Here is a 55,045-nt window from a genome sequence, read left to right on the forward strand (position 1 = left end):
CGAGCTCGGCGGCTGCGGCATGGTCAACCCGCGGGTGCTGGTCGCCTGCGGTGTGGACCCGGAGAAGTACAGCGGATTCGCCTTCGGGTTCGGCATCGAGCGGATGCTGATGTTCCGCCACAACGTCGAAGACATGCGAGACATGGTCGAGGGTGACGTCCGGTTCACCCGGCCGTTCGGGATGGAGATCTGATGCGGGTCCCGCTTTCTTGGCTGCGGGAGTACGTCGACCTGCCGGCGACGGAGACCGGCCGCGACGTCCAGGCCAAGCTCATTTCGGCAGGCCTCGAGGTCGAGACCGTCGAGCAGCTCGGCGCCGACCTCAAGGGTCCCCTGGTCGTCGGCCAGGTGCAGTCCATCGAGGAGCTGGAGGGCTTCAAGAAGCCCATCCGCTTCTGCCTCGTCGACGTCGGCACCGCCAACGGCACGGGTGAGCTCCAGGAGATCGTCTGCGGCGCCCGCAACTTCGCCGTCGGCGACAAGGTCGTCGTGGTCCTGCCCGGCGCCGTGCTGCCCGGCAACTTCGCGATCGCCGCACGCGAGACGTACGGCAAGACCTCGCACGGCATGATCTGCTCCGGCGACGAGCTGGGCATGGGCGACGACGGCAGCGGCGGCATCATCGTCCTGCCGCCGGAGGTCGAGGTCGGCACCGACGCGATCGAGCTGCTCCAGCTCGTCGACGAGGTCCTCGACATCGCCGTCACGCCCGACCGCGGCTACGCCCTGTCGATGCGCGGCGTGGCCCGCGAGGCCGCCATCGCCTACGGCCTGCCGCTGATGGACCCCGCGCTGCTCGACGTACCGGCCCCGAACGCGTTCGGCTACCCCGTGCGGGTCTCCGACCCGATGGGCTGCGACCGCTTCACCGCGCGGACCGTGACGGGCCTCGACCCCGAGACCCTCTCGCCGATCTGGCTGCGCCGCCGGCTCCAGAAGGCGGGCATGCGCCCGATCTCCCTCGCCGTCGACATCACCAACTACGTCATGCTGGAGCTCGGCCAGCCCCTGCACGCGTACGACCGCACCCGCGTCCAGGGCGCGATCGGTGTGCGCCGGGCCGAGCAGGGCGAGAAGCTCACCACCCTCGACGGCGTCACGCGCACGCTGGACGCCGAGGACCTGGTCATCACCGACGACCGCGGCGCCATCGGCCTCGCGGGCGTCATGGGCGGCGCGAACACGGAGATCGACGACACCGAGGGCACCACCACCGAGGTCGTCATCGAGGCCGCGCACTTCGAAGCGCTCTCGATCGCCCGCACCGCCCGCCGTCACAAGCTGGCCTCCGAGGCGTCCAAGCGCTTCGAGCGCGGCGTGGACCCGCAGGCCGCCTCCGCCGCCGCCCAGCGCACGGTCGACCTCCTCGTCCTCCTCGCCGGCGGCACCGCCGACGCCGGGGTCACCGAGGTCATTGCGCCCTCCGCGCCGCACAGCATCATCATCCCGGCGAACCACCCGGACAAGGTGGCCGGTGTCGACTACGGCCGTGAGACCGTCGTCCGCCGCCTCCAGCAGGTCGGCTGCGACGTCTACGGGCAGGACGAGCTGATCGTCACCGTGCCGTCCTGGCGGCCCGACCTGACGGACCCGAACGACCTGGCCGAAGAGGTCATCCGGCTCGAGGGCTACGAGAACCTGCCCTCGACCCTGCCGAAGCCCCCCGCGGGCCTGGGCCTGACCGGCCGGCAGCGGCTGCACCGCCGGTTCGGCCGCGCGCTGGCCGGCGCCGGATACGTCGAGGCACTGAACTACCCGTTCATCGGCGAGCACGTCTTCGACCAGCTCGGCCTGGCCGCCGACGACCCGAAGCGCAAGGTCGTCAAGCTGGTCAACCCGCTCTCCGACGAGGAGCCCGCGCTCCGTACGACGCTGCTGCCGGGGCTGCTCCACGCCCTGCGCCGCAACGACGGCCGCGGCAGCCACGACCTGGCGCTCTTCGAGACCGGCCTCGTCTTCCAGCCGCAGGACGAACTGCGCGTCGCGGGCCGTCTGCCCGTCGACCGACGTCCCACCGACGAGGAGATCGCGTCCCTCACGGCCGCGCTCCCCGTCCAGCCCCGGCACGCCGCCGTCGTCCTCGCGGGCGCCCGCGAGCAGGCCGGCTGGTGGGGCCAGGGCCGCCCGGCCGACTGGGCCGACGCGATCGAGGCCGCGCGCTCGCTCGCCCGCGAGGCGGGGACCGAACTCCTCGTCCGTTCCGGGCAGTACGGGCCGTGGCACCCGGGTCGCTGCGCCGAACTGGCCGTCGTCGTCGACGGCCAGGAGAAGGTCATCGGGTACGCCGGAGAGCTGCACCCCGGTGTCCTGAAGACCCTGGGTCTGCCCGTGCGCACCTGTGCGATGGAGCTCGACCTGGACGCGCTGGAGGAGGCGAGCGCGGGCCTCCCCAAGGGCCCGAAGATCTCCACCTTCCCGGTCGCCACCCAGGACGTGGCTCTGGTCGTCGACAAGACCGTCCCGCACGTGGACGTCGAGGCGGCGCTGCGCGAGGGCGCGGGTGAACTCCTGGAGTCCATCCGGCTGTTCGACGTCTACGAGAACAGTGAGCAGCTCGGCGAGGGCAAGAAGTCCCTGGCCTACGCGCTGCGGTTCCGTGCCGACGACCGCACGCTGACCGTCGACGAGGCCTCCGCGGCGCGTGACGTGGCCGTGGCGCTCGCCGCTGAGCGCACGGGGGCGGTGTTGCGGAGCTAGCTCCGTTGGCAGTGCCGGGGAACTGCGGGTTGTCCTTCGGCCGCGCGTATGTCGTGGCTGGGCGCGCAGTTCCCCGCGCCCCTTTGGCACGCGCTTCCCCTGGCCCACCTGCATAAATGCGGTTGTCCGAAGCTGTGTCACTCATTCGGGTGGCAAGTCGGGGCGATCTGGCCCGATCGGGGCATGCGGTCGACAGAATCGGACCGGCCTCTTGGAGGTCGTCTGCGCTGTCAGGGCCTATTGGGGGGCCAATCGGCATGATCCGTATCAAGGCTGGGGCTCCCCGCAGGGCGACGTCCCGGACGAATTCGCGGGGGCCGGCCCGGGTGGGCCTCCGGGCGCGGCACCGGGGGAGCGGTCTGCGGGCCGGGCTCGTCCGGGCGGTGCGCCGGGGCGGACCCCGAGTGCGACTGGCCCGGACGGTCCACGGCGGCGGGCCGCCGGACGGTCTCGACCGGACGGTGCGCCGGGCCGAGCGACGGACCCTGAGGCGGGTACTGAGCCTGGGGCTGCCCACCGCCTGGGGCGCGATCGCCATCACCTACAAAATGACCTGCCCGCTCGCCCAGCGGGACGGGCTGGAGGCGCGGATCGTCACCAGCGCCGTCTTCTTCGCCGTCGGCACCGGGCTGATCGTCCACGTCAGACGGGCGCTGCTGCGGGAGCTGAGGCAGATCCGCAAGGTCGCGGGCGCCGCCCAGAGCGTGCTGCTGCGACCGCTGCCTCCGCGCATCGACGGTCTCAACATCGCCGCGGCCCAGCTCTCCGCCGACCATGGCGCGAGCATCGGCGGTGACCTGTACGAGGTGATCGCCACCGAGCACGGCGTACGGGTCGTCATGGGCGACGTGCGCGGACACGGCCTCGGCGCCATCGCAACCGTCGCCGCCGTCCTCGGCAGCTTCCGCGAGGCCGTGCACGACGAACCCGAACTCGCCTGTGTGCTGCGGCGGCTGGAACGCGCCCTGGCCCGGCACCTGCGCGAGCGGGCGCGCGGCGAACACCCCTCGGCGGGCCCGGAAGCCGACAGCCCGGTCGCCGAGGAGTTCGTGACCGTACTGCTTCTGGAGATCCGCCGGGACGGCGAGGTGTACGCCCTCAACTGCGGTCACCCATCGCCGTACCGGCTCGGCACCGGCCGCGTGGAACCACTCACGGGAGCCGAACCGCTGCCCCCGCTCGGCCCGTTCCCGCTCCCCGCCGAACTGGCGGCCACCCGGTGCGGCCGGCTGCTCCCCGGTGAGGCCCTGTTCCTGCACACCGACGGAGTGGAGGACGCCCGCGACCAGCGAGGCTGCTTCTTCCCGCTGCCCGCCACGCTCGCCGAGGCCGTCCGTACCCAGCCCGTCTCCCCGCAGGCGGTGCTCAGGGCCGTCTTCACCCGCCTGCTGCGCCACACCGGTGGCAGACCGGCGGACGACGTGGCCGTACTGATCCTCCGCAACGACCGCAGCCGAGTCGTCCCGACGCAGCAGGGCTGCACCGTGGCCCGCCACATCGGGTAGGCACAGCTCTCTCGGTGACCCCGCTCAACCGGCGGAGCCGGGCCGCCGCACTGTACGAGGGGGAGCCGGCGGCCCGGCCGGCCTCTTGCGAGGCATTTCAGTCAACAGGCCGGGAACTCTGCGCGACAGCGTGCACACCGTACGGATACGGGCATTCGGTTCACACCCCGTGTGAAGGGGGACCCACAAGCGCGAGGGACGGATTACTCTGACCGCACTGTCGCCACCGAGCCATCCGGGGGCCCGAATGCAGCCCAACACTCTGCTCGACGCGATACTCGACGAGGCCGGCATCTCACACTCCGGACTCGCCGCGCATGTCAACCAGGCGGGGAGGGCACGCGGCCTCGCGCTCAGATACGAACACACGGCCGTGGCACGGTGGTTGAAGGGCCAGCGTCCGCGCGGTCAGGTGCCCGACCTGATCTGCGAAGTGCTCGCGGGGCGCCTGCACCGGCCCGTCACCCTCGACGACATCGGCCTCGGTGTGCCCGGCGAGCCGTCCGCCCCGCACGGCACCTCGCTCTCCGGTTTCGTGGAGCGCGCCACCGCCCTGTGGCGCTCGGACGAACAGCAGCGCCCGCATCTCCTCGGCGCCCCGGCCGTCACCGGAACGCCCGCCGTGATGCCCGTGTGGGAGTGGGAGAACCCGCCCGAGGACGTGGACGTCTCACGCGGCGGCCGCCACCACGTGAGCATGGCCGACATCGAGATGCTGCGCGCGGCCCGCGCCCACTACGAGCAGATGTACCGCAAGGCGGGCGGGGTGGCGACCCGCAGCCGGATCGTCGGCTTCCTCAACGCGGAGACCGCGCCCCTGCTGCGCGGCAGTTACCCCGACGCCACGGGCCGCCAACTCCACCGTGCGACGGGCGGCCTGGTCGCCATAGCGGGGATCTGCGCCTACGACTCCGACGCGCACGGGCTCGCCCAGCGCTACTTCCACCAGGCGCTGCGGCTGGCGAAGGCCAGCGGGGACCGGGGTCTTGGGGCGTACGTCATAGCCCTGCTGGTCAACCAGGCGCTGTTCATGCGCGAGCACCGGCAGGCCGTCGCCTTCGCGGAGGCCGCGCTGCGCGCCGCCGGGCGGCACATCACCCCGGCGCTCGCCTCGGACCTCTACGCCATGCAGGCGAAGGCGTACGCACACCTCGGCGACGGCAGCAGCGCGCTGTCCTGCATCCGGCGTGCCGAACAGGCCGCCGAGCGCATCCGGCGCGGTTACGAACCGGACGAGACCGGCTATGTCCAGCCCGGTCTGGTCAACGTACAGGTGGCGGAGGCACTGCTGAGCCTCGGTGACCTGGTGGCCGCCGCGGCGCACGCCGAGGCTGCGGTGGACACTCCGGCGCACGACCGGGGGCGCGTGCACCGTCTTGCGATGCTCAGTCAGATCGAGCTGCGGCAGGGGAATGCCGACAAGGCGGTGGCCACCGCCGTCCAAATGGCCGAGCAGGCCCGAGGAATGGAGTCCCAGCGGCTGCGCGACAGACTGCGCGCGGTACGCGAACACCTGGTGCGCAGCGGCTGTGCGGGCACGGCCGAGGCCGCCGAACTCATCGACGGGGCACTGCGCGTACCGCTGTAGACCACCGAGTCCCGCCGCCGCACCGTGCACTGTGCGCTGCTGTGCGCCTGCTGTCAGGACGCTCCTGCTGCGATATTGCCATCTACTCGGCGGAAGGTGGCAGAACCGTGCAGTGGACGAAACAGAACGAACAAACTGTGTACGCAAACCGCTGGTTCAGCGTCAATCTCGCAGATGTCGAGCTGCCGGACGGTCGGCACCTCGATCACTTCTTGATACGGCTGCGTCCCGTGGCCGTGGCCACGGTGGTGAACGAGGCCAATGAGGTGCTGCTCCTGTGGCGGCACCGCTTCATCACCGACAGCTGGGGCTGGGAACTCGCGGCGGGCGTCGTCGAGGACGGCGAGGACATCACCGTCGCGGCGGCCCGCGAACTCGAGGAGGAGACCGGCTGGCGACCGGGACCCCTGCGCCATCTGATGAGCGTCGAGCCCTCCAACGGGCTCACCGACGCCCGGCACCACATCTTCTGGGCCGACGAAGGCGCGTACATCGGACACCCCGTGGACGACTTCGAGTCCGACCGTCGGGAATGGGTTCCCCTCAAGCTCGTCCCCGACATGGTCGCCCGCGGAGAGGTCCCGGCCGCCAATATGGCTGCCGCGCTACTCCTCCTGCATCACCTCAGGCTCGGGCAGGACGCGTTACCCCGATCTACCCCCCCACGGCGTCCTGAACGCTAGGCGGCTAGCGCCCGAGAGCCTGCCAGACCGCCACGGCGAGTGCGCCCACGGCCGTGAGGGCCGCGATCGCGGGCAGTGGCCAGCGGGTGTGTTCCAGGGCGACGACCCGTGCGCTCAGGTCGTCGATCTCCTTGGCGGTCTGTTCGGCGCGGTGACTGAGCAGGGCATGCCCTCCCTCGACACGTGCGTATGCCACGTCGAGGCGACGGCGTAACTCTGCGAGTTCTCCATGGACCACGGGATGCTCCGGGTCGGCGGTCACGGGTCCGCTCCTTTCCGTAGTCGTCACATCCCTTGGATGCGCACGGAAAGTCAACTCGCCTGGTGGACACGTGGGGAGCGTGTGCGAGGGGCATATGCGAGCCCGGCGCGCACACGGCGTGTGAATGGCGCGGGCCCGGCACCGAAAGGGGTGCCGGGCCCGCGTACGCCTGAGTTTCACCGTACGTAATCAAGTGACAGTACGAAAGGGGGCGACCGTACGTGATCAGGCGTAGGTGTAGAAGCCCGAGCCGGACTTCCGGCCGAGCCGGCCCGCGTCGACCATGCGCTGGAGCAGCGGGGGAGCGGCGTACAGCGGCTCCTTGTACTCCTCGTACATCGAATAGGCGACCGAGGCCACCGTGTCCAGGCCGATCAGGTCGGAGAGCTTGAGCGGGCCCATCGGGTGGGCGCAGCCCAGCTCCATGCCGTTGTCGATGTCCTCGCGGCTGGCGATGCCCGACTCGAACATCCGGATCGCGGAGAGCAGATACGGGATCAGCAGCGCGTTGACGACGAACCCGGAGCGGTCCTGGGCGCGGATCGCGTGCTTGCCGAGGGCCTTCTCGGCGAACAGCTGAGCCCGGCCGAGGGTGCCCTCGGAGGTGGTCAGCGCCGGGATCAGCTCGACGAGCTGCTGCACCGGGGCCGGGTTGAAGAAGTGGATGCCGACGACCTGGTCGGGGCGCGAGGTGGCGACCGCGAGCCGGACCAGCGGGATCGAGGAGGTGTTGGAGGCGAGGATCGCGTCCTGCCGGGTCACCACCTGGTCGAGCACCTGGAAGATCTCGGTCTTCACCTGCTCGTTCTCGACGACCGCCTCGATCACCAGATCGCGGTCGGCGAACTCGCCGAGGTCCGTGGTGAAGCTGAGCCGCTCCTGGGTGGTGGTGAGCTCGTCCGCTGAGATCTTTCCGCGCTCGGCGGCCTTGGAGAGGGAGTTGAACAGCCGGGTACGGCCGATCTCCAGGGCTTCACCGGTGGTCTCGGCGACCTTGACGTCGAGACCCGCGCGGGCGCAGACCTCGGCGATGCCCGCTCCCATCTGGCCGCAGCCCACCACTCCGACGCGTGTGATGTCTCCCGCGGTGTCCGTCACATCGTCCCCTTCGCTGATCTACGGCTGTCGCAGGACCCCCGTTGTTCGGTGCCTGCTCCGATCGTGCACGTCCCGTGCACGTTACTCCGAAGTATCGATGATCGATCGCTCGGGTGGGGCATCCTGGCCGAGGAGACGTTCCGTGACCGGGCGGATCCAGAGTGTGAAGGAGCGGGGTGAAGTGGGGCGGACGGCGGGGACGGCGGGGACGAGGCGGGGGTCGCGGCGGGCGTTCACCGTGGCGGCGATGGCGACGCTGGCGGGTCTTGTCACGACGGGGGAGCCGGGTCTTGTCACGGCGGGGGACCCGGCCGACGTACCCCGTGCCGGAGCAACCCCCGGGCCCGGTCGCCGACGGACGGTCTCCGAGCTGCGGGGCATGTGGCTGTCGACCGTCACCAACCGCGACTGGCCCTCGCGGACCGGCCTGTCCGCCGCCCAGCAGCGCGCCGAACTCCTCACCCACCTCGACAGGGCGGTCGGCCACCGCCTGAACGCCGTGTTCTTCCAGGTCCGCCCCACAGCCGACGCGTTCTGGCCCTCGTCGTACGAGCCGTGGTCGCAGTACCTCACCGGCGTCCAGGGCAAAGACCCCGGCTGGGACCCGCTCGGCACCGCGGTGCGGGAGGCCCACGCGCGTGGCCTCGAACTGCACGCCTGGTTCAACCCGTACCGCATCGCGAACCACACCGACCCCGGCAGACTTGCGGCGACCCACCCGGCCCGCAAGCACCCCGACTGGGTCGTCCCCTATGGCGGCAGGCTCTACTACAACCCCGGGCTGCCCGAGGTCCGCGCCTTCGTCCAGGACGCGATGCTCGACGCGGTGCGGACGTACGCGATCGACGCCGTGCACTGGGACGACTACTTCTACCCGTACCCGGCCGAGGGACAGGTCTTCGACGACGACGCCACGTACCGGACGCACGGCGCGGGCTTTGCGAACCGGGCCGCCTGGCGGCGCGACAACATCGACAGGCTGGTGCGGGAGACGGCCACCCGCATTCCGCTGATCCGGCCCGGTACCCGCTTCGGGATCAGCCCGTTCGGGGTGTGGCGCAACAGCGCGACCGACCCGCGGGGCTCGGACACCCGGGCCGCCGTGCAGACGTACGACGATCTGCACGCCGACACCAGGAAATGGGTCCGCCAGCAGTGGATCGACTACGTCGTCCCACAGGTCTACTGGAACCTCGGCTTCGCCGCGGCCGACTACGCGAAGCTCGTGCCCTGGTGGGCGGCGGTCACACAGGGCACGGGCGTGGAGCTGTACATCGGGGAAGCGCTCTACAAGGCCGGTGACCCCGCCCAGCCCGCGGTCTGGCAGGACCCGGCCGAACTCTCCCGGCACCTCACCTTCGCGCGGGACCACACCCAAGTGCGCGGACACGCCTTCTTCTCCGCCAAGGAGGTCGACGTCGACCGCGTCGGAGCGATGGCGCGGGTCGTGACCGACCACTACCAGCGGCCGGCGCGACCCGCGCGCTGAATCTGCCGAATGTCCACAGCGGGTTCTTGTGACCGAATGTCTACAGCGGGTCCTTGTGACGGATTTCCGAGTCGGGGCCCGGTGAGCAGATCGCCTCGTGTCCGTCCGTGAAGCGCACGCGGTACGGGGGCGTGCCCTCCGTTCCTATTACTTCGGTGATCTCCGCGACCTTGTCGTGCTGTCCGACAACCCTGCCGTGCTGCACGAGCTTGTCGCCCACGTCTGCATGCATCTGAAGGGTCTCCTCGTCATCAGCGGGAGTAACGGTCCTGGGGCTCAGCCCCGCGCTCGCTGGGTGAGCGCGATGCAGATCAGCACGGCCGCCGCCGTCAGCGGTGCGGCCGGTGTGAGCTGCTCGCCGAGGAGCAGTACCGACCACACCAGTGTGAGCAGCGGCTGCGCTAGCTGCAACTGGCTGGCCTTCGGAATTCCGATCGCCGCCATCCCGCGGTACCAGACGACCAGGCCCAGGAACTGTGATCCGGCGGCCACCCACAGCAGCCCCGCCACACTGTGCGCCGACAGATGGACCGGCTCGTACGACAACGCCACCAGCGCGCCCGGTACCGACAGCGGCAGACACAGGACCAGCGCCCAGCCGATGACCTGCCACCCCGGCATGGTCCGGGCGAGCCTGCCGCCCTCGGTGTAGCCCGCGGCACAGATCAGCAGCGCCCCGAAGAGATAGGCGTCCGCGCTGCTCAGCGCCCCACCGCTCTGCTGCACGGTGAACGCGATCACCGCGGCCGCGCCCGCGAGGGCGGCGCCCCAGAACATCCGTGAGGGGCGCGCGCCGGTCCGCAGCGCCGACAGCAGCGCGGTCGTGAGCGGCAGCAGCCCGACGACCACGGCCGCGTGGGCGGTGGTGGACGTCTGCAGCGCGAGCGTCGTCAGCAGGGGGAAGCCGAGCACGACACCGGCGGCCACCACGGCGAGCCCCGCCCAGTGCCGGCGGGCCGGTACGGGCACGCGCAGCGCCAGCAGACAGCCGCCCGCGATGACGGCGGCGAGGACGCTGCGCACGGCCACCAGCGACCAGGGGCCAAAGCCCTCCAGGCCCCAGGCGGTGGCGGGGAAGGTGAGGGAGAAGGCGGTGACGCCGAGGGCGGCCTGAAGGGTGCCGGAACGGCGGTCCGCCGAGGGCTCCGGCTCGGGCGTCCCGGGCGCGCTGACCGCTATCCCGATCTGGTCGATAGCGCTACTCTGTGCTGTCATGCAAGAGCGTAGCAGTGTCGGAGATCTGGCGAATCGGCTGCGACGGGAGCTGAACCGCTACTCGCCCGGTGGAAAGCTGCCATCGAGCCGGGCGCTCGTCGAGCGGTTCCGGGTGAGCCCGGTGACGGTGTCGCGGGCACTGGCTCAGCTCGCCGCCGAGGGGCTGGTGGTGACCCGGCCGGGCGCCGGCGCGTTCCGTGCGCACCCGCGTACGTCCGCCGCACCCGCAGGGGACACCTCCTGGCAGGAGGTCACGCTGAGCGCGGACGCCGCGACGGAACTCGTCCCGCGCACGGTGGACGCCTCCGGGGTCCTCGCCTCGCTCGCCGCCCCGCCGCCCGGCGTCGTCGAGTTCAACGGCGGCTATCTGCACCCCTCGCTCCAGCCCGAGCGGGCCATGGGAGCGGCCCTGGCGAGGGCGGGCCGGCGTCCCGGCGCCTGGTCGCGGCCGCCGATGGAGGGGCTGACGGAGCTGCGCGAGTGGTTCGCGCGGGGGATCGGCGGTGCGATCACCGCCGCGGAGGTGCTCGTCACGGCGGGCGGCCAGTCCGCGCTGACCACCGCGCTCAAGGCACTCGCCCCGCCGGGGGCCCCGGTCCTGGTCGAGTCGCCCACGTACCCGGGCATGCTGGCGATCGCCCGCGCGGCGGGCCTGCGGCCGGTACCCGTACCGGTCGACGCGGACGGGGTGAAACCGGACCTGCTCGCCGACGCCTTCAGGGCGACCGGCGCCCGGGTGTTCGTCTGCCAGCCGCTGTTCCAGAACCCGACCGGCGCCGTACTCGCCCCCGAGCGGCGCGCCGAGGTGGTGCGGATCGCGCGCGAGGCGGGCGCGTTCGTCATCGAGGACGACTTCGTACGACGTCTCGTGCACGAGGACGCGGGGCCGCTGCCGCGTCCGCTGGCCGCGGAGGATCCGGACGGGGTCGTCGTGCACGTCTCCTCTCTGACCAAGGCGACCTCGCCGAGCTTCCGGGTTAGCGCGCTGGCCGCGCGCGGCCCGGTACTCGAACGACTGCGCGCCATCCAGGTCGTGGACACCTTCTTCGTGCCGCGTCCCCTTCAGGAGGCCGCGCTCGAACTCGTCGGCTCGCCCGCCTGGCCCCGTCATCTGCGGGCCGTGTCCGCCGAGTTGAGGAACCGCCGCGACACGATGACGACCGCGCTGCGGCTGACGCTCCCCGAACTCGCGCTGCCCCACATCCCCTCCGGCGGCTACCACCTGTGGCTCCGCCTGCCCGACGGCACCGACGAGTCCGCCCTGGTCTCCGCGGCCCTCCGCGAGGGCGTGGCCGTCGCCCCCGGCCGCCCCTACTTCAGCGCGGAGCCCCCTGCGGGGTACCTCCGGCTGAGTTTCGCGGCGGTCGGGGGGACGGGGGAGATCACGGAGGGGGTACGACGGCTGAGGGCGGCGTGCGACGGGGTGTTGAGGTGACCGGCTCGGGTTGAGCGGGTGCGGGTGCGTTGACACCCAAGAGTGTGAGTGGTTGAGTACTCACATGAAGAGCGAACGGCCCCGTCAGCTGTCCACCGCCGAGGAGCGCCGCGAGACGGTGCTGCGCACCGCCATCGGCGCCTTCGCGGCGCGTGGCTACTGGGGCACCACCACGACCGAGGTGGCGAAGGCGGCCGGCATCTCGCAGGCGTACGTCTACCGCCTGTTCCCGAACAAGGAGCTGCTCTTCACGGCGGTGGTCGAGCACTGCTTCGTGCTGGTCCGGGCCAGTCTGGAGCGGGCGGCGGCCGAGGCGAAGGGCAGCTCCGCCGAGGTGGTGCTGGAGGCCATGGGGGACGCCTACGCGCTGCTGATCAGCGACAACGACCTGATGCTGATTCAGCTGCACGCCCAGGCCGCGGCCGTCTCCGAGCCGGCTGTACGTGAGGCGGTCCGGCATGGCTACGCCCGGCTGGTGGAGTACGTCCGGGGCGCGTCCGGCGGCACCGAGGGGCAGGTCCAGGAGTTCTTCGCGCGCGGCATGCTGTGCCACCTCATCGTCTCCATGGTGGCCGACGAGGTGGACGCCCCCTGGATCCGAACGCTGTCCGCGGGCATCACGCACTACTGACGCCCGGCGCGGTCGCGCGGCCGGGCCTGTCGGCGGGGCACACGGCCCCGCCATTTTTTGGGCATCAAGTGTGAGTGGTTGACCACACAAGGAGAATGTCATGAGGATCACGGACACCACCCGCAGCCCCGGAGCGGCGCTCGCGGCTCTGGCGGGGGCGCAGTTCACCGTCGTGCTCGCCACCTCGATCGTGAATGTGGCCCTGCCGCAGATCCGCGCCGGCGTCGGGCTGTCGGACAGCGGCACGACCTGGGTGGTCAACGCCTACGGCCTGGCCTTCGGCGCGCTGCTGCTGGCCGGTGGAAGGGCGGCCGACCTGATCGGCCGGCGCCGGGTGCTGCTCGCGGGGCTCGCGGTGTTCGGGGCCGCCTCGCTGGCGGCCGGGCTGGCCGCCTCGTCCTCGGTCCTGATCGCGGCCCGTGCGGTGCAGGGCCTGGGCGCGGCGGCGACGGCCCCGGCGGCGCTGGCCCTGGTGATGGACCTGTTCCCGCCAGGACCCGGGCGGGGGAGGGCACTTGGCGTGTGGGGCGCGGTGTCCGGCGCGGGAGGCGCGGCCGGAGTCCTGCTCGGCGGGGTCCTCACCCAGGCGTGGGGCTGGCAGTGGATCTTCTACGCCGTCGCCGTCGGCGCGTGCCTCGTCCTGGTCGGCGCCGCCGTCAGTGTGCCGCGGACCCCGGTCCTGGACCGCGGCCGGTTCGATCTTCCCGGCACCGCCACCGTCACACTCGCGCTGACCGCCCTGGTGTGGGGCCTGACCACCGCCCGCCGCTCGGGCTGGACGGACACCGCCGTCCTCGGGGCCTTCGCCGTCACCGCCGTACTGGGGGCCGCGTTCGTCCTGGTCGAGCGCCGTCACCCGAATCCGCTGCTGCCGCCGCGCTTGTTCCGCGCCGGTCGCGTCACCGTCGGCAACGGGCTGATGGCGCTGCTGGGCTCGGTGTGGATCGCCCTGTTCTTCTTCCTGCCGCTCTACCAGCAGCAGGTCCTCGGCTCCAGCCCGCTGGTCACCGGCCTGGGGCAACTCCCGCTCGCCGCGGCCAACATGCTCGGCTCCACCCTCGCCCCGCGGATCTCCCGTCGGATCGGCGCCGCCGCGACGGTGACCGGCGCACTGCTGACCGAGGCCGCCGGACTGCTGTGGCTGTCCCGGATCAGCGCCGGCGGCAGCTATCCCGCCGACGTCCTCGGCCCCAGCATCCTCATCGGACTGGGCCTGAGCATCGCCTTCGTCCAGCTCACCGCCCTGTCCGTGGAGGGCGTCGCCCGGCAGGACGCCGGGCTGGCCGGCGGCCTGGTGAACACCTCCCGGCAGGTCGGCGGCGCGATCGGCCTCGCCGTCCTGGCCACCCTCGCCGGCACCACCACCGCTCACGCGGCCGCCCACCAGCCGCATCTGGAAGCGCTCACCGCCGGCTACCGCACCGCCTTCGGCATCTCCGCCGCCGTCCTGGCCGCGACCGCCGTCCTCGCCGCTCTCCTGACCCGACGAGGCCGGACCCCGGACGGGGAATCCCCGGCCACCGCGAACGCCGCCCCGTGCACCCTCCGTACCCGCTGACCCGTCGCCCGATCCACCGAGAGGAAGAAGCGCCATGTTCACCATCGACGAGACCGCCCCCGTCATCGTCCGCCTGTCCACCACGATCGACGCCCCGCTGGAGCGTGTCTGGGCCCTGCACACCGACATCGACGCCTGGCCGAGCTGGAACGCGGACGTCGACCAGGCCGAGCTCGACGGCCCGCTGCTGCCCGGCAACTCCTTCGACTGGAAGACCCACGGCCTGGACATCACCTCCACCGTCCGAGAGATCGTCCCCGGCGAGCGCCTGGTCTGGGGCGGCCCGGCGGGCGGCATCGAGGGCGTCCACGTGTGGACCTTCGAACAGACCGGCGGTCAGGTCACCGTCCACACCGAGGAGTCCTGGAGCGGCGCCCCCGTCGACGCCGCGGCCACGGAACTCGGACAGGCCCTGCACGAGTCCCTGACCAGCTGGCTCGCCGCCCTCAAGGCCCGCGCCGAGCAGACCGGCTGACACCACCTCAATCCTGCCCAGCCATCACCACCGCCCCGAGAAGCGAGGTTCCTGCCATGACCAGCACCGACAAGCCCTACCTGATCGGCCACTACGCCCCGGCCGTCGACGAGATCACCGCCACCGAGCTGACCGTCGAGGGCTCCCTGCCGCCGGAGCTGACCGGCCGGCTGATCCGTAACAGCCACAACCCCAAGCCCGGCGTCACCCCCACCCACTGGTTCAAGGGCAGCGGCATGGTCCACGGCATCCGCCTCCGCGAAGGCCGCGCCGAGTGGTACCGCAACCGCTGGGTGCGCACGCCCGCTCTGGACGGCGCCCCCTACATGACCGAGCACGGCCCGGACCTGACCGCCAGCACCGCCGGCACCCACGTCATCGAGCACGCCGGACGCCTCCTCGCCCTGTGCGAGGCGAACTTCCCCTACGAGCTCACCCGGGACCTCGACACGGTCGGCGCCCACGACTTCGACGGCACGCTGCGCGGTGCGATGACCGCCCACCCGAAGACCGACCCGGTCACCGGCGAGCTGCACTTCTTCGGCTCCTCGCCGTTCCCGCCCCATCTGATGTACTACGTCGCCGACGCCAAGGGACACATCACCCACAGCGCCGAGATCCCGGGCGCCACCGCCTCCCTCAAACACGACTTCGCCATCACCCGCCACCACGTGGTCTTCGTCGAGGGCACCGTCACCTTCGACCCCACCGAGCACTCCGGCATCCCCTACGGCTGGAACGACGCGCAGCCGGCGCGGATCGGCGTCATGCCCCGCGGCCCGCAGGGCGCGGCGAAGATCCGCTGGTTCTCCGTCGAACCGGGCAACATGCTGCACGCCGCCAACGCCTACGAGGACGCCCAGGGCCGCATCGTTCTGGAGGGCCCGGCCGTGGACCGGGAAGGCTTCCAGCTCTCCTGGAACTGGTGGGTCGGCGCTCCCGGCCGCGGCGCCGAACCCAACACCCGCTCCTACAACCGCCGATGGGTCATCGACCTGGCCGCCGGCAGCGTGGACGAGCAGATCACCGACGACCTCGCCGTCGAATTCCCCACCCTCAACGAGGAGTTCCTCGGCGCCGAGCACCGCTATCAGTACGCGGTCTCCTTCCCCGACCAGGACGGCCAGGGCGGCTACGGCATCGTCAAGTACGACCGCACCACCGGCGCCCGCCGACTCCACCGGGCCGGGGACGCGCGCCTGCCCAGCGAGGCCGTGTTCGTCCCCGCCGCCGGCGCCATCCGCGAGGACGACGGCTACCTGCTCACCGTCGTCTCCGACCTCAAGCAGGACGCCTCACAGCTCCTGGTCCTGGACGCCTCGGGCCTCGACCGGATCGCCACCGTCCACCTCCCGCGCCGGGTCACCGGCGGCATCCACGGCTCCTGGATCCCCGACACCGACCTCGACGCCTCCGACAGCTGACCGCTCCCGTGGCCCCCGGGGGGATCCCCCCGGGGCCCGGCCCCAGTCCGCTTCGGCAAGCACACTCCGCCAAGCCTGCGTATACCTTGCGTTACACCTCTTGACCTGCGGAGTCCCGCGCTCCACGATCTCCGCATGCATCTTCGGGTCACTTTCGTCGCCGCCGCCCGCAGTTCCTCGCTGCTGGCCGAACGCTTCGAGGACGACCGGCCGCTGGACCAGGCCGGCTGGGACGAGGTGCTGCGCGCCGCCCCCGAACTGGTGCCACTGGCGGCGGCCGAGCTGCGCTACTGCTCACCGACCCCGCGCAGCCGCGCCACCGGCGACGCCCTCGGGTACGCGCCGCTGGCGCAGCCCGCGCTGCGCGACTGCGACATGGGCCGCTGGCGCGGTTTCACGCTGGGTGAGGCGATGGCCCGCGAGCCGTCGGCGGTCGACGCCTGGCTCGCCGATCCGCGCTCCGTCCCGCACGGCGGCGAGTCCCTGACCTCCTTCATCTCCCGCGTCGGCGGCTGGCTCGACACCCGCCCGGCGGACGACGGCAGCCAGATCGTCGCGGTGGCCGAACCCTCGGTGGTGCGGGCCGCGCTCGTCTACGCGCTCAAGGCCCAGCCGTCGGCGTACTGGAACATCGACGTCCGCCCCCTGTCGACCATCACCCTCACCGGCATCAACGGCCGCTGGAACCTACGCCTGGAAGGCGTGCCGCAGCGCGCCTAGGTCCTGTCGTCACATTCCCGTCGTCCGCTCGCGGGGCAGACGGGAATGTGACGACAGGGCCTGGGGCAGCCGTGTGTAGTCGGTCGTGAGGGCCAGGTCCTTGGCGGGGCCGCCCACCCGCCACACCGTGCGCCAGTGGTCCTCGTCCCGCACCGTGAACTCGCCCCGGTAGAGGTCCGCCGCGCACGGGTGGTCGGCGACGTACCGGCCGGTGCTCAGGTCCAGGTCGTGGAAGGGGCGACCGTCGGAGAACTGGACGAGGGCCGCCGCCGGGCTCGGCCCCGGCAGGAACCGCAGCGTCCGTTCGGCGGGCCGGGACGTGCCCTGCCACACGAACGTGCCGGATTCCTGGTGCAGAAGTCCGTGCGGAGATCCCGGTTCCTCCAGCGGGCCGAAAACCGTCGTCCCGGTGAACCGTCCCTCCGCACCGCTCGCGAGATCCCGCACCGAGCGCTCCACCCGCCAGCTCCCGTCCAGGTGGGCGAGCACGTCCGTCACTGGCCAGAACTCGCCCATACCGTCCCGCTCTCCGTCCCACGCGATGCCGCGCGACCCATTGACGCGCTCTGACCCCCTCCCTATCTTGCCGTTCGAAGTACTGATCATTGTCCGAAATTTCGAACACTCAACACTTCGAACAACTCAACACCACAGAGCCGCGGAGTATCCATGTCACGCACCCGCACCCGTTGGAGACTCGGACTCACGGCCACCACCCTCCTGGTGGCCTCAGCCGTCGTTCCCGGGCCCGCCCACGCCGCCGCCGACGTCAACGACTACGCGATCACCGTCGACCCGAAGGCCTCGGGCGCGAAGATCGACGACACCATGTACGGCGTCTTCTTCGAGGACATCAACCGCGCCGCGGACGGCGGACTGTACGCGGAACTCGTACAGAACCGGTCGTTCGAGTACAACACCGCCGACAACAGGTCCTATACGCCGCTCACCTCCTGGGCCACCACCGGCACCGCGACGACCGTGGACGACGACGGTCGCCTCAACGCCCGCAACCGCACCTACCTCGCCCTGGGCGCCGGATCGTCCGTCACCAACTCCGGTTACAACACCGGGATCAGGGTCGAGAGCGGCAAGACGTACGACTTCTCGGTCTGGGCCCGCGCCGACGCGAGGACGCCGCTCACCGTGACGCTGCACGACGCCGACGGCGCGCTCGCCGAGGCCCGGCAGGTCACCGCGCGCGGCGGCTGGGCCAAGTACCGGGCCAGGTTCACCGCCACCCGCGACAGCACCACCGGGCGCCTCACCGTCGGCGCCGACGCTCCCGTCGCGCTCGACATGATCTCGTTGATCCCCCGGGACACGTACAAGGGCCACGGCCTGCGCGAGGACCTCGCCGAGAAGATCGCCGCCCTGCACCCCGGCTTCGTGCGCTTCCCCGGCGGCTGCCTGGTCAACACCGGCAGCATGCAGGGCTACGACGAGGCCTCGGGCTATCAGCGTCAGCGCTCGTACCAGTGGAAGGACACCATCGGACCGGTCGAGCAGCGCGCCACCAACTCCAACTTCTGGGGATACAACCAGAGTTACGGGCTCGGCTACTACGAGTACTTCCAGTTCGCCGAGGACATAGGCGCGATGCCGCTGCCCGTGGTGCCCGCGCTCGTCACCGGCTGCGGCCAGAACAAGGCCACCGACGACGACGCGCTCCTCGAGCGCCACATCCAGGACACCCTCGATCTCATCGAGTTCGCCAACGGGCCGGTGACCAGCGAGTGGGGCAGGAAGCGGGCGGCGATGGGCCACCCCAAGCCCTTCCACCTCACCCACCTGGAGGTGGGCAACGAGGAGAACCTTCCCACCGAGTTCTTCGCCCGCTTCAAGCGGTTCCGCGCCGCCATCCAGGCCAAGTACCCGAACATCAAGGTGATCTCGAACGCCGGACCCGACGACTCGGGCACCACCTTCGACACGGCCTGGAAGCTCAACAAGGACGCGAACGTCGACATGGTCGACGAGCACTACTACAACAGCACCCAGTGGTTCCTGCAGAACAACGACCGCTATGACTCCTACGACAGGAACGGCCCCAAGGTCTTCCTCGGCGAGTACGCCTCCGGTGGCAACACCTTCAAGAACGCCCTCGCCGAGGCCGCGTACATGACCGGCCTGGAGCGCAACGCCGACGTCGTCAAGCTCGCCTCGTACGCCCCGCTGCTCGCCAACGAGGACTACGTGCAGTGGCGCCCCGACATGATCTGGTTCAACAACCACGCCTCGTGGGGCTCGGCCGACTACGAGGTGCAGAAGCTGTTCATGAACAACGTCGGCGACCGGGTGGTGCCGTCGACGGCCACCACCACGCCCTCGCTGAGCGCGCCCATCTCCGGCGCCGTCGGCCTGTCGACCTGGGCGACCACGGCGGCGTACGACGATGTGTTGGTGACCGGCGCCGACGGCACCACGCTGCTCAGCGACGACTTCAGCGGTGACGCCTCCCGGTGGACCCACACGGGCGGCGGGAGCTGGAGCCTCCAGGACGGGCAGTACGTGCAGACCGACGTGGGCGCCGAGAACACCATGGTGTCGGCGGGCGACCCGGCCTGGCACGACTACGACCTGCACGTGAAGGCCACCAAGAAGTCCGGCAAGGAGGGCTTCCTCGTCGCCTTCGGCGTCAAGGACACCGGCAACTACTACTGGTGGAACCTCGGCGGCTGGAACAACACCACGACCGCGGTCGAACAGGCCGTGGACGGCGGCAAGTCGACCCTGATCTCCAAGCCCGGCACGATCGAGACGGGCAAGGCGTACGACGTGGACGTCAAGGTCCGCGGCCGGCAGGTGACCCTCTACCTGGACGGCCAGGAGTGGGGGAGCTTCAAGGACGACAAGCCCGCGGAGCCGTTCCGTCAGGTCGTCACGCGGGACGCGAGGACCGGCGACCTGATCGTCAAGGTCGTCAACGCGCAGGCGGCGGACGCCCGTACCGCGATCGACCTGGGCGGGGCGAAGGTGGGCCGCAAGGCCGCCGTCACCACCCTCCAGGCCGCGCCGGAGGCGGTGAACTCGCAGACGGTGACCGCGGTCGCCCCCGTGAAGTCCACCTTCGACGGCGTCACCGACAAGTTCACCTACACCTTCCCGGCGAACTCCGTGACCTTCCTGCGGATCAGACAGCGGTAACCGGAGACGTGGGCTGCTGTCCGGCGGGCAGCAGCCCACGCTCGGCGAAGACCTTCTTCGCGACCAGGCTCGCGTTCATCGCCTTCGGTATGCCGCAGTAGACGGCCGAGTGCAGCAGCGACTCCACGATCTCGTCCGGGGAAAGGCCCACGTTCAGCGCCGCGTTGACGTGCACCTCCAACTGCGTCTCACAGCCGCCGAGCGCGGTGAGCATGCCGAGCGTCACCAACTGGCGGTCGCGCGGGGCGAGTCCGGGCCGGTCGTAGATGTCACCGAAGGCCCAGGAGACGATCTGGTGGCCGAGTTCGGGATTGATGTCGCCGAGCGCGTCGACGACGCGCTCTCCGGCCTCGCCGTCGACGCGCTTGAGGACCTCAAGGCCGTGCTCGAAGCGCTCTTGGCGAGTGGTGGCGGTGTTCGTGAGCGTCATGAGAGTGCGTCCGATCCCGGCTGGTCGAGCAGCCGTTCGTAGTGGTCGATCTTGTCGTCGAGGGAGGCCGCGTTGCGGCGCAGCGCCCGGATGCGGTCCGCGAGGTCGGCGCGGTGCTCCCGGAGCATCGCGAGCCGGTCGGGAACCGTGACGTCGCCACGCGCCCGCAACTCGGCGAACCGCTGCATGTCCGCGATCGACATGCCCGTCTCACGCAGCCGGATGAGGAACTCCAGCCAGGCCAGGTCGGCCGCCTCGTAGCGCCGCTGGTTCCCGGTGGTCCGGCCGACCCGTTGGATCAGGCCGGCCTTCTCGTAGTACCGCAGCGTGTCGTGCGAGAGTCCGGTGCGCTCGACGACCTGGGCGATCGTGAGCGTCGGCTCCTGCGGGAGGGGCTGTTCGCTGGTCATGGAGAAACCGTAGAACCTGGAGTGTGCTCCAGGTCAAGCTTCATCTGCCGGGTAGTCCTGGAGACGGGTAGTCCTGGAGCGGGGCCGACGGCGTTTCGGCCCGGCTCGGGAGCGGGGCCGACGGCGCTTCGGCCCGGCTCGGGAGGGGCGCCCGGGTCAGGAGCGGCGGCGGGGCTTGCCCCGCTTGGCGCCGCCCTTGGCGCCTCCGGAACCGCCGCCGCGGGGGTTCCTGCCGGTCGTCGACTTACCGGACGACTTGCCCGTCGCGGGCTTGCGCCGTGCGCCGCCGCCCGTCTCGGGGCGCTCGGCCTTCGACGGGGCCGCGGGCGCCGCCGGGGCCTGGGCGCGCCCCCGTGAGCTGTTGACGGTCCGGCCGCGGACGATCCCGATGAAGTCCTCGACCAGGTCGGTGGTCGCGTCCTGTGGCCAGGACAGCGCGACGCGTGACTCCGGGGCGTCGGTGACCGGCCGGTAGGTGAGGTCCTTGCGGTGGTGCAGGCGGGCGAGGGACTGGGGGACGACGAGGAGCCCGATGCCCGCCGCCACGAGTTCGACGGCGTCCGCCGTGGTGGCGGGGCGCTCGAACGCGGGCTGCCCCGGCGGACGCTCCCAGTCGAGGGTGTCGTCGAGGGGGTGCAGCACGATCTCGTCGGCGAGATCCTCGGAGGTCACCTCGTCGACGGCCGCCACGATGTGGTCCTTGGGGACCACGACCACCGTCGTCTCGGCGTAGAGGGGGATCGCGCTGAGGTCCTCCCGGTCGACCGGCAGCCGGACGAATCCGGCGTCGGCGCCGCGGCCCCGCAGCACGTCGAACGCCTCGTCGGTGGAGACCGCGACGAGCGTCAGGGGGATGTCGGGCAGCCGCTCGTTCCAGATCCGCACCCACTTCGTGGGCGTCACTCCCGGGACATAGGCGAGCCGGAACGAAGGGGGTACTTCCGAGCCTGTCACCTCGCCAGGCTATCGGTCGTGGTCGGAGGTCGCGCACACGCTCGATACCCTTGACGCATGACGTCGCACCAGACCACCCAGACCATGAAGCCCGCCACCGCGGCGAAGAAGCTGGGTGTGTACCTCGAGGCCACCCCCGCCGAGTTCCAGGAGGGCGTCGTCTCTCGCACCGAGCTGAACGCCCTGCAGGCCGATCCGCCCGCGTGGCTCCAGGAGCTGCGGCGCAACGGCCCGCACCCCCGTCCCGTGGTCGCCGCGCGGCTGGGCATCTCCATCGCCGGGCTCGCCCGCGGCGGGGTCACCGACGCCCTCACCACGGAGCAGATCGACGCCCTGAAGCAGGAGGACCCGGGGTGGCTGCGCCGGGAGCGCGCCACCCAGGCCGAGGTCCGCAAGGAAGAGGTCCGTATCAAGGAGAAGCGCGCGGAGCAGCACGCTGAGGGGAACACGGAGCGCGCCGCCCAGCCCCGCGGTTCCCGTTCCTGACCCCACCCCGTCCCGCCCGACCGGCCCGCCCCACGACGGTGTTCCGTGTTCGTGGTCGGGGCCCTGGTGGCCGGACGCGTGCCGTGAGATCGTCCGCGGGTGAGCGACGCTGCTGAGGAAGTCGTCCCGGGACCGCCGGACGATCGTGCCGCATCCGTTCTGCGGTTCGCGGTGGAACTCGTCGCCTGGGTGGCGACCCCTTGGGCGCTGGCCGACCGTTCCTGGCTGCTGGCCGCCCTGTCCCTGGTATTGCTGATCGGCCTTCCGACGGTCCTGTCCACCCCGGGTGACAAGGCCGATGTGATCATCGCCGTACCCGGCTGGGTCACGATCCTTCTGGTGCTGCTGCAACTCGTCGCGGCCGTTGTCTCCTCGTGGGTGCTGTGGCCCACGTGGGCGGCGGTCGCGGTCACCGCGCTGGCCGCCACCGTCCTCGTCACGGAACGCCCGCGCCGGCGGTGGCTGCTCTCCATCCGCTGAAGGGCCCGCCGGGCCGGGGTCTCCCATGTGTCGGGGCGTCGTCGAGGCTCCGCGTCAGGGCGGGGCGAGGACGCAGAACTCGTGGCCCTCCGGGTCGGCCAGGCACGTCCACGGGACGTCGCCCTGGCCGAGGTCGAGGTCGGTGGCGCCGAGGGCCCGCAGCCGGGCCACCTCCGCCGCTTTGTCGTCGCCTGGGTACGGCAGCAGGTCAAGGTGCATGCGGTCCGGCACGGTCTTCACGCCGGGCGTACGGAGGAACTCGAGATACGGGCCGACACCCTTGGCGGAGCGCAGCACCGCATGATCGTCGGTCACCTCGTGCAGGGTCCAGTCCATCGCCTCACCCCAGAACCGGGCCATGGCCCGCGGATCCTCGCAGTCGACCACCACCGTGGCGATCGGCCCGGTGTCCCGGTAGATCTCCCGGGGCTCCAGTACGCAGAACTCGTTGCCCTCGGGGTCGGCGAGGACCGTCCACGGCACGTCGCCCTGGCCCACGTGGGCGGGCGTCGCACCGAGAGCCTTCAGGCGCGCGACCAACTCCGTCTGATGGGCCGCAGAGGTGCTGGCGAGATCGAGGTGCACACGGTTCTTCGTCGTTGTCTTGGGTTCCGGGACGGTAACGACGTCGATGCAGACCGCGACCGGGTCCGGCCAGACGAAGCCGCCGACGGGTTCCACGTTGGTCACGCCGGGTCCCTCGCTGGAAACACCCCAGCCGAGCGCCTCCGCCCAGAACCGGCCGACCGCCGAGTCGTCGAGAGCCTTTATGTTCACCTGAACAGGTCGCAGTGCCATGCCGGCGATCCTATGCGCCCGTCCCTGACGCGCTCAGCCCTGCCAAGTGAACTGCTCACTCGCCGGATGAAGTGCTCAGTCACAGTGCGCCGGCCGAGATCGCCATGGATGGATTGCATAAACGTGCAACGAAACGTATAGTCATGCCATCTAGGAGGAGGGTTCCATGGTGGTACGCGCAGCAGTGGCGGGAGCGAGTGGGTACGCGGGCGGCGAAGCCCTGCGTCTGCTCCTGGCGCACCCCGAGGTCGAGATCGGTGCCCTGACCGGCAATGCCAACGCGGGCCAGCGCCTCGGCGCACTGCAGCCGCACCTGCTGCCACTGGCCGACCGAGTCCTCCAGGAGACCACCCCGGACGTCCTGACCGGCCACGACGTCGTCTTCCTCGCGCTGCCCCACGGGCAGTCCGCCGCCGTCGCCGAGCAACTCGGCCCGGACGTCCTCGTCGTCGACATGGGCGCCGACTTCCGGCTCAAGGACCCGGCGGACTGGGAGAAGTTCTACGGCTCCGCGCACGCCGGCACCTGGCCCTACGGCCTTCCCGAACTGCCGGGCGCCCGCGCCGCGCTGGAGGGGTCCAAGCGCATCGCGGTGCCCGGTTGCTACCCCACGGCCGTCTCCCTCGCCCTCTTCCCGGCGTACGCGGCCGCACTCGCCGAGCCCGAGGCCGTGATCGTCGCCGCGTCCGGGACCTCCGGCGCGGGCAAGGCCGCCAAGCCCCATTTGCTCGGCAGCGAGGTCATGGGCTCCATGTCCCCGTACGGAGTCGGCGGCGTCCACCGCCACACCCCCGAGATGATCCAGAACCTCGGCGCGGCGGCGGGGGAGCCGGTCACCGTCTCCTTCACGCCCACCCTCGCGCCGATGCCCCGGGGCATCCTCGCCACGTGCAGCGCGAAGGCGCGTGCAGGGGTCACCGGTGAGTCCCTGCGCGCCGCGTACGAGAAGGCGTTCGCCGACGAGCCCTTCGTCCACCTGCTGCCCGAGGGGCAGTGGCCCGCCACCGCGTCCGTCTACGGTTCCAACGCCGTTCAGGTCCAGGTCGCGTACGACGAAGCGACGCACCGCATCATCGCGATCAGCGCCATCGACAACCTGACCAAGGGCACGGCCGGCGGGGCCGTGCAGAGCATGAACATCGCCCTCGGGCTTCCCGAGGAAACGGGTCTTTCCACGATCGGAGTCGCACCGTGAGTGTCACGGCAGCACAGGGATTCCAGGCTGCGGGCATCGCCGCCGGGATCAAGGAGAACGGCAACCCCGACCTGGCCCTCGTGGTCAACAACGGGCCCCGCCTCGCCGCCGCGGGCGTCTTCACCTCCAACCGCGTCAAGGCCGCGCCGGTCCTCTGGTCCGAGCAGGTCCTCAAGAGCGGTCAGGTCTCCGCCGTGATCCTCAACTCCGGCGGTGCCAACGCCTGTACGGGCCCCAAGGGTTTCCAGGACACGCACGCGACCGCCGAGAAGGTCGCCGAGGTCCTCGACGTCAACGCCGGCGACGTCGCCGTGGCGTCGACCGGGCTCATCGGCGTACTCCTGCCGATGGACAAGCTGCTGCCCGGGGTCGAGTCGGCCGCCGCCCAGCTCTCGGCGCACGGTGGCGAGAAGGCCGCCATCGCCATCAAGACCACCGACACCGTGCACAAGACCTCGGTGCACACGGGCGACGGCTGGACCGTCGGCGGCATGGCCAAGGGCGCGGGCATGCTCGCCCCCGGCCTCGCCACCATGCTCGTCGTGCTGACGACGGACGCGGACCTCGACTCCGAGACCCTCGACAAGGCGCTGCGCGCCGCCACCCGCACCACCTTCGACCGCGTCGACTCCGACGGCTGCATGTCGACCAACGACACCGTGCTGCTGCTCGCCTCCGGCGCCTCCGAGGTCACCCCCGGGTACGCGGAGTTCGCCGAGGCCGTACGGAAGGTCTGCGACGACCTCGGGCAGCAGCTCATCCGGGACGCCGAGGGCGCCAGCAAGGACATCAAGATCGAGGTCGTGAACGCCGCGAGCGAGGACGACGCCGTCGAGGTGGGCCGCTCCATCGCCCGCAACAACCTCCTCAAGTGCGCGATCCACGGCGAGGACCCCAACTGGGGACGCGTGCTGTCCGCGATCGGCACGACCGGCGCCGCCTTCGAGCCCGACCAGCTCAACGTCGCCATCAACGGCGTCTGGGTCTGCAAGAACGGCGGTGTCGGCGAGGACCGCGAGCTCGTCGACATGCGCTACCGCGAGGTCCACATCGTCGCCGACCTCGCCGCGGGCTCCCAGACCGCCACGATCTGGACCAACGACCTCACCGCGGACTACGTCCACGAGAACAGCGCCTATTCCTCATGAGCAATGTGACGCGGAAACACACCGCACTGCCCAAGGCCCGGATCCTCATCGAGGCACTCCCGTGGCTGACCCGCCACAACGGCAAGACGGTCGTCATCAAGTTCGGCGGAAACGCCATGGTGAACGAGGAGCTCAAGGCAGCCTTCGCCCAGGACGTGGTGTTCCTGCGACAGGCCGGTCTCAAGCCCGTCGTCGTGCACGGCGGCGGCCCGCAGATCAGCGCCGCCCTCGACCGGCACGGCATCGTCAGCGAGTTCAAGGCGGGCCTGCGCGTCACCACCGAGGACGCCATGGACGTCGTACGCATGGTCCTGGCCGGTCAGGTGCAGCGCGAGCTGGTCGGACTGCTCAACCAGCACGGACCGCTCGCCGTCGGCATGACCGGCGAGGACGCGCACACCATCACCGCCACCAAGCACCAGCCCGAGATCGACGGGGAGTTGGTCGACATCGGGCGGGTGGGCGAGATCACCGCGATCGACACGGGCGCGATCGAGGCACTGCTCGCCGACGGCCGGATCCCGGTCGTCTCCTCGATCGCCCGGAGCCAGGACGACGGACATGTCTACAACGTCAATGCTGATACGGCGGCTGCGGCTCTCGCTGCGGCACTGGGCGCCGAAACCCTCATGGTCCTCACGGACGTCGAGGGCCTCTACGAGGACTGGCCCGACAGCGACGAGGTGATCAGCCGTCTGACCGCCTCCGAACTGGAGAAGCTGCTGCCCGAACTGGCCAGCGGCATGGTGCCGAAGATGGAGGGCTGTCTGCACGCCGTACGCAACGGCGTCAATACCGCCCGCGTCATCGACGGCCGGGTCCAGCACTCGATCCTGCTGGAGATCTTCACCGACGAGGGGATCGGCACGATGGTCGTGCCGGACGCACGGCCCGATGAACAGGGGGACGCCGAATGACCGGGACCAACGCGGAGCTCACCCAGCGGTGGCAGGGCGCGCTCATGGACAACTACGGCACCCCGCGGCTGCCGCTCGTCCGCGGCGAGGGCACCCGGCTGTGGGACGCCGACGGCAAGGAGTACCTCGACTTCGTCGGCGGTATCGCCGTCAACGCGCTCGGCCACGCCCACCCGGCGATCGTCGAGGCCGTGAGCCGTCAGATCGCCTCCCTGGGCCATGTCTCCAACCTCTTCGTCGCCGAGCCGCCGGTCGCGCTCGCCGAAAGGCTGCTCCAGCTCTTCGGCCGCGAGGGACGGGTGTACTTCTGCAACTCGGGTGCCGAGGCCAACGAGGGCGCGTTCAAGATCGGCCGGCTGACCGGCCGGAGCCACATGGTGGCGACCCACGGCGGCTTCCACGGCCGCACCATGGGCGCGCTCGCGCTCACCGGCCAGCCCGGCAAGCAGGAGCCGTTCCTGCCACTGCCCGGTGACGTGACGCACGTCGCCTACGGTGACGCGCAGGCGCTGGCCGCGGCGGTCACCGAGGACACCGCCCTTGTGATCATCGAGCCGATCCAGGGCGAGAACGGCGTGGTCGTGCCCCCGCCCGGCTACCTCAAGGCCGCTCGCGCGATCACCGCCGCCACCGGCAGCCTCCTCGTCCTCGACGAGGTGCAGACCGGCATCGGCCGCACCGGGCCCTGGTTCGCCTACCAGGACCACGAAGGTGTCCTGCCGGACGTCGTCACCCTCGCGAAGGGTCTTGGCGGCGGACTGCCGCTCGGCGCGACCGTCGCCTTCGGCCGGGCCGCCGAGCTGCTGAAGCCCGGCCACCACGGTTCGACCTTCGGCGGCAACCCGGTCGTCTGCGCCGCCGGACTCGCCGTCCTCGACACGATCGCGTCCGAGGGGCTGCTCGAGAATGTGAAGGCCGCGAGCGAGAAACTGCGGGGCGGAATCGAGTCACTCGGCAACCCGTTGATCGACCATGTCCGAGGTGCGGGCCTGCTCCTGGGTATCGTGCTCACCGAGCCGCTCGCGCCCCAGGTGCAGCAGGCGGCTCAGGACGCCGGTCTCCTGGTCAACGCGCCCGCCCCCGATGTCGTACGGCTGATGCCCCCGCTGAACCTGAGCGACGACGAGGTGGACGCGTTCCTCCAGGCCCTTCCCGGTGTCCTCGACGCTGTGACCAACGGGGACGGACGAGCCAAAGAATGAGACGACGACGATGAGCCAGGCGCAGGATCACGAGCACGTCGGGCCTGCCGTGCCGCAGACCCGCACCGCACGCCACCGCCGGATCGTGGACATCCTCAACCGGCAACCAGTGCGATCCCAGAGCCAGTTGGCGAAGCTTCTCGCCGACGACGGGCTGAGCGTCACGCAGGCGACGCTCTCCCGGGACCTGGACGAGCTGAACGCGGTGAAGATCCGCAACAACGACGGCGACCTCATCTACGCGGTGCCGAGCGAGGGCGGTTTCCGCACCCCGCGCGCGCCGCTGGGGGAGTCGGCGAAGGAGGAGCGGATGCGGCGGCTCTCGGCGGAGCTGCTGATCTCCGCGGAGGCGTCCGCGAACCTCGTGGTTCTCCGTACCCCGCCGGGGGCGGCGCAGTTCCTCGCCTCCGCCATCGACCAGGCCGAGCTGCAGGACATCCTCGGGACGATCGCCGGTGACGACACCTTGCTGCTGATCAGTCGTAATCCGACGGGTGGGCAGGCTCTGGCCGATCATTTGCTGCGTTTGGCTCAGAACAATCATTGAGCTGTACGACGGTGGAGGCGCCCCCCGGGTTGGGGTGCGCCTCCAGTCTCACCCCAGGCGTTGAGCCAAGCCCCCGGTGCATCTGACCTCGTCTCCCGCCGTGATCAGTAAGGCCTCGATGGCGGGGAGGGACTCCAGCCAGGTCAGGGCCTCTCGGGAGCCCATCGCGAAGGCTGCTGTCGCCCAGGCGTCCACCCAGGTCAGGCAGGGACCCACCACGGTCACGGCGACCAGGTCGGTCACCGCGGAGCGGCCGGTGCGGGGGTCGACGATGTGGGCGCCGCGCTCGGCGGTGCCGGAGGTGGCCACCGACAGTTCGTCCACTCCGGCCGCCGAGACCACGGCCGCGAGTGAACCGGGACGCAGCGGGTCCGAGACGCCGACCCGCCACGGGCGGTGCGTGCCGGGCGCGCCGAGCAGCTGGACGTCGCCGCCGCCGTTCACGCTGACTCCGCTCGCGCCGGCCGCCGCCAGGTGGCGGGCCACGCGCTCGGTCGCCCAGCCCTTCACGATCCCCGTCGGGTCGAGCCGGCCCTCGTACGTCGAGCTGAACCAGCCGTCGCTGACCCGCTCCGCCTCGGCGCACAGGCCGAGCACCTCGGCGACCTGCGGATCGCACTCCTCGACCGTCAGCTCGCCGCGCGCGAGGCGCGAGAGCTGGCTGTTCTCCCGATAGGTGCTGAACACCTCGTCCACCCGGTGGAGTTGGGCGACCGCCTCCTCCAACGCGGTCCGCACGGCCTCGGGTTCGCCGCCGCGCACGTCGAAGGAGAAGACGGTGCCCATGACCTCTTCCGCGTGCCGCAGGGCGGGCGGCTCCTGGTCCGGGTCAGCCACCGGCCTTGTCCAGGGCCGACTGCAGGGACTGCTTGTAACCCGTGCTGGTGTAGGTGGCACCGGAGACGGCGTCGATGGTCGCGTTCCCGGCCGCGACCGCCTCCTGGTTGAGCTTGGGCACGGCCATCGCGGTCTTCTGGTCGCTCAGCCCGCCCTTGGGCGCCTGCACGGCCTCGGACTTGGTGATCTTTCCACCGTTGACGGTGATACGGACCTGGACGGGCCCGTACTGGGTCTGGGCGACGCTTCCGGTGACCGTCTTGGCCTGTGCGGCGGGCGCCTGGGACGACGAGGAGCCGGCGGAACCGGAGGAGCCCGCACCCGCGGACCCGGTCGATCCGGTGGCCCCCGAGGAACCGCTGCCGCTCGCCTTGGCCTTGTCGAGGGCCGACTGCAGCGACTTCTTGTATCCGGCGCTCGTGTAGCTGGCGCCCGACACCGCGTCGATGTTCGCGCTGCCCGCGGCGACGGCCTCCTGGTTCAGCTTGGGCACGGAGGCGTTGCTGACCTCGGTGCTGCGTCCGCCGCTGGGAATCTGGACGACCTCGGACTTGGTGATCTTTCCGCCGTTGACGGTGATACGGACCTGGACCGGCCCGTACTGGGTCTGCGCGACGTCGCCGGTGACCGTCTGGGCCCCCGTGGACGACTGCTGCGCGCTGCCGCCCTGGGGCGACTCCTGTCCCGCCACCGACTGCTGGGGCGCTGCACCCTGTGCCGACGCGGACGCCGGATCGGAGGCCGGCTTCAGCGACAGCAGCAGGACGATTCCGGACACGGTGGCGGCGCCGGCCAGCACGACACGCCGCAAGGGGTGGCTCTTCTTCATCGCTCCTGACTCCCGTCGCTCACATCTCGAACGACTCGTGATGGATGCGGCGGGCGGGAACCCCCGCACCGCGCAGTGCTTCGTAGACCTGCTGCGCGAAGCCGGGCGGCCCGCACATGAAGACGTCGTGGCGGTCGATGTCCGGCAGCTTGCGGCTCAGGGTCTCCGCCGAGATGTCCGGGCGCTCGCCCTCCGGGCTGTTCACCGCGTACATCAGCCGGGCCCCGCGCTCCTCGGCGATCGCCGCCAGCTCGTCCCACAGGGCCAGGTCCTGGGTGGTGTTGGCCCGGTAGAGCAGTGTCAGGTCGCCCGCCGCGCCGGGCAGCGTCTCGAACAGCGCCCGCATCGGAGTGATGCCGACCCCGCCCGCCACCAGCAGCACCTTGCCGCGACTGCGCTTGCCCGCCGTCAGGGCCCCGTACGGGCCCTCGGCCCAGACCCGGGTGCCGGGCCGCAGGTCGCGCAGCGCCGAGCTGTGGTCGCCGATCGCCTTCACCGTGATGCGCAGCATGTTGGGGCGGGGCGCCGCCGACAGTGAGTACGGGTGCGAGCTGAGCCGCATGCCCGGCGCCAGGAAGCGCCACCGGAAGAACTGCCCGGCCTCGGCGCCCATACGGTGCAGCTTGCGCCCGCTGATCAGCACCGAGACGATCCCGGGGGTCTCCTCGATCACGGCCTCGACCCGCATCCGGTGCTTCAGGTTCAACCGGATCGGCGAGAGGATGCGGTACCAGATCACCAGGGCCGTCACCGACCCGTACAGCCCGTACCAGACCGTCTTGGCGGTTGGCTCGACGGCGAACTCGTTGCCCGTGGAGAGCTGGTGCCAGAACGTCAGGAAGACGGCGGCGTAGGTGAGCAGGTGGATGTGGTACCAGGTGTCGTAGCCCATCCTGCGGCGCACCGGGCCCATGGAGAGCAGGCCGATCAGGAACAGCAGACCGGTGCCGATCGCCGCCTTGCCCATGTCGGGCAGCTGGTTGATCGAGTCGATGGTCTGCTGGACGATGTCGCCGAAGCTCTTGCCGGCCTGCAGCGCGTAGCCCCACATGATCAGCACGAGATGCGCGAGGACCAGGCAGACCGTGTACCGGCCGCTCATGGCGTGCCACCGCGCCACCCGGTCCGAGCCCACCCGGCGCTCCAGGGCGGGCACCCGGGCCATCTGCAGCACCACCAGCGCCATCAGGTACCCCGCGAGCAGTCCGGTGATCCGGCCCGCGTTGAGGATCTTGCTGTTGTCGTCGGCGATGGACGGGGTGTTGCTCCACCACAGCCAGATGACCCCGGCCGCGCCCGCCCCGACGGCGAGCAGCAGTGGGACGGCGGGGGAGCGTCGTGGGCGAATACGGCGCAAGGTCTGGCGCCGCGCGGCGCGGCCACCGGCGATCGTGGACACGGTTCCTCCGTGGTCGTCCGTGGGGACGGGGCTAGGGGAGAGGCCCCTGGCCCAGAGATACGGGCCCCGACGGCCGTGCGTTCAGAGGCCTGCCGAGTCCAGTGCCGATTGGAGGGACTGCTTGTATCCGTCGCTGGTGTACGAGGCCCCCGAGACGGAGTCGATCTGGGCGCTCTGCGCGGCCAGCGCCTCCCTCCTGAGCTGGGGAATGGCGTAACTGTTGATCTCCTGGTCCCGTGGGTTGTCCGTGGGATAGGAGACCGCGGTCACATCGGTGATCTTGCCGTTCTTCAGTGTGACGCGCACCTGGACGGGGCCCCAGCGGGTCTGGACCGTGTCACCGGTGACGGTCTTGGTGCCGGTGCTCTTCGTGCTCCCGGACGAGCTTCCCGATGAGCTTCCGGGTGAAGGTGACTGGGACGGCGACTGTGACGCCGACTGTCCGGCGGACGACGACGCCTGCGCCACGGTCGGCGCCGTGTGCGGCTTGAGCGACAGCAGCAGGACGAAACCGGTGACGGTGGTGGCCGCCGCCAGCGTCACGCGGCGCAGCGGACGGTGCTTCTTCAGGGCGTGCAAGGTGACCTCACAGCTCGAACGACTCGTGGTGGATACGGCGGTCGGGGACCCCGGCCCCGCGCAGCGCTTCGTACAGGTCCCGTGCCATGGCGGGCGGACCGCACAGATAGATGTCATGCCCGGTGAGGTCGGGCACGGCCTCCCGCAGGGAATCGGAGGTGAACCGCGGACGTGTCCCGTCGGCGCCGTTGACCGCGTACAGGACGCGCGCCCCACGCCACTGCGCTATCGCCTCCAGCTCGGCGCCGAGAGCGAGGTCCTCGGCCGTGCTCGCCCGGTAGAGCAGCGTCACGTCGCCGGGCCCGCCGGGCAGCGTCTCGAACAGGGCGCGCAGCGGTGTGATGCCGACGCCGCCGGCGATGAGCAGCGCCTTGCGTCCGGTGTGCCGCTCGGCGGTCAGCGCCCCGTAGGGCCCCTCCGCCCACACCCGGGTGCCGGGCCTCAGCAGCCCCACGGCGGCGCTGTGGTCACCGAGCGCCTTCACGGTGATCCGCATCAGGTCGGGGCGCGGCGGGGCCGACAGCGAGTACGGCGTCGAGGTCCACCGCATCCCGTCGGAGAGGAATCGCCAGCGGAAGAACTGCCCTGCCTGGGCGTTCAGCTCGTCCAGCCGTTCCCCGCGTACGACGACGGAGAAGACGCCGGGCGCCTCGCGGTGCACGGACTCCACGCGCAGCTTGTGGCGCAGATTGAGCCGTACCGGGGTGAGCAGCCGGAACCAGACGACCAGGGCGGCCGTGCCCAGGTAGAGCACGTACCAGGCGGCCTGGGCGGCGGTGTCGCCGACGAAGTCCGAGCCCAGCGCGAGCTGGTGGAAGAAGGTGAGGAACACGGCCACGTAGGTCAGCAGGTGCAGGTAGTACCAGAACTCGTGGCTGATCCGGCGGCGGGCCGCGTGCGCCGAGGTGATCCCGACGGCGAAGAGGATGAGAGTGCCGGTCGTGGCCTTGAGCATGTCCGGGTAGTCGAACACCACGCTCAGCGTCTCGTGCACGATGCCCGCCCCGTCCTGGGCGGCATACCCGAAGAGGATCAGCGTGACATGCGCCACCAGCAGGCTGACCGTGTACCGGCCGGCCATGGCGTGCCAGCGGGCCACCCGGTCGGAGCCGATCCGCCGCTCCAGCAGGGGCACCCGGGCCATCAGCGCCACGAGCACCGCGCAGCTGTAGCCGCACAGCAGCCCGGCGATCCGCCCGGCGTCCGTCAGCCACCCGGCGAGGCCCACCACCGACCGCGTGTCGTACCACCACAGGGCGACGACCGCGCAGGCCCCGGCCCACAGCAGGGCCAGCAGGGGCCCGGCGGGTGAGGGACGCGGCCGTCCACGTCCGCGTGACGGGCGAGGGACCGCTGTCCGCTCGTACACCGTGGTCATATGTCCGTCCTTCCGGCTGTCCGGGAGGAAACTGTGCTTCGGCAACTTCTGAGCAGCCTCTGAACGGGCGCCTTCGTCGCGGATTCACAGGAAACGGAGAGCGGCACATGCGGCCCACTCAGAGGAAACTCAGAGGCGGGAAGGGGGCTGCCGACTCCGGCGAGGGGCGATCCTGGAAGACGATATGAACACTCCCCGCTCCCGAGGCACCGGCCTGCCCGCGCTCACCCGCCCCGACGGCACCCCCGTACGGGTCCTCGTCGTCGACGACGACCCCGACCTGGCCGAGGTGCTCTCCGGCGCCCTGCGCTACGAGGGCTGGGTGGTCCGGACGGCGGGCGACGGGGCCTCGGCCGTCACCGAGGCACGCGAGCTGATGCCGGACGCCGTCGTCCTCGACGTGATGCTCCCGGACACCGACGGCTTCGCCGTGCTGCGCACCCTGCACACCGTGCACCCCGAGGTCTGTGTGCTCTTCCTCACCGCGCGGGACGCCGTCGAGGACCGCATCGCGGGCATCACGGCGGGCGGCGACGACTACGTGACCAAGCCGTTCAGCCTGGAGGAGGTCGTCGCTCGGCTGCGCGGCCTGCTGCGCCGCGCCGGCATGGCCCGGCAACTGGACGAGGGCCCACGCCTGACCGTCGGCGACCTCGTGATGGACGAGGAGGCCCGCGAGGTGACCCGGGGCGGCGAGCTGGTCGAGCTGTCGCCGACCGAGTTCGAACTGCTGCGCTTCCTGATGCGCAACCCGCGCCGGGTGCTCAGCAAGGCGCAGATCCTCGACCGCGTCTGGTCCTACGACTTCGGCGGCCAGGCCCATGTCGTGGAGCTGTACATCTCGTACCTGCGCAAAAAGGTGGACGCGGGCCGTGAGCCCATGATCCACACGGTGCGGGGCGCCGGGTACGTGATCAAGCCGGGGGTCGGACGATGAGTCGGCACTGGTGGCCACGGGTGCGGGCGGGCGTACGCCGGCTGCCGCTCCCGCGCACGATGCGGGCCCGACTCACCGCCGGGCTCCTGGTACTGCTCGCCGTCAGCTGCGCCGCCGTCGGGGTGGCCGCGGTGTACGAACTGAACGGCTTCCTCACCGGCCGCCTCGACCAGCAGCTGCACGACGTGGGGGTGCGGTTCCCCGCGAGCCTGGAGCACGGGGCCGGTGTGAAGAGGTCCGACCACGACGGCGACGAGAACGGCGACACCAGACGGCAGAGCACCGGCACCTTCGGCGCGCGGCTGGTCGGCCGGGACGTCACCAACGCGGCGGTCGTGCCCTCAGGCCAGAACATCACCGACCTGAACGTGTCCTTGACCACCTCCGACCGGCGGACCCTCGCCGGTATCCCCACCGACGGCCGCGCCCACACCGTCTGCCTGTCGGCACTCGGCGACTACCGCGTGATGGCGGCGCGCGGACTGGACGGCGACGTCCTGATCGCCGGTCTGCCGATGGAACCGGTCCGGGCCGCCGTGCACCGCCTGGAACTGGTCGCCGGCTGTGTCTTCGGCCTGGCCCTCGTGATCGCCGGAGTCGCCGGAGCCCTGTGGGTGCGCTGGTCGCTGCGCCCCCTGAGCCGGGTCGCCGCGACCGCGACCCGGGTCAGCGAGCTGCCGCTGGCCAGCGGTGAGGTGGCGCTGCCGCCGCGTGCGCCCGAGCAGGACCCGCGCAGCGAGGTGGGCCGCGTCGCCGGCGCGTTCAACAGGATGCTCGGCCATGTCGAGGACGCGCTGACCAAGCGGCACGCGAGCGAGGAACGGCTGCGCAGCTTCGCGGCCGACGCCAGCCATGAGCTGCGCACGCCGGTCGCCTCGGTCCGCGGCCACGCCGAGCTGGCGCTGCTGCACCCGGACCCGGTGCCGCCCAAGGTCACCCGGGCCCTCGAACGCATCGCCGCCGAGTCGGCTCGGATGGGCGAGATGGTCGACGACCTGCTTCTGCTCGCCCGTCTCGACGCGGGCCGCCCGTTGGAGCGCCTTCCCGTCGACCTCACGCACCTCGTCCTCGACTCGGTCACCGACGCCCGTGCCGCGGGCCCCGACCACCGCTGGACGCTGGAACTCCCGGAGGAACCGGTCACGGTGACGGGCGACGCCCACCGTCTCCAACAAGTGTTGGCCAACCTGTTGGCCAACGCCCGTTGGCACACGCCCGTCGGCACCAAGGTCACGGTGTCCCTGGAGACCGAAGCCAAGACGGCGGTTCTGACGGTCCACGACGACGGTCCGGGAGTCCCGGAGGACGTCCAGCCCGGTGTCTTCGAACGCTTCACCAGAGCCGACCGCCGCCGCACCGGGGGAGCGGGCGGTGGCGCCGGCCTGGGGCTGTCCATCGTGGCGGCCGTGGTGGAGGCCCACGGCGGCACGGTCGAGCTGGAGAGCCGTCCGGGGGCGACAAGGTTCACGGTCCGGCTGGGCGCCCAGTAAGAGGCGCGGGGCTGCGACACCACGCGGTTCCGCCGCGTGGGCGCGCCCGGCCACAAACCACCCGCACCTAGTAACGAGTGATCGCAGTCCCCCCACTCACCGTCCCGATCGCCATGTGCGGCCCCTTCGCGGGATCGACCCACCCGAGAATCCGTCGCATCGCATCCTGCGACACCGACACACAACCAGCCGTCGCCCCGGCCCCGTCGACGTGCAGGAAGATCCCCGCCCCGCGCCCCCGCACGGGTCGCTCGTAGTTGAACCCCACGACCAGGGCGTAGGCGTACTGCCTCTCGTACGCGATCAGATGCTCGGACTCGGACGCACGGCAGTCGGCCGGCCGCGGCTCGGTCCACCGGTTGTAGGAACGGGAGTCGTTGTCCTGGCACCACCAGGACTCCTCCCGCACCCGCCGGTACCGAAGCGCGGTGCCGGCCGGCGCGGCCTTGATCCCGAAGGCGAACGGAAGGTCGTACAGCCCCGTGGGTGTCGTGTTCGATCCCTGCTTGCGCGAGCCCCCCTCCGCCAGCCCCTTCGCCCCGAAGCGCGCCGCCGCCGAACCGGCCTTCACCCAGTGCCCGTCGCGCCGGTTCCACCAGGTGAGCGTGCCCGACGTCGAGTCCACGCGGGGCGCCTGAGCCGTGATCAGCTGGCTGCCGCCACCGGTGTCCGCCATCTGCCCGGGGAGGGTGGGCGGACCGCCGGGGGCCAGGGCGAGCAGGGACGTGGACGCGAGGGCGGCGGCTGCGAGGCGCATGGCTCAGACCGTACGGGAAGGCAGCGGGAGCGGCAGCCCGGGCAGGCCGTCCAGACTCGTCGCCACGTGGTCCTTCTTGGTGAAGTACTCGCTCAGCGAGGCGTCGTCCTCGCGCGCGAAGCGTTTGCCGTGCAGGTCGCGGTCCGCTTCGTACGACATGAAGGGCACCGCGTAGCCGCAGGTGTCCCGGACGAGTTCGGCGGTCACGACGATGATCGCGCGCAGACCGTGCGGGGTCGGGTCGATGCCCGGGAAGTGCGTGAGCAGTTCCTTGAAGCGGGGGTCGTCGCGGAAGACGGGTTCGCCGTGGCCGTGCACCCGGACGATGTTCGGCGGGCCCTGGAAGGCGCACCACATGAGGGTGATCCGGCCGTTCTCCCGGAGATGGGCGATCGTCTCGGCGTTGCTGCCGGCGAAGTCCAGGTAGGCGACGGTGAGTTCGTCGAGGACGGCGAACGAGCCCGTGAGGCCCTTGGGGGAGAGGTTGACCGTGCCGTCCCCGGACAGGGGTGCGGTCGCGGTGAAGAAGAGGGGCTGCGCCTCGATGAACGAACGCAGCCTGCCGTCTATGCGCTCATAAGTCTTTCCCATGTCTAACGATTATTGGGCAAGAACGTTCGTCTGTCTAAGGAATTCACCCGTCCGGCGCATTGGTTCACGTGGCGGACGGATCCGTGGCCGCCGCGCCCCGGTCGGCGGACGGGGCGCAGCGGCCACGGAAGACGTCACTTGTTGAGCGTGCAGGTCGCGAGGGAGTCCAGGCCCGTGGGCTTGGCCGCGGTGCGGCCGATGGAGATGGCGATGCGGTCGATGGTCGACTTCCGCTTGTCCGCGAGGGGGCCGAGGATCGCGTTCTGCACGAAGTTCGGTCCGCCCTGGCCGACGGTGTTCGCCAGTCGGGTGTTCGCCTCGGTGATCTGGGTGTTCAGGAGGGTGAGGTTGCGGGTGACCTCGGCCTGCGCGGAGGCGGGGATCGCGGGCAGCTTCGACGCGACGTCCGGGCAGGTGATGGTGCCGGCGGCGGTGGTGCTGCCGGTGTTGCCCGTGTTCCCCGTGTTACCGGCCTGCTGGGTGGCCGTCGCGCTCGGGGTCGCGGTGGCGGCGGCGCCGCCCGCGTTCACCCCGTTCGCGTTCAGGGTGCAGGGCGCGAGCGAGTCGAGACCCGTGGGCTTGGCCGCGGTGCGGCCGATCGCGGTGGCGATGCGGTTGATCGTCGCCACCCGCTTGTCCTTGAGGGGGCCGAGGATCGCGTTCTGGACGAAGTTGGGGCCGCCCTGGCCGACGGTGTCGACGAGCCGCTTGTTGGCCTCGGCGATCTGGGTGTTCAGGAGGGTGAGGTTGCGGGTGACCTCGGCCTGCGCGGAGGCGGGGATCGCGGGCAGGCTCGGCGCGACGGCCGGGCAGTTCACGGTGCCGGGGGAGGTCGCGGCCTTGGTGGTGGCGTTCGTGCTGCTCTTGGACGTCTCCCCGGCCAAGGCGTTGCCGGCGATCACGGCTCCGGAGAGCACCACCGCGGCGGTGCCGCCGATCATCAGGACGCGGCGCTTGTTGTACTTCGGAAGGGCCCTGGACATGCGGAAGCCTCACTCGGTTCGGGGATGGGGGACCGTCCGGTGGTCGTCCGGGCGGTCCGTGGCTCGTCGCACCTCGGTCTGCGAAGACCTCGGCGGCAAAAACCTCGGTGTACGAAAACCTCGGTGTACAAAAACGCGGCGCCTGCGTTCGGGGAGAGGTACGAGAAAGCGCGTTCTTTCGTTCAAGCGCTCTCCAAAGATTTCGTCGCGGCTTTCGCGGGTGCCGTCCGGGCCCGCGGACGGCACCTCCGGGTGACCCGCGATTGACGATTCATGCGGAGTACTGCATACTCATGCATATCAGCGAATGCAGTGTGAGGAGAAACCCGTGACCGAGCGCGTCGTACTCGCCTATTCAGGCGGTCTGGACACCTCCGTCGCCATCGGCTGGATCGCCGAGGAGACGGGCGCCGAGGTCATCGCCGTCGCGGTCGACGTGGGTCAGGGCGGCGAGGACCTGGACGTCATCCGCAAGCGCGCGCTCGCCTGCGGTGCCGTCGAGGCCGAGGTCGCGGACGCCAAGGACGAGTTCGCCGAGGAGTACTGCCTCCCGGCGATCAAGGCCAACGCCCTCTACATGGACCGCTATCCGCTGGTGTCGGCCCTCTCCCGGCCGACCATCGTCAAGCACCTCGTCGCCGCCGCCCAGAAGCACGGCGCCACCACGGTCGCCCACGGCTGCACCGGCAAGGGCAACGACCAGGTGCGCTTCGAGGCCGGCATCGTCGCCCTCGCCCCCGGCCTCAAATGCATCGCCCCGGTCCGTGACTACGCGATGACCCGGGACAAGGCGATCGCCTTCTGCGAGGAGAAGCAGCTCCCGATCGCCACCACCAAGAAGTCCCCGTACTCCATCGACCAGAACGTCTTCGGGCGCGCGGTCGAGACGGGCTTCCTGGAGGACATCTGGAACGCGCCGATCGAGGACATCTACGAGTACACCTCGAACCCGGCCGAGGCCCGCGAGGCCGACGAGGTCGTCATCTCCTTCAAGGAGGGTGTCCCGGTCGCCGTCGACGGCAGGCCCGTCACCGTCCTGCAGGCCATCCAGCAGCTCAACGAACGCGCCGGCGGCCAGGGCATCGGCCGGATCGACATGGTCGAGGACCGGCTCGTGGGCATCAAGTCCCGCGAGGTGTACGAGGCCCCGGGCGCGATCGCGCTCATCACGGCCCACCAGGAGCTGGAGAACGTCACCGTCGAGCGTGAACTCGCCCGCTACAAGCGGCAGGTCGAGCAGCGCTGGGGCGAACTGGTCTACGACGGCCAGTGGTTCTCCCCGCTCAAGCGCGCCCTGGACGGCTTCATCAACGAGGCCAACCAGCACGTCAACGGCGACATCCGGATGACCCTGCACGGCGGCCGCGCGGTCGTCACCGGACGGCGCTCCGAGACCTCGCTCTACGACTTCGACCTGGCGACGTACGACACGGGCGACACCTTCGACCAGTCCGCCGCCAAGGGCTTCATCGACATCTACAGCCTGTCGTCGAAGATCGCGGCCAAGCGCGACCTCGCGTAAGCAGTAGCGTGATTGCCGCCTCCCTGGCCGTCTCACGGCAGGGAGGCGGCCGCACATCCGACACCTCCGAGGAGCACAGCAAGTGAGCAGCAACAGCGGTGACGTACGGCTCTGGGGCGGCCGTTTCGCCGACGGTCCCGCCGAGGCCCTGGCGAAGCTGTCCGCGTCCGTCCACTTCGACTGGCGGCTCGCGCCCTACGACATCGCCGGTTCACGTGCGCACGCGCGCGTGCTGCACAAGGCGGGACTGCTCACCGAGGACGAGCTGACGCGAATGCTCGCCGGGCTCGACGAGCTGGAGGCGGACGTCGCCGACGGCTCCTTCGTGGGCACGATCGCCGACGAGGACGTCCACACGGCACTGGAGCGGGGCCTGCTGGAGCGTCTCGGTCCCGACCTGGGCGGCAAGCTGCGCGCGGGCCGCTCCCGGAACGACCAGGTCGCGACGCTCTTCCGGATGTGTCTGCGCGACCACGCCCGTACGATCGGCGGTCTGATCGCCGACCTCCAGGACGCGCTGATCGGCCTCGCGGAGGCGCACCCGGACGTGGCGATGCCCGGCCGTACGCACCTCCAGCACGCCCAGCCGGTGCTCTTCGCCCACCATGTCCTGGCTCATGTCCAGCCCCTGTCCCGGGACGCGGAGCGGCTGCGCCAGTGGGACGAGCGGACGGCGGTCTCGCCGTACGGCTCCGGAGCGCTCGCGGGCAGCAGTCTCGGTTTGGACCCGGAGGCGGTGGCGAGGGACCTCGGCTTCGAGCACGGCTCCGTCGCGAACTCCATCGACGGCACGGCCTCCCGCGACTTCGTGGCGGAGTTCGCCTTCATCACCGCGATGATCGGCGTGAACCTCTCCCGGATCGCCGAGGAGGTCATCATCTGGAACACGAAGGAGTTCTCCTTCGTCACCCTCCACGACGCCTTCTCCACCGGCTCGTCGATCATGCCGCAGAAGAAGAACCCGGACATCGCCGAGCTGGCGCGCGGCAAGTCGGGCCGTCTGATCGGCAACCTCACGGGCCTGATGGCGACGCTCAAGGCGCTTCCGCTCGCATACAACCGCGACCTCCAGGAGGACAAGGAGCCGGTCTTCGACTCCATCGACCAGCTTGAGGTCCTGCTCCCGGCCTTCACCGGCATGATGGCCACGCTCACCGTGCACCGCGAGCGCATGGAGGAGCTGGCCCCGGCCGGCTTCTCGCTCGCCACGGACATCGCCGAGTGGCTGGTCAAGCAAGGAGTGCCGTTCCGCGTCGCCCACGAGGTCGCCGGCGAGTGCGTCAAGGTCGCGGAGGCCGACGGCAAGGAGCTGAACGACCTCACCGACGAGCAGTTCGCGAAGATCTCCGCCCAGCTCACCCCCGAGGTGCGTTCCGTCCTGAACGTCCCGGGTGCCCTCGCCTCCCGCGACGGCCGCGGCGGTACGGCACCCAGCGCGGTCGCCGTCCAGCTCGCCGAGGTGAAGTCGGACGTGGCGGCCCAGCACACGTGGGCCACGGCCAAAGAGAAGCGGTGAGGGAAGCGCCCCGAAAGGGGCGCGGGGAACTGCGCGAGCAACCCCCACAATCCCGCACCCGCCACATCACCGCACCGACCGAGCGCTGAGGCGAAGGTCATCGCGGGTTACGTTGGTCAGGAGCCGCACCGGAGCCGACCGAACGGAGCCCGCGATGCCCTTCGCCCGTCTCGCGACCGCCACGACGCCCACCTGCCACATCGGCCTGGGCCTCGCCGCAGTAGGCCGCCCGGGTTACATCAACCTCGGCCGAGACCATGACCTCGGAGAGGATCGCAGCGTCGAAACGCTGCGCGCCCGCACCCACGAACTCCTCGACGCCGCCTACGCCCAGGGCGTGCGCTACTTCGACGCGGCCCGCTCCTACGGCCGTTCGGAGGAGTTCCTCGCCGACTGGCTGAAGAGCCGGCCGGACGTCGACGACGTGGTCATCGGCAGCAAGTGGGGCTACACGTACACCGCGGACTGGACCACCGACGCCGAGAAGCACGAGGTCAAGGACCACACCCTCGCCACGTACGAGCGACAGCGCGCCGAGACCGCCGCGCTGCTCGGTGACCGGCTCGACCTCTACCAGATCCACTCGGTGACCCCGGACAGCCCGGCCCTCACCGACAAGGAACTCCACGCGAAACTCGCCGAGGCGGCTGCCCAGGGCCTTTCGATCGGCTTCTCCACGAGCGGACCCGCCCAGGCCGACGCCATCCGCGCCGCGCTCGCCGTGACGGTCGACGGCGAGCCCCTCTTCCGTACCGTCCAGTCCACGTACAACGTCCTGGAGACCTCGGCGGCTCCCGCCCTCGCCGAGGCGCACGACGCCGGGCTCACGGTGATCGTCAAGGAGGGCATGGCCAACGGCCGCCTGGCCGCCGAGCACGCGCCGGACGCGGTGCGGGCGATCGCGGAGGAGACGGGCCTCGGCGCCGACGCCGTCGCCCTCGCGCTGATCCTGCGGCAGCCCTGGGCCGGAGTCGTCCTCTCGGGCGCGGCCACCTCCGCCCAGCTCGCCTCGAACCTGCACGCGGCGGTCGTCGACCTGGACGAGGACCAGCTGACCCGCCTCGCGACGCTCGCGGAGGACCCGCACGCGTACTGGGAGCGGCGCGGGCAGCTGCCCTGGCACTGAGCACGGCAAAAGACTCAAGCGCCACAAAAGCTGGCAAAACGTGACGAGCGTGAGACTCGCATGCCCCTCATGAGACAAAGATGTCTCACATGGTGTACAGTTGTCTCATGGCCGTCGACCGTGACCACGTGCTGCGCAGCGCAGCCGCCCTGCTCACCCGCAAATCCACCGCCACCATGGACGAGGTCGCCAGGGCGGCCGGGATCAGCCGGGCCACGCTGCACCGCCAGTTCGCCGGACGGGACGCGCTCGTCCGGGCGCTGGAGGCACTCGGCATCGAGGAGTGCGAGGCGGCCTTGGAGGCCGCCCGCCTCGACGAGGGCACCGCTCAGGAGGCCCTGCGCCGCCTGGTGAAGGAGCTCGAACGAGTGGCCGGGCTGCTTGCCTTCCTCTACACCGAGAACCAACTGTTCGAGGGCGAGGGGCAGAACGAGGGCTGGGCCCGGCTCGATGCCCGGATGGCCGCCCTGTTCCGGCGCGGCCAGGAGGGCGGCGAGTTCCGCATCGACCTCAGCCCCGCCTGGCTCACCGAAGCGCTCTACGGGCTGATGGCCTCGGGTGCGTGGGCCGTGACCGAGGGCCGCGTCGCCGCCAAGGACTTCCACTACATGATCGTCGAGCTGTTGCTCGGCGGCGCACTACGGAGAGAGTGATCATGACCAGCACCCTGCAGCCGGCGTTGACGGCGGAGGTGGAGAAGCGTCCGGGCCGTTGGCTCGCGCTCTGCGTCCTCGTCCTCGCCGTGCTGTTGGTGGCCGTCGACGCGACCGTGCTCGGTCTCGCGACCCCTTACATCAGCGAGGACCTGAAGCCCTCCGGCACCCAGCTCCTGTGGATCGGTGACGTCTACTCGTTCGTCATCGCCGGTCTGCTCGTCTCCATGGGCAGCCTCGGCGACCGTATCGGCCGCAAGAAGCTGCTGCTGATGGGTGCCACGGCGTTCGGCGCGATATCCGTGCTCAACGCGTACGCGACGACCCCGGAGATGATGATCCTGGCGCGGGCGCTGCTCGGAGTCGCGGGCGCGACCCTGATGCCCGCCACGCTCGCCCTCATCCGCAACCTCTTCCACGACCCGCGCGAGCGCAGCCTCGCCATCGGCATCTGGGGCGCCACGGCCTCCGCCGGTACGGCGGTCGGGCCCGTCGTCGGTGGCTTCCTGCTCGAACACTTCTGGTGGGGTTCGGTCTTCCTCATCAACGTGCCCGTGATGCTGATCCTCGTCCCCGTCGGCATCAAGCTGCTGCCCGAGTCCCGCAACCCGAACCCCGGCCCCTGGGACCTGGCCAGCGTCGTGCTCTCCCTCGTCGGCATGATCGGCATCGTGTACGCGGTGAAGGAGGCCGCCACGCACGGGTTCACCTGGGAGCCGATGGCCGTCGGCGTGCTCGGTGCCGGGGCCCTCCACGGCTTCGTGCGCCGTCAACTCGCGATGCCCGTACCGCTGCTGGACATGCGGCTGTTTCGCAACCGAGGCTTCTCGGCGGCGGTGCTCGCCGATCTGCTGACCGTCTTCGGCCTGTCCGGACTGGTCTTCTTCCTGTCCCAGTACCTGCAACTCGTCCAGGGCAGGCCGCCGTTCCAGGCGGGGCTCGCCGAACTGCCCGCCGCCATCGGCGCGGTGGGAGCGGGTCTGATCGCGGGCTCGGTCGCGCGCCGCTACTCGGTCCGTGCCGTGGTCTCCGGTGGTCTCGCCGCCGTGGGCCTCGCGCTCGGTGTGCTCACCCTGTTGAACCAGTCCACCGGGTACTCGGTGCTCGGCTCGGCGCTCCTGATCGTGGGCGTCGGCGCCGGCTTCTCGTTCACCGTCACCGCCGACGTGATCCTCTCCAGCGTGCCCAAGGAGCAGGCCGGCGCCGCGTCCGCGGTCTCCGAGACGGCGTACGAGCTCGGCGCCGCCCTCGGTATCGCCCTGCTCGGCTCCATCGTCACCGGCGTCTACGCGGGCTTCACCGGCCCCGCGGGCACCCCGGCCGGGGCCCACGAGTCCCTGGGCGGCGCGGTGGAGGCGGCGGCAACCCTGCCGACCCACGCCTCGGAGGCCCTGCTGACCGCGGCCCGCACATCCTTCGTGGACGGCCTGGCACTGGCGTCCGGCATCGGAGCGGCGGTACTGCTCGCCACGGCGGCAGCGGCATGGTTCCTGCTGAAAGGCCAGAAACTCGAAAACGCAGGTGAGGAGACGCCCCGATAGGGGCGCGGGGCTGTGACATTGTGCGGCTCCGCCGCGTGGGCGCGACCAGCCACACCCCACCCGCACCCGAACAACAAACGGCTACGCGGCCTTCGCCTTCGTGGCGTACATGTCCACGTACTCCTGCCCCGACAACCGCATGACCTCGGTCATCACGGAGTCGGTCACGGCCCGCAGCACATACCGGTCACGGTCCATGCCTTCGTACCGCGAGAACTCCATCGCCTCACCGAAGCGGACCGTGACGCGGCCCGGCCGCGGCATCCCCGCACCGCCGGGCTGCAGCTTGTCCGTGCCGATCATCGCGAACGGGACGACCGGGGCGCCGGTCATCAGGGTGAGGCGGGCGATACCGGTGCGGCCGCGGTAGAGCCGGCCGTCGGGGGAGCGGGTGCCCTCCGGGTAGATGCCGAAGACCTTGCCCTCCTCCAGAATGCGACGGCCCGTCATCAGCGCCGCGACACCACCGTTGGCGCCGTCCCGGTCCACCGGGATCATGCCGACGCCGGTGAAGAACCAGGCCATGAGGCGGCCCTTGAACCCCTTGCCGGTGACGTACTCGTCCTTGCCGATGAACAGCACCTGCCGGTCGCAGACCAGGGGCAGGATCATCGAGTCGATGAACGTGAGGTGGTTGCCGGCGAGGATGACCGGACCGTCGCCCGGGATGTGCTCCACGCCTTCCACCCGTGGGCGGAACATCAGGCGCATGATCGGTCCGAGCACTGCCTTGATGAGCGCGAAGCGGGACAAGGGGCCCTCCGGTGTCAAGGGATCGGTATGAAGTATGTGCAGGTGAGGACGATACTCGCGGCCCCCCGGTGATTGCACATCGGGTTCACCGACTGGATACGGACTGTTGACCAATGTTTACCTGAGGTGGCGGGCTGTTGCGCGTTCGTCACACGGACGGAAGCATGTGACGTATCTCGCGGCGGCTTCGGCCGCCACGCCGAACGGGTCGCACGGTTTGATCGGGGTCGCACGTCTTGCCCGGGTCGAGCGGATTGAACGGGGGATCGTGGGATACATGATCGTGGCGCTCGCCGCCTTGGTCCTGATCGTCGGGGGTGCCGCAGTCGTCCTGATCCGCAGGGACCGCCGCCGCGTCCATGGCAGCCCCGACTCGGCGCGGATCGAGGCGCAGGCGACCAGGGTCCTGCGCGACGCCCGCCGCCGCGCCCACGCGGCCCAGCATGTCAGCGACTCAGGGGCCGTCGGCGCCGCCCGGGACCGGGACCCCGGAACCGGGAACCTCCGATCGCGTACCCGGACCGCGTACCCACCCCCGTCACCCTGAAACTGACGAGCCGTCAGCCCTGTGTTCCGTACGACTGTTCCGTACGTCATCCAGCGGAACCCACGTGTTCCGCCACAGGTCTCCCTCCCGTCACGGAAGGGAACCTACGATCGACGCGCTTTGACAGGTACGGGGCGGTACGGCGGGAGGAGCGCTCATGGGGATGCAGGGGACGCACGGGACACAGGGCATACCGGAGTCGCGGGAGCCGAACGGGCAGGACCGGGGCACGGCGCGACGCACGCTGCTCGGGGCCGCGGTGCTCGGCGCGGGCGGAGCGGTCCTCGGGCTGCCGGGTGCGGCGAGAGCGGACGAGCGGCACGCGAGCGGCGGGCACGGCGGCTACAAGAGCCTGCCGAAGCCGACCGTCATCGGGCACCGGGGCGCCAGCGGCTACCGGCCCGAGCACACCTTCGGCTCGTACCAGCTGGCCCTCGACATGGGCGCCGACGTCGTCGAGGCCGGTGACCTGGTGCCCGCCAAGGACGGCCACCTCGTCTGCCGGCACGAACCGGAGATCGGCGGCACCACCGACGTCTCGGCGCACCCCGAGTTCGCCGACCGCAAGACCACCAAGACCCTCGACGGCATCCCCACCACGGGCTGGTTCACCGAGGACTTCACCCTCGCCGAGCTGAAGACCCTGCGGGCCGTCGAGCGCATCCCCGCCAACCGCCCGCACAACACGCTCTACAACGGCCGCTGGGAGATCCCCACCTTCGAAGAGGTGCTCCACTGGCAGGACGAGCAGACCCGTAAGCGCGGCAAGCAGGTCTGGATCTACCCCGAGACCAAGCACCCCACCTACTTCCGGGCGCTGGGCCTCGGCCTGGAGGAGCGCCTCGCCAAGGTGCTCCGCAAGCACGGCAAGGACAAGAAGAACTCGCCGGTCATCATCCAGTCCTTCGAGCCGACCAGCATCCAGCGCCTGGACAAGCTGGTCGACAACCCGCTCGTCGTGCTGCTCTCCGCCGCGAACACCCGCCCCTGGGACTTCGTCACGACGGGTGACCCGCGTACCGTCGCCGACCTCGTCAAGCCCGAGGGCCTGCAGTGGATCGCCTCGTACGCGCAGGGCATCGGCCCCACGCTCGACCTGGTCATCCCCAAGGACGCGAACGGCGCCCTCACCACGCCGACCACGCTGGTCGCCGACGCGCACCGCGTGGGTCTGATCCTGCACCCGTACACCATGCGCAACGAGAACACCTTCCTGCCCGCGAACTTCCGGCAGGGCACCGACCCGAACGCCTACGGCGACGCCTTCGGCGCCTTCAAGACCTACTTCGCCACGGGCATCGACGGTGTCTTCTCGGACAACGCGGACACCGCGCTGCTCGCTCGCGAGGACTTCGTCAACGGATGATCCACCCACCCCGATGGGGTGACACTCGCCCGCCCCGGCAACCCCGTGCCGGGGCGGCGGCGTCCCGCCGCATATGACCCACGAGATGGTTTCCACCCTGCGTCCGCTGCTCGCCGCCGAGGCCTCGGCGGAAGGCTTTGCGTCCGGGACCGAACCGAGCGACCTCGAACAGGCCGTCTGGCTGCGCCTCCTGGAGCGCCTCGACTCGGACGGGCCGCCCGTCGACCCGCAGGGCTGGTTGCGCCGCGCCGTGCGCTCCGAGGTCCGCCGCACCCGCCGTACGGCCCGGTACGAACGGCCGTACGTCTCCGAGCCCGCCGACGAGAGCGGGCCGGACCCCGAACAGCAGGTGATGACCGCCGACAGCCGGCGCGCCCTGCACGACGCGGTCCGTCGGCTGCCGGGTCGCTGCCCCAGCCTGATGGCGGCACTGCTCTCCCCGAAGGACCTCACCTATCGGGAGATCGCAGGCGAGTTGGGTATCTCACAGGGCAGTCTGGGTCCGGAACGTTCCAGATGCCTGGGATGTCTGCGTCGCTTGCTCTCCCCGGTGGTTGCGGCCCGCGAACGGCGGGGATAGGAGTGGGGGACGACCGGTGGAACAGGTGAGCGGGAGGCATGCACACATGGGCATGAGCGTGACCATCTCGGCGGCGACCGAGCAGGACGCAGAGCAGATCCTCAAGCTGCAGTACCTCTGCTACCAGAGCGAGGCCGAGCTGTACGGGGACTACGGCATCGAGCCGCTGACGCAGCCGCTCGACTCCCTCAGGGCAGAGCTGGCGGGCGGTACGGTCCTGGTGGCCAGGCTGGGCGAAGAGGTGGTGGCCTCGGTCCGCGGAGCCGTGGACCCGGACGGCACGGCCCGCATCAACAAGCTCATCGTCCACCCGCGCATGCAGCGCCACGGTCTGGGCGGGCGGCTGCTCGGCGCGATCGAGGCCAAGCTCGCAACGGACGGCGCGGCCAAGTCCTTCCAGCTCTTCACCGGCCACCGCAGCGACCGCAACCTGCGGATGTACCGCAAGCACGGCTATGCGCAGGTCTCCACGGAGCGTGTCGACGAGCGGCTCACCCTGGTGACCCTGCAGAAGGGCGCCGACGCGGGCGCGTTCGTGGCCAGCGCCTGACCAGCGTCCGTGCTCAGGTCCCGTGCTCAGGTCCCGTGCTCAGGGCCCGAGTTCCGGGCCCGAGCTACGCCGACCGGTCGGCCGTGCGCGCCTTGCGCAGCCAGTACATGGCCGACAGCGGCAGCAGCACCGGGATGAACAGATAGCCGATCCCGTAGTCCGACCACACGGTGGCGTCGGGGAAGGCGGACGGCTCGACCAGCGTCCAGGTCCCGACGGTCAGCACGCCCACGAGCTCGGCGGCGCAGCACACCAGCGCCGCCCTGCGGGCCGTTTCACCGCCGCGCACGAGTGAGTACGTGATGAAGCCGTAGACGAGGCCCGCGACCGCCGACAGCGAGTAGGCGAGCGGGGCCTTGTCGAACTCCGTCGAGATCTGGACGGCGGAACGCGACACGGCGCCGACGACCATCACGCCATACAGCCAGAGCAGCAGCATGCCTGGGCCGCTGATCAGCCGGGTGCGCTTCTTCTCCGGGTTCTCCCGCCTCTCCTGATTCTCCTGAGGCGCGGTCCCGTTCTCGTCCGTGGCCGTCATCTCAGCCTCCCCAGATGTCATAGAGCCGCACCTCCAGTACGGCGAGGACGACACCGCCGGCCGCCACCGTGATCGATCCCCAGCGGGTGCGCTCCGCCAGCGACATGAAGCCCGCGGCCGGAATGCACGCGAAGGCACCGAGCAGATACGCCACGAAGATGGTCGTGCCCTGGTCGGGCTTCTGTCCGCGCGCCAGCTGGACGATTCCGACCACCAGCTGGATCAGGGCGAGCAGCGTCACCACGGCCATGCCGATGAAGTGCCAGTCCTTGGTGGGCTGATCACGGTAGGCGGCCCAGCCGCACCAGGCGGCGAGCGCGAGCGCGGCGACGGCGGTCGCGACCGTCAGGGCATCAAGCATGCCGTGACCCTATTACGGGCCAAAAGGCCCGATGCCCTCGCCCCCGGGCTGCCCCGTAGGGTCGAGAGCATGAAGATCCACGCTGATGCCCTGCTGTTCGACAACGACGGGACGCTCGTCTCATCCCTCGAGTCGGTGAACCGGTGCTGGACACGATGGGCGCGCGAGTACGGGATCACCGCGGAGGACTTCGCCCGGATCGAACTGCACGGCCGCCCCGCCGTCGAGATAGCCGCCGACCTGCTGCCCGCCGACCTCGTCCCCGAGGCGCTCGCGCGCATCGAACTGCTGGAGGTCGAGGACGTCCCCGGCGGCGTCGTCCTGCTCCCCGGCACCGCCGCGTTCCTCGACTCGCTGCCGGCCGACCGCTGGGCCGTCGTCACCTCCGCCACCCGGCGACTGGCCGAGGCCCGGCTCGCCGAGGTCGGTATCCGGCCCAAGACGCTGATCTCCGCCGACGACATCACCCGCGGCAAGCCCGACCCCGAGCCCTACCTTCTCGCCGCCCGTGAACTGGGCGTCGACCCGGCCCGTTGCGTCGTCTTCGAGGACGCCCCGGCGGGCCTGCAGGCAGGCCGCGCCGCCGGGATGACCACCGTGGCGTTGGCCACAACCCACGAGGCGTCCGAGCTGGACGCGGACCTCGTGGTGAAGGACCTCTCGGCCCTGTCCGCGCTGGTCACCGGCGGCGGAGTGGAGATCTCCACCCGCGGCTGAGAGGTGTCCACCGCTGTCCGTAATACGGACAGCGGTTCTGGGCCCCGCCTGTACGTCTGCTTTACTTGATCCCATGACCACGACGAGCAGCCGCATCCTTGCGACCGAGGCGACCATGACGCCCGGTGCTCGTTGTATGTGTCGAATGTGCGCCTTCTAGAGGGCCCCTGCACCACCGCCCCGTCTCGCGCCCCGAAGCGAGACCGCCGCGCCCTGTCCGTACCCCGTACGTGAGCGGCGCCGCTCCGCGCGCATGTTCTCCCTCTGGATTCATCCGGTTCCATCGCCACCGCGAGAACCGTGTCGCGTTCCCGACCGAATGCACCCGTGCCGGCGCACACCCGCGCCCCGCACTCGACAGTGACGGAAACCCCAGTGATCACGACAACGGGCCTCACCAAGGTCTACCGCTCGCGCGGCCGTGAAGTGACCGCCCTCGACGGCGTCGATCTGCACGTCCGCGAAGGCGAGGTGTACGGCGTCATCGGCCAGTCCGGCGCCGGCAAGTCCTCCCTCATCCGCTGCGTCAACCTCCTGGAGCGTCCCACCGCCGGCACGGTCACCGTCGCCGGACAGGACCTCACCGCGCTCGTCGGCCGCGGCCCGCGCGCGGGCAAGGAACTCCGCCAGGCCCGCAGCCGTATCGGCATGGTCTTCCAGCACTTCAACCTGCTGTCCTCGCGCACCGTGCAGGACAACGTCGAGCTGCCGCTCGAAATCCTTGGCCTGTCGGGGAAGGAACGTTCCTCCAAGGCGCTCGGGCTGCTCGACCTGGTCGGTCTCTCCGACAAGGCCAAGGCCTACCCGGCCCAGCTCTCCGGCGGCCAGAAGCAGCGCGTCGGCATCGCCCGCGCCCTGGCCGGTGACCCCAAGGTGCTGCTCTCCGACGAGGCCACCAGTGCCCTCGACCCCGAGACCACCCGCTCCATCCTCCAGCTGCTGCGCGACCTGAACCGGCAGTTGGGCCTGACCGTCCTGCTCATCACCCACGAGATGGACGTCGTCAAGACGATCTGCGACTCGGCCGCGCTCATGGAGAAGGGCCGCATCGTCGAGTCCGGCACCGTCAGCGAGCTGCTCGCGACCCCCGGTTCCGAACTCGCCGAGGCGCTCTTCCCGGTGAGCGGCGAGCCGTCCGGCGACGACCGCACCGTCATCGACGTCACCTTCCACGGCGAGGCCGCCACCCAGCCCGTCATCTCGCAGCTCTCGCGCACGTACAACATCGACATCTCGATCCTCGGCGCCGCGATGGACACCGTCGCAGGCAAGCAGGTCGGCCGGATGCGCATCGAACTGCCCGGCCGCTACGAGGAGAACGTCGTGCCGATCGGGTTCCTGCGCGAGCAGGGTCTGCAGATCGACATCCAGGGCCAGCAGCCCGTACTCGTGAAGGACGGCGCCAAGTGACCTGGTCGGAGATGCAGCCCCTGCTGTCCCAGGCGTGTTGGGACACGCTCTACATGGTCGGCTGGTCCACGCTGATCGCGATCGTCGGCGGTCTGCCGCTCGGTGTTCTGCTCGTCCTGACCGACCGCGGCGGACTCCTGCAGAACGTCGTCGTGAACAAGGTCATCGGGCAGGTCGTGAACATCGCCCGCTCGCTGCCGTTCATCATCCTGATGGTCGCGCTGATGAACTTCACGCGCACGATCACGGGAACGACCATCGGACGCGAGGCGGCGATCGTGCCGCTCGCCGTCGGCGCGATCCCCTTCTTCGCGCGCCTGGTCGAGACGGCGGTCCGCGAAGTGGACGGCGGTCTCGTCGAGGCTGTGCAGTCGATGGGCGGCAACACCTGGACCGTCGTGCGCAAGGTGCTCGTACCGGAGTCGCTGCCGTCGCTGATCTCCTCCGCGACCACCACGATCGTCGCCCTCATCGGCTACTCCGCGATGGCCGGCACGGTCGGCGCCGGCGGGCTCGGCGACATCGCCATCCGCTACGGCTACCAGCGCTTCGAGACCGGACTGATGTGGATCACCGTGGCGATCCTCGCGGTCGTCATCTCGCTCATCCAGTTCGCCGGCGACTACGCGGCCCGCACCCTGCACCGGCGCGGCGGCCACTCCGGCGCCGCCCCGAAGCTGCGGTTGCTGAAGGCCAAGGAGCCCGCCACCGCGGAGGTCGGCAAGGTCGCCTGAGACCGCCCGAACACCCCCTTCTGGTTCTCCCCCCACCCGCAGATTTCCCCGTAACCACCCACCACGGGGTCGCTCTACCCTTAAGGAAAGGCACTTTTCGTGCGTAACACCGCCAAAATCACCACCGCAGTCCTCGCCGCCGGAGCCCTCACCCTCGGCCTCTCCGCCTGCGGCTCGGACAAGAGCAGCAGCGCCTCCGACACCAGCGGTCCGCTGGTCGTGGCCGCGAGCCCCACCCCGCACGCCGAGATCCTCGACTACATCAAGGACAACCTGGCGAAGAAGGCCGGCCTCGACCTGCAGGTCAAGGAGTTCACGGACTACGTCACGCCGAACACGGCGACCGAGGACGGGTCCGTCGGCGCCAACTACTTCCAGAACCAGCCGTACCTCGACGACTTCAACAAGAAGAACGGCACCCACATCGTGCCCGTCGTCACGGTCCACCTGGAACCGCTCGGTCTCTACTCCCACAAGATCAAGAAGACCGACGAGCTCAAGAGCGGTGCGACGGTCGCCGTCCCGAACGACACGGTCAACGAGGCACGGGCGCTCAAGCTGCTCGCCTCCAAGGGACTCATCACGCTCAAGGACGGCGCGGGCAACAGCGCGACCACCCAGGACATCGCGAAGAACCCGAAGAACCTCAAGTTCAAGGAGCTGGAGGCGGCCCAGACCCCGCGCTCCCTGGACGACGTCGACGCCGCGGTGATCAACGGCAACTACGCCATCTCCTCCGGCCTCAAGCCGGCCAAGGAGGCGCTCTTCCTGGAGTCCGCGACGAACAACCCCTACGGCAACTTCCTCGCCGTCAAGAAGGGCAACGAGAGCGACCCGCGGGTGAAGAAGCTCGCCAAGCTCCTCACCTCGCCCGAGGTCAAGAAGTTCATCGAGGACAAGTACGCCGGTTCGGTCATCCCGTCGTTCTAGTTTCGGTCATCCCGTCGTTCCGGCCGGGTCACCGTACGGGGTCCACTCCATCACGCGGAGTGGACCCCGTGGTGCAGTTCGGTGGCCTCATGCTGCATGCTGGGCAGTTCAGCGGGCCCGAAGGATCCGAGGGCCCGACGTCCCCGACGGTTACGGAGCGGCGCATGACCAGCACCTTCCCCGACATCTCCATCAGCACGGAGCGGTTGGTCCTGCGCGCGCTCGACGAGGACGACATCCCCTCCCTGGCCGCGATGATGAACGACGAGCAGGTCGGGGCCTGGACCGACGTGCCCCAGCCCTATACCGAGGACAGGGCCCGCACCTGGATCACCGAGTACGCGCCCGCCGAACGCGCGGCGGGCCGGGGACTCGACCTCGCCGTCACCGAGTTCCTCACCCAGCGCCTGGTCGGCATCGTGCAGCTCGCCAAGACCGACTGGCATGTGCGCTCCACCGAACTGTCGTACGTCATCGCTCCCTGGGCCCGCGGCGAGGGCTACGCCTCCGAGGCGGCGCTCGCCACCGCCCGATGGCTCTTCCGCGACCAGAAGTTCGAGCGCATCGAACTGCGCACGGCGGCCGACAACACCGCCTCCCAGCAGGTCGCCCAGAAGATCGGCTGCATCAGCGAGGGCGTCCTGCGCAACGCCTGTATAGCGCACACCCGCACCGAGGACGGGCGCTGGGTGGACGTGCGCACCGACTTCATCGTCTGGAGCCTCCTCCCGGAGGACCTCGACGGAGTCGGCGACCAGCTCGCCGACACGGGTGGTTTCACGTCGTTCTCCGACTGGAACTGAACCGGCGGGATTCCCCGCGCCGAAGCCGGGGGACGTCCCGCACGGCGTTCCGAAGAACCGCTCCCACCCGGCAGATATCTGTGCGCCCGCACCCAGCGACACCAGGTACCCTCACGGAGCCCGCCCGCGGGCTGCCCACCGACGACCTGCGAAAACCCTCTGGAGACTGACGACGATGGCCGACCGGGTCACGGTGATCGGCTGGGACGGCTCGCCCTTGACCGCCGCGGCGCGCTCCGCCCTCGGCGCGGCCACCCTGGTGGCCGGAGCGGCGCACCACCTGGCGCTCCCCGAGGTACCCCGGGCCGCCGAACGCATCCGCCTCGGCAGCGTCTCCCTCGCCGCCCGCCGTATCGCGGGCCACCGCGGCAGCGCCGTCGTCCTCGCCGACGGCGACCCCGGCTTCTTCGGAGTCGTACGCACCCTGCGCGCCCCCGAGTTCGGCCTGGAAGTCGAAGTCGTGCCCGCCGTCTCCTCGGTGGCCGCCGCCTTCGCCCGCGCCGGCATGCCCTGGGACGACGCACAGGTGGTCGTGGCGCACCGCCGCACCCTGCGCCGCGCGGTGAACGTCTGCCGCGCCCACACCAAGGTCGCCGTCCTCACCTCGCCCGGCGCCGGACCCGCCGAACTCGGCCTGCTCCTCGAAGGAGTCCACCGCACCTTCGTCATCTGCGAGGAACTCGGCACCGCGAGCGAGCGGGTCACCATCCTCACCTCCGACAAGGCCGCCGACCACACCTGGCGCGACCCCAACGTCGTCATCGTCATCGGCGGCTTCGTGGCCGCGGCCGAGGACGGCGGCTGGATCGCCGGACGCGACCCGGGCACCGGACCGCGCGGCTGGGCGCTGCCCGCCCAGGCGTACGGCGGCGCACTGGGCGAAGGCGAAACGGATCTGCTGCGCGCCGCCCAACTCGCCCGGCTGGGCCCGCGGGTCGGAGACCTCGTGTGGGACATCGGCTCCGGCAGCGGCGCCTTCGCCACCGAGGCGGCGCGCACCGGCGCGGCGGTCATCGCCGTCGACCGCAACCCCGGCTCCTGCGCCCGCACCGAGGACTCCGCCCGCCGCTACGGCGTCCAGATGCAGATCGTGCACGGGACCGCTCCGCACGTCCTGGAGAACC

General features: G+C 70.6%; 57 protein-coding genes (2 of these 57 cut by a window edge). 37 read left to right on the forward strand and 20 right to left on the reverse strand.

Annotation, left to right across the window (positions count from 1 at the left end; all coding sequences use genetic code 11):
- The 5 genes from pheS to ACFVWD_RS02530 all read left to right on the forward strand — a co-directional run.
- A protein-coding gene (gene pheS, locus ACFVWD_RS02510; protein WP_095855645.1) for a phenylalanine--tRNA ligase subunit alpha crosses the window boundary here: on the forward strand, window positions 1–193 show its final stretch. It extends 932 nt beyond the left edge of the window; only the last 193 of its 1,125 coding nucleotides appear in the window; its start codon lies beyond the left edge, outside the window; its stop codon occupies window positions 191–193.
- On the forward strand, window positions 193–2,697 hold the full coding sequence (gene pheT / locus ACFVWD_RS02515) for a phenylalanine--tRNA ligase subunit beta (protein WP_389593464.1): 2,505 nt from the start codon (window positions 193–195) through the stop codon (window positions 2,695–2,697). The genes pheS and pheT overlap by 1 nt, the downstream gene beginning before the upstream one ends.
- Window positions 2,698–3,245: 548 nt before the next feature.
- Entirely contained in the window at window positions 3,246–4,202 is a 957-nt protein-coding gene (locus ACFVWD_RS02520) for a PP2C family protein-serine/threonine phosphatase (RefSeq protein ID WP_389593548.1), read from the forward strand.
- Between the two features lie 247 nt (window positions 4,203–4,449).
- Complete coding sequence (locus ACFVWD_RS02525) at window positions 4,450–5,790, forward strand: transcriptional regulator (protein WP_382175914.1); 1,341 nt, start codon at window positions 4,450–4,452, stop codon at window positions 5,788–5,790.
- 107 nt (window positions 5,791–5,897) lie between these two features.
- Complete coding sequence (locus ACFVWD_RS02530; RefSeq protein WP_389593466.1) at window positions 5,898–6,473, forward strand: NUDIX hydrolase; 576 nt, start codon at window positions 5,898–5,900, stop codon at window positions 6,471–6,473.
- 4 nt (window positions 6,474–6,477) lie between these two features.
- Here ACFVWD_RS02530 and ACFVWD_RS02535 read toward each other — a convergent pair whose 3' ends face one another.
- Window positions 6,478–6,735: a hypothetical protein gene (locus ACFVWD_RS02535; protein ID WP_389593467.1), complete on the reverse strand. Its 258-nt coding sequence runs from the start codon at window positions 6,733–6,735 to the stop codon at window positions 6,478–6,480.
- Window positions 6,736–6,960: 225 nt separating this feature from the next.
- Complete coding sequence (locus tag ACFVWD_RS02540) at window positions 6,961–7,833, reverse strand: 3-hydroxybutyryl-CoA dehydrogenase (RefSeq protein ID WP_389593468.1); 873 nt, start codon at window positions 7,831–7,833, stop codon at window positions 6,961–6,963.
- Between the two features lie 247 nt (window positions 7,834–8,080).
- Here ACFVWD_RS02540 and ACFVWD_RS02545 point away from each other — a divergent pair, with 247 nt between their 5' ends.
- On the forward strand, window positions 8,081–9,322 hold the full coding sequence (locus tag ACFVWD_RS02545) for a glycoside hydrolase family 10 protein (protein ID WP_389593550.1): 1,242 nt from the start codon (window positions 8,081–8,083) through the stop codon (window positions 9,320–9,322).
- A gap of 40 nt (window positions 9,323–9,362) precedes the next feature.
- Here ACFVWD_RS02545 and ACFVWD_RS02550 read toward each other — a convergent pair whose 3' ends face one another.
- A complete protein-coding gene (locus ACFVWD_RS02550) occupies window positions 9,363–9,554 on the reverse strand; it encodes a DUF1918 domain-containing protein (RefSeq protein WP_054230651.1) in 192 nt (63 codons plus the stop codon).
- A gap of 44 nt (window positions 9,555–9,598) precedes the next feature.
- Entirely contained in the window at window positions 9,599–10,537 is a 939-nt protein-coding gene (locus ACFVWD_RS02555) for a DMT family transporter (RefSeq protein ID WP_389593470.1), read from the reverse strand.
- On the opposite strand from ACFVWD_RS02555, the gene ACFVWD_RS02560 reads away from it, so the two are divergent.
- The 6 genes from ACFVWD_RS02560 to ACFVWD_RS02585 all read left to right on the forward strand — a co-directional run bounded on the left by ACFVWD_RS02560 (window position 10,536) and on the right by ACFVWD_RS02585 (window position 16,780).
- Window positions 10,536–11,972: a PLP-dependent aminotransferase family protein gene (locus ACFVWD_RS02560; RefSeq protein ID WP_389593472.1), complete on the forward strand. Its 1,437-nt coding sequence runs from the start codon at window positions 10,536–10,538 to the stop codon at window positions 11,970–11,972. The two genes, ACFVWD_RS02555 and ACFVWD_RS02560, sit on opposite strands and share 2 nt — an antisense overlap.
- Window positions 11,973–12,036: 64 nt before the next feature.
- Window positions 12,037–12,603, forward strand: coding sequence for a TetR/AcrR family transcriptional regulator (locus ACFVWD_RS02565; protein WP_168490122.1), 567 nt, complete (start codon window positions 12,037–12,039; stop codon window positions 12,601–12,603).
- A 100-nt stretch (window positions 12,604–12,703) separates the two neighbouring features.
- Window positions 12,704–14,161 (forward strand): MFS transporter, encoded by a 1,458-nt coding sequence (locus ACFVWD_RS02570; protein ID WP_389593473.1) that lies wholly within the window; start codon window positions 12,704–12,706, stop codon window positions 14,159–14,161.
- Between the two features lie 34 nt (window positions 14,162–14,195).
- Window positions 14,196–14,636: an SRPBCC family protein gene (locus ACFVWD_RS02575; protein ID WP_389593475.1), complete on the forward strand. Its 441-nt coding sequence runs from the start codon at window positions 14,196–14,198 to the stop codon at window positions 14,634–14,636.
- Window positions 14,637–14,692: 56 nt separating this feature from the next.
- Entirely contained in the window at window positions 14,693–16,060 is a 1,368-nt protein-coding gene (locus ACFVWD_RS02580) for a carotenoid oxygenase family protein (RefSeq protein ID WP_389593477.1), read from the forward strand.
- Window positions 16,061–16,195: 135 nt separating this feature from the next.
- Window positions 16,196–16,780, forward strand: a complete 585-nt coding sequence (locus tag ACFVWD_RS02585; protein WP_389593478.1) for a histidine phosphatase family protein — start codon at window positions 16,196–16,198, stop codon at window positions 16,778–16,780.
- Between the two features lie 9 nt (window positions 16,781–16,789).
- Here ACFVWD_RS02585 and ACFVWD_RS02590 read toward each other — a convergent pair whose 3' ends face one another.
- Window positions 16,790–17,296 (reverse strand): DUF6314 family protein, encoded by a 507-nt coding sequence (locus ACFVWD_RS02590; protein WP_389593480.1) that lies wholly within the window; start codon window positions 17,294–17,296, stop codon window positions 16,790–16,792.
- A 153-nt stretch (window positions 17,297–17,449) separates the two neighbouring features.
- Here ACFVWD_RS02590 and ACFVWD_RS02595 point away from each other — a divergent pair, with 153 nt between their 5' ends.
- Complete coding sequence (locus tag ACFVWD_RS02595; RefSeq protein WP_389593481.1) at window positions 17,450–19,927, forward strand: alpha-L-arabinofuranosidase C-terminal domain-containing protein; 2,478 nt, start codon at window positions 17,450–17,452, stop codon at window positions 19,925–19,927.
- Here ACFVWD_RS02595 and ACFVWD_RS02600 read toward each other — a convergent pair.
- The 3 genes from ACFVWD_RS02600 to ACFVWD_RS02610 form a co-directional block, all read right to left on the reverse strand.
- A complete protein-coding gene (locus ACFVWD_RS02600) occupies window positions 19,914–20,357 on the reverse strand; it encodes a carboxymuconolactone decarboxylase family protein (RefSeq protein ID WP_389593483.1) in 444 nt (147 codons plus the stop codon). The genes ACFVWD_RS02595 and ACFVWD_RS02600 overlap by 14 nt on opposite strands.
- The gene (locus tag ACFVWD_RS02605) at window positions 20,354–20,767 is read right to left on the reverse strand and encodes a MerR family transcriptional regulator (RefSeq protein WP_101406173.1); all 414 of its coding nucleotides are present in this window, start codon (window positions 20,765–20,767) and stop codon (window positions 20,354–20,356) included. Before ACFVWD_RS02605 ends, ACFVWD_RS02600 begins: the two co-directional genes overlap by 4 nt.
- 156 nt (window positions 20,768–20,923) lie before the next feature.
- Complete coding sequence (locus ACFVWD_RS02610) at window positions 20,924–21,721, reverse strand: LysR family substrate-binding domain-containing protein (protein WP_389593484.1); 798 nt, start codon at window positions 21,719–21,721, stop codon at window positions 20,924–20,926.
- A 57-nt stretch (window positions 21,722–21,778) separates the two neighbouring features.
- On the opposite strand from ACFVWD_RS02610, the gene ACFVWD_RS02615 reads away from it, so the two are divergent.
- Window positions 21,779–22,207 (forward strand): DUF5997 family protein, encoded by a 429-nt coding sequence (locus tag ACFVWD_RS02615; RefSeq protein WP_389593486.1) that lies wholly within the window; start codon window positions 21,779–21,781, stop codon window positions 22,205–22,207.
- A gap of 99 nt (window positions 22,208–22,306) precedes the next feature.
- On the forward strand, window positions 22,307–22,687 hold the full coding sequence (locus ACFVWD_RS02620) for a hypothetical protein (RefSeq protein ID WP_389593487.1): 381 nt from the start codon (window positions 22,307–22,309) through the stop codon (window positions 22,685–22,687).
- A gap of 54 nt (window positions 22,688–22,741) precedes the next feature.
- Here the strand turns inward: ACFVWD_RS02620 and ACFVWD_RS02625 are convergent, their stop codons facing one another.
- Complete coding sequence (locus tag ACFVWD_RS02625; RefSeq protein WP_389593488.1) at window positions 22,742–23,485, reverse strand: VOC family protein; 744 nt, start codon at window positions 23,483–23,485, stop codon at window positions 22,742–22,744.
- 166 nt (window positions 23,486–23,651) lie between these two features.
- On the opposite strand from ACFVWD_RS02625, the gene argC reads away from it, so the two are divergent.
- From argC to ACFVWD_RS02650, 5 genes are read left to right on the forward strand one after another with little or no spacing between them, the layout of a single operon-like run.
- Window positions 23,652–24,680, forward strand: coding sequence for an N-acetyl-gamma-glutamyl-phosphate reductase (gene argC, locus ACFVWD_RS02630; protein WP_389593490.1), 1,029 nt, complete (start codon window positions 23,652–23,654; stop codon window positions 24,678–24,680).
- Complete coding sequence (gene argJ, locus ACFVWD_RS02635) at window positions 24,677–25,828, forward strand: bifunctional glutamate N-acetyltransferase/amino-acid acetyltransferase ArgJ (RefSeq protein WP_384906235.1); 1,152 nt, start codon at window positions 24,677–24,679, stop codon at window positions 25,826–25,828. The genes argC and argJ overlap by 4 nt, the downstream gene beginning before the upstream one ends.
- Window positions 25,825–26,745 (forward strand): acetylglutamate kinase, encoded by a 921-nt coding sequence (gene argB, locus ACFVWD_RS02640; RefSeq protein WP_389593492.1) that lies wholly within the window; start codon window positions 25,825–25,827, stop codon window positions 26,743–26,745. Before argJ ends, argB begins: the two co-directional genes overlap by 4 nt.
- Window positions 26,742–27,947, forward strand: a complete 1,206-nt coding sequence (locus tag ACFVWD_RS02645) for an acetylornithine transaminase (RefSeq protein ID WP_389593494.1) — start codon at window positions 26,742–26,744, stop codon at window positions 27,945–27,947. The genes argB and ACFVWD_RS02645 overlap by 4 nt, the downstream gene beginning before the upstream one ends.
- Before the next feature lie 10 nt (window positions 27,948–27,957).
- Window positions 27,958–28,494 (forward strand): arginine repressor, encoded by a 537-nt coding sequence (locus ACFVWD_RS02650; RefSeq protein WP_101406180.1) that lies wholly within the window; start codon window positions 27,958–27,960, stop codon window positions 28,492–28,494.
- A 48-nt stretch (window positions 28,495–28,542) separates the two neighbouring features.
- On the opposite strand, the gene ACFVWD_RS02655 is transcribed toward ACFVWD_RS02650, so the two are convergent.
- The 5 genes from ACFVWD_RS02655 to ACFVWD_RS02675 all read right to left on the reverse strand — a co-directional run bounded on the left by ACFVWD_RS02655 (window position 28,543) and on the right by ACFVWD_RS02675 (window position 33,516).
- Window positions 28,543–29,280 (reverse strand): FAD:protein FMN transferase, encoded by a 738-nt coding sequence (locus tag ACFVWD_RS02655; RefSeq protein ID WP_389593552.1) that lies wholly within the window; start codon window positions 29,278–29,280, stop codon window positions 28,543–28,545.
- A 43-nt stretch (window positions 29,281–29,323) separates the two neighbouring features.
- Window positions 29,324–30,160 carry an FMN-binding protein gene (locus ACFVWD_RS02660; protein ID WP_389593496.1) on the reverse strand — a complete coding sequence of 279 codons (837 nt, stop codon included), beginning with the start codon at window positions 30,158–30,160 and terminating at the stop codon, window positions 29,324–29,326.
- Between the two features lie 19 nt (window positions 30,161–30,179).
- Complete coding sequence (locus ACFVWD_RS02665) at window positions 30,180–31,559, reverse strand: ferric reductase-like transmembrane domain-containing protein (protein ID WP_389593498.1); 1,380 nt, start codon at window positions 31,557–31,559, stop codon at window positions 30,180–30,182.
- Window positions 31,560–31,640: 81 nt separating this feature from the next.
- Complete coding sequence (locus ACFVWD_RS02670) at window positions 31,641–32,138, reverse strand: FMN-binding protein (protein ID WP_389593500.1); 498 nt, start codon at window positions 32,136–32,138, stop codon at window positions 31,641–31,643.
- Window positions 32,139–32,145: 7 nt separating this feature from the next.
- Window positions 32,146–33,516 carry a ferric reductase-like transmembrane domain-containing protein gene (locus ACFVWD_RS02675; protein ID WP_389593502.1) on the reverse strand — a complete coding sequence of 457 codons (1,371 nt, stop codon included), beginning with the start codon at window positions 33,514–33,516 and terminating at the stop codon, window positions 32,146–32,148.
- 184 nt (window positions 33,517–33,700) lie between these two features.
- Here ACFVWD_RS02675 and ACFVWD_RS02680 point away from each other — a divergent pair, with 184 nt between their 5' ends.
- Both ACFVWD_RS02680 and ACFVWD_RS02685 read left to right on the forward strand, forming a co-directional pair.
- On the forward strand, window positions 33,701–34,453 hold the full coding sequence (locus ACFVWD_RS02680; RefSeq protein ID WP_389593504.1) for a response regulator transcription factor: 753 nt from the start codon (window positions 33,701–33,703) through the stop codon (window positions 34,451–34,453).
- The gene (locus ACFVWD_RS02685; protein WP_389593506.1) at window positions 34,450–35,943 is read left to right on the forward strand and encodes a sensor histidine kinase; all 1,494 of its coding nucleotides are present in this window, start codon (window positions 34,450–34,452) and stop codon (window positions 35,941–35,943) included. The genes ACFVWD_RS02680 and ACFVWD_RS02685 overlap by 4 nt, the downstream gene beginning before the upstream one ends.
- A gap of 67 nt (window positions 35,944–36,010) precedes the next feature.
- Here the strand turns inward: ACFVWD_RS02685 and ACFVWD_RS02690 are convergent, their stop codons facing one another.
- The 3 genes from ACFVWD_RS02690 to ACFVWD_RS02700 all read right to left on the reverse strand — a co-directional run bounded on the left by ACFVWD_RS02690 (window position 36,011) and on the right by ACFVWD_RS02700 (window position 38,274).
- On the reverse strand, window positions 36,011–36,700 hold the full coding sequence (locus ACFVWD_RS02690) for a L,D-transpeptidase (protein ID WP_389593508.1): 690 nt from the start codon (window positions 36,698–36,700) through the stop codon (window positions 36,011–36,013).
- A gap of 3 nt (window positions 36,701–36,703) precedes the next feature.
- Window positions 36,704–37,291 carry a pyridoxamine 5'-phosphate oxidase family protein gene (locus tag ACFVWD_RS02695; protein ID WP_389593510.1) on the reverse strand — a complete coding sequence of 196 codons (588 nt, stop codon included), beginning with the start codon at window positions 37,289–37,291 and terminating at the stop codon, window positions 36,704–36,706.
- 134 nt (window positions 37,292–37,425) lie between these two features.
- Complete coding sequence (locus tag ACFVWD_RS02700; RefSeq protein WP_389593512.1) at window positions 37,426–38,274, reverse strand: hypothetical protein; 849 nt, start codon at window positions 38,272–38,274, stop codon at window positions 37,426–37,428.
- Between the two features lie 328 nt (window positions 38,275–38,602).
- On the opposite strand from ACFVWD_RS02700, the gene ACFVWD_RS02705 reads away from it, so the two are divergent.
- The 5 genes from ACFVWD_RS02705 to ACFVWD_RS02725 all read left to right on the forward strand — a co-directional run bounded on the left by ACFVWD_RS02705 (window position 38,603) and on the right by ACFVWD_RS02725 (window position 44,632).
- Window positions 38,603–39,796, forward strand: coding sequence for an argininosuccinate synthase (locus ACFVWD_RS02705; RefSeq protein WP_389593514.1), 1,194 nt, complete (start codon window positions 38,603–38,605; stop codon window positions 39,794–39,796).
- An 82-nt stretch (window positions 39,797–39,878) separates the two neighbouring features.
- Complete coding sequence (gene argH, locus ACFVWD_RS02710) at window positions 39,879–41,312, forward strand: argininosuccinate lyase (RefSeq protein WP_389593516.1); 1,434 nt, start codon at window positions 39,879–39,881, stop codon at window positions 41,310–41,312.
- A 154-nt stretch (window positions 41,313–41,466) separates the two neighbouring features.
- Window positions 41,467–42,438, forward strand: coding sequence for an aldo/keto reductase (locus ACFVWD_RS02715; RefSeq protein WP_389593518.1), 972 nt, complete (start codon window positions 41,467–41,469; stop codon window positions 42,436–42,438).
- 107 nt (window positions 42,439–42,545) lie between these two features.
- The gene (locus ACFVWD_RS02720; protein ID WP_180362588.1) at window positions 42,546–43,091 is read left to right on the forward strand and encodes a TetR/AcrR family transcriptional regulator; all 546 of its coding nucleotides are present in this window, start codon (window positions 42,546–42,548) and stop codon (window positions 43,089–43,091) included.
- A 2-nt stretch (window positions 43,092–43,093) separates the two neighbouring features.
- The gene (locus tag ACFVWD_RS02725) at window positions 43,094–44,632 is read left to right on the forward strand and encodes an MFS transporter (protein ID WP_389593519.1); all 1,539 of its coding nucleotides are present in this window, start codon (window positions 43,094–43,096) and stop codon (window positions 44,630–44,632) included.
- An 81-nt stretch (window positions 44,633–44,713) separates the two neighbouring features.
- Here the strand turns inward: ACFVWD_RS02725 and ACFVWD_RS02730 are convergent, their stop codons facing one another.
- Entirely contained in the window at window positions 44,714–45,385 is a 672-nt protein-coding gene (locus tag ACFVWD_RS02730) for a 1-acyl-sn-glycerol-3-phosphate acyltransferase (protein WP_054230621.1), read from the reverse strand.
- Window positions 45,386–45,662: 277 nt separating this feature from the next.
- Here ACFVWD_RS02730 and ACFVWD_RS02735 point away from each other — a divergent pair, with 277 nt between their 5' ends.
- The 4 genes from ACFVWD_RS02735 to ACFVWD_RS02750 all read left to right on the forward strand — a co-directional run bounded on the left by ACFVWD_RS02735 (window position 45,663) and on the right by ACFVWD_RS02750 (window position 48,428).
- Window positions 45,663–45,932 carry a hypothetical protein gene (locus ACFVWD_RS02735; RefSeq protein WP_389593521.1) on the forward strand — a complete coding sequence of 90 codons (270 nt, stop codon included), beginning with the start codon at window positions 45,663–45,665 and terminating at the stop codon, window positions 45,930–45,932.
- 157 nt (window positions 45,933–46,089) lie between these two features.
- The gene (locus tag ACFVWD_RS02740) at window positions 46,090–47,298 is read left to right on the forward strand and encodes a glycerophosphodiester phosphodiesterase (RefSeq protein WP_389593523.1); all 1,209 of its coding nucleotides are present in this window, start codon (window positions 46,090–46,092) and stop codon (window positions 47,296–47,298) included.
- Window positions 47,299–47,371: 73 nt separating this feature from the next.
- Window positions 47,372–47,878, forward strand: coding sequence for a sigma-70 family RNA polymerase sigma factor (locus ACFVWD_RS02745; protein WP_389593525.1), 507 nt, complete (start codon window positions 47,372–47,374; stop codon window positions 47,876–47,878).
- A gap of 46 nt (window positions 47,879–47,924) precedes the next feature.
- Complete coding sequence (locus ACFVWD_RS02750) at window positions 47,925–48,428, forward strand: GNAT family N-acetyltransferase (RefSeq protein ID WP_389593527.1); 504 nt, start codon at window positions 47,925–47,927, stop codon at window positions 48,426–48,428.
- 64 nt (window positions 48,429–48,492) lie between these two features.
- Here the strand turns inward: ACFVWD_RS02750 and ACFVWD_RS02755 are convergent, their stop codons facing one another.
- Window positions 48,493–48,867, reverse strand: coding sequence for a hypothetical protein (locus ACFVWD_RS02755; RefSeq protein ID WP_097288849.1), 375 nt, complete (start codon window positions 48,865–48,867; stop codon window positions 48,493–48,495).
- Window positions 48,868–48,967: 100 nt separating this feature from the next.
- A complete protein-coding gene (locus tag ACFVWD_RS02760) occupies window positions 48,968–49,327 on the reverse strand; it encodes a hypothetical protein (protein ID WP_389593528.1) in 360 nt (119 codons plus the stop codon).
- A 69-nt stretch (window positions 49,328–49,396) separates the two neighbouring features.
- Between ACFVWD_RS02760 and ACFVWD_RS02765 the strand changes: the two genes are divergently transcribed.
- From ACFVWD_RS02765 to cbiE, 6 genes are all read left to right on the forward strand, one after another.
- Entirely contained in the window at window positions 49,397–50,044 is a 648-nt protein-coding gene (locus ACFVWD_RS02765; RefSeq protein WP_168490075.1) for an HAD family hydrolase, read from the forward strand.
- 375 nt (window positions 50,045–50,419) lie between these two features.
- Window positions 50,420–51,454 carry a methionine ABC transporter ATP-binding protein gene (locus ACFVWD_RS02770; protein WP_389593530.1) on the forward strand — a complete coding sequence of 345 codons (1,035 nt, stop codon included), beginning with the start codon at window positions 50,420–50,422 and terminating at the stop codon, window positions 51,452–51,454.
- On the forward strand, window positions 51,451–52,188 hold the full coding sequence (locus tag ACFVWD_RS02775) for a methionine ABC transporter permease (RefSeq protein ID WP_095855741.1): 738 nt from the start codon (window positions 51,451–51,453) through the stop codon (window positions 52,186–52,188). Before ACFVWD_RS02770 ends, ACFVWD_RS02775 begins: the two co-directional genes overlap by 4 nt.
- A 99-nt stretch (window positions 52,189–52,287) precedes the next feature.
- The gene (locus ACFVWD_RS02780) at window positions 52,288–53,118 is read left to right on the forward strand and encodes a MetQ/NlpA family ABC transporter substrate-binding protein (RefSeq protein ID WP_352047941.1); all 831 of its coding nucleotides are present in this window, start codon (window positions 52,288–52,290) and stop codon (window positions 53,116–53,118) included.
- A 164-nt stretch (window positions 53,119–53,282) separates the two neighbouring features.
- Complete coding sequence (locus ACFVWD_RS02785; protein WP_389593531.1) at window positions 53,283–53,921, forward strand: GNAT family N-acetyltransferase; 639 nt, start codon at window positions 53,283–53,285, stop codon at window positions 53,919–53,921.
- A 175-nt stretch (window positions 53,922–54,096) separates the two neighbouring features.
- A protein-coding gene (gene cbiE, locus ACFVWD_RS02790) for a precorrin-6y C5,15-methyltransferase (decarboxylating) subunit CbiE (RefSeq protein WP_101406203.1) crosses the window boundary here: on the forward strand, window positions 54,097–55,045 show its 5' portion. The gene runs 263 nt beyond the window's last position; only the first 949 of its 1,212 coding nucleotides appear in the window; it begins with the start codon at window positions 54,097–54,099; the stop codon falls past the right edge of the window.

It is taken from the genome of Streptomyces sp. NPDC058086, assembly GCF_042885015.1.
GTDB lineage: Bacteria > Actinomycetota > Actinomycetes > Streptomycetales > Streptomycetaceae > Streptomyces.

Bases quoted from the DNA above. Each gene is read 5' to 3' on its own strand.
- pheT (WP_389593464.1), top strand. From the start codon at position 193: ATGCGGGTCCCGCTTTCTTGGCTGCGGGAGTACGTCGACCTGCCGGCG.
- ACFVWD_RS02520 (WP_389593548.1), top strand. From the start codon at position 3,246: ATGACCTGCCCGCTCGCCCAGCGGGACGGGCTGGAGGCGCGGATCGTC.
- ACFVWD_RS02525 (WP_382175914.1), top strand. From the start codon at position 4,450: ATGCAGCCCAACACTCTGCTCGACGCGATACTCGACGAGGCCGGCATC.
- ACFVWD_RS02545 (WP_389593550.1), top strand. From the start codon at position 8,081: ATGGCGACGCTGGCGGGTCTTGTCACGACGGGGGAGCCGGGTCTTGTC.
- ACFVWD_RS02550 (WP_054230651.1), bottom strand. From the start codon at position 9,554: ATGCATGCAGACGTGGGCGACAAGCTCGTGCAGCACGGCAGGGTTGTC.
- ACFVWD_RS02560 (WP_389593472.1), top strand. From the start codon at position 10,536: ATGCAAGAGCGTAGCAGTGTCGGAGATCTGGCGAATCGGCTGCGACGG.
- ACFVWD_RS02555 (WP_389593470.1), bottom strand. From the start codon at position 10,537: ATGACAGCACAGAGTAGCGCTATCGACCAGATCGGGATAGCGGTCAGC.
- ACFVWD_RS02565 (WP_168490122.1), top strand. From the start codon at position 12,037: ATGAAGAGCGAACGGCCCCGTCAGCTGTCCACCGCCGAGGAGCGCCGC.
- ACFVWD_RS02570 (WP_389593473.1), top strand. From the start codon at position 12,704: ATGAGGATCACGGACACCACCCGCAGCCCCGGAGCGGCGCTCGCGGCT.
- ACFVWD_RS02575 (WP_389593475.1), top strand. From the start codon at position 14,196: ATGTTCACCATCGACGAGACCGCCCCCGTCATCGTCCGCCTGTCCACC.
- ACFVWD_RS02580 (WP_389593477.1), top strand. From the start codon at position 14,693: ATGACCAGCACCGACAAGCCCTACCTGATCGGCCACTACGCCCCGGCC.
- ACFVWD_RS02585 (WP_389593478.1), top strand. From the start codon at position 16,196: ATGCATCTTCGGGTCACTTTCGTCGCCGCCGCCCGCAGTTCCTCGCTG.
- ACFVWD_RS02590 (WP_389593480.1), bottom strand. From the start codon at position 17,296: ATGGGCGAGTTCTGGCCAGTGACGGACGTGCTCGCCCACCTGGACGGG.
- ACFVWD_RS02595 (WP_389593481.1), top strand. From the start codon at position 17,450: ATGTCACGCACCCGCACCCGTTGGAGACTCGGACTCACGGCCACCACC.
- ACFVWD_RS02600 (WP_389593483.1), bottom strand. From the start codon at position 20,357: ATGACGCTCACGAACACCGCCACCACTCGCCAAGAGCGCTTCGAGCAC.
- ACFVWD_RS02605 (WP_101406173.1), bottom strand. From the start codon at position 20,767: ATGACCAGCGAACAGCCCCTCCCGCAGGAGCCGACGCTCACGATCGCC.
- ACFVWD_RS02615 (WP_389593486.1), top strand. From the start codon at position 21,779: ATGACGTCGCACCAGACCACCCAGACCATGAAGCCCGCCACCGCGGCG.
- ACFVWD_RS02625 (WP_389593488.1), bottom strand. From the start codon at position 23,485: ATGGCACTGCGACCTGTTCAGGTGAACATAAAGGCTCTCGACGACTCG.
- argC (WP_389593490.1), top strand. From the start codon at position 23,652: ATGGTGGTACGCGCAGCAGTGGCGGGAGCGAGTGGGTACGCGGGCGGC.
- argB (WP_389593492.1), top strand. From the start codon at position 25,825: ATGAGCAATGTGACGCGGAAACACACCGCACTGCCCAAGGCCCGGATC.
- ACFVWD_RS02645 (WP_389593494.1), top strand. From the start codon at position 26,742: ATGACCGGGACCAACGCGGAGCTCACCCAGCGGTGGCAGGGCGCGCTC.
- ACFVWD_RS02650 (WP_101406180.1), top strand. From the start codon at position 27,958: ATGAGCCAGGCGCAGGATCACGAGCACGTCGGGCCTGCCGTGCCGCAG.
- ACFVWD_RS02655 (WP_389593552.1), bottom strand. From the start codon at position 29,280: ATGGGCACCGTCTTCTCCTTCGACGTGCGCGGCGGCGAACCCGAGGCC.
- ACFVWD_RS02660 (WP_389593496.1), bottom strand. From the start codon at position 30,160: ATGAAGAAGAGCCACCCCTTGCGGCGTGTCGTGCTGGCCGGCGCCGCC.
- ACFVWD_RS02675 (WP_389593502.1), bottom strand. From the start codon at position 33,516: ATGACCACGGTGTACGAGCGGACAGCGGTCCCTCGCCCGTCACGCGGA.
- ACFVWD_RS02680 (WP_389593504.1), top strand. From the start codon at position 33,701: ATGAACACTCCCCGCTCCCGAGGCACCGGCCTGCCCGCGCTCACCCGC.
- ACFVWD_RS02685 (WP_389593506.1), top strand. From the start codon at position 34,450: ATGAGTCGGCACTGGTGGCCACGGGTGCGGGCGGGCGTACGCCGGCTG.
- ACFVWD_RS02690 (WP_389593508.1), bottom strand. From the start codon at position 36,700: ATGCGCCTCGCAGCCGCCGCCCTCGCGTCCACGTCCCTGCTCGCCCTG.
- ACFVWD_RS02695 (WP_389593510.1), bottom strand. From the start codon at position 37,291: ATGGGAAAGACTTATGAGCGCATAGACGGCAGGCTGCGTTCGTTCATC.
- ACFVWD_RS02700 (WP_389593512.1), bottom strand. From the start codon at position 38,274: ATGTCCAGGGCCCTTCCGAAGTACAACAAGCGCCGCGTCCTGATGATC.
- ACFVWD_RS02715 (WP_389593518.1), top strand. From the start codon at position 41,467: ATGCCCTTCGCCCGTCTCGCGACCGCCACGACGCCCACCTGCCACATC.
- ACFVWD_RS02720 (WP_180362588.1), top strand. From the start codon at position 42,546: ATGGCCGTCGACCGTGACCACGTGCTGCGCAGCGCAGCCGCCCTGCTC.
- ACFVWD_RS02725 (WP_389593519.1), top strand. From the start codon at position 43,094: ATGACCAGCACCCTGCAGCCGGCGTTGACGGCGGAGGTGGAGAAGCGT.
- ACFVWD_RS02735 (WP_389593521.1), top strand. From the start codon at position 45,663: ATGATCGTGGCGCTCGCCGCCTTGGTCCTGATCGTCGGGGGTGCCGCA.
- ACFVWD_RS02740 (WP_389593523.1), top strand. From the start codon at position 46,090: ATGGGGATGCAGGGGACGCACGGGACACAGGGCATACCGGAGTCGCGG.
- ACFVWD_RS02745 (WP_389593525.1), top strand. From the start codon at position 47,372: ATGACCCACGAGATGGTTTCCACCCTGCGTCCGCTGCTCGCCGCCGAG.
- ACFVWD_RS02750 (WP_389593527.1), top strand. From the start codon at position 47,925: ATGGGCATGAGCGTGACCATCTCGGCGGCGACCGAGCAGGACGCAGAG.
- ACFVWD_RS02755 (WP_097288849.1), bottom strand. From the start codon at position 48,867: ATGCTGCTGCTCTGGCTGTATGGCGTGATGGTCGTCGGCGCCGTGTCG.
- ACFVWD_RS02760 (WP_389593528.1), bottom strand. From the start codon at position 49,327: ATGCTTGATGCCCTGACGGTCGCGACCGCCGTCGCCGCGCTCGCGCTC.
- ACFVWD_RS02765 (WP_168490075.1), top strand. From the start codon at position 49,397: ATGAAGATCCACGCTGATGCCCTGCTGTTCGACAACGACGGGACGCTC.
- ACFVWD_RS02785 (WP_389593531.1), top strand. From the start codon at position 53,283: ATGACCAGCACCTTCCCCGACATCTCCATCAGCACGGAGCGGTTGGTC.